The 56588-nt window shown below is 62.9% G+C and carries 52 protein-coding genes (2 of these 52 running past the window's edge); 25 read left to right on the top strand and 27 right to left on the bottom strand.

Going from position 1 to position 56588, the window contains the following annotated elements:
- Window positions 1-503: the 3' end of a cytochrome d ubiquinol oxidase subunit II gene (gene cydB, locus ACQKRQ_RS32480; RefSeq protein WP_132381675.1), read on the top strand. The gene continues 505 nt to the left of window position 1, outside the view; only the last 503 of its 1008 coding nucleotides appear in the window; its start codon lies beyond the left edge, outside the window; it ends in the stop codon at window positions 501-503.
- A 28-nt stretch (window positions 504-531) separates the two neighbouring features.
- On the opposite strand, the gene ACQKRQ_RS32485 is transcribed toward cydB, so the two are convergent.
- The gene (locus ACQKRQ_RS32485) at window positions 532-1959 is read right to left on the bottom strand and encodes a PLP-dependent aminotransferase family protein (protein WP_427481507.1); all 1428 of its coding nucleotides are present in this window, start codon (window positions 1957-1959) and stop codon (window positions 532-534) included.
- 347 nt (window positions 1960-2306) lie between these two features.
- Between ACQKRQ_RS32485 and ACQKRQ_RS32490 the strand changes: the two genes are divergently transcribed.
- On the top strand, window positions 2307-3296 hold the full coding sequence (locus ACQKRQ_RS32490; RefSeq protein ID WP_427481656.1) for a LysR family transcriptional regulator: 990 nt from the start codon (window positions 2307-2309) through the stop codon (window positions 3294-3296).
- A gap of 18 nt (window positions 3297-3314) precedes the next feature.
- Here ACQKRQ_RS32490 and ACQKRQ_RS32495 read toward each other — a convergent pair whose 3' ends face one another.
- Together ACQKRQ_RS32495 and ACQKRQ_RS32500 are read right to left on the bottom strand one after the other, a co-directional pair.
- Entirely contained in the window at window positions 3315-4118 is an 804-nt protein-coding gene (locus ACQKRQ_RS32495) for a family 1 encapsulin nanocompartment shell protein (protein ID WP_427481508.1), read from the bottom strand.
- Window positions 4111-5166 (bottom strand): Dyp-type peroxidase, encoded by a 1056-nt coding sequence (locus ACQKRQ_RS32500; protein ID WP_427481657.1) that lies wholly within the window; start codon window positions 5164-5166, stop codon window positions 4111-4113. Before ACQKRQ_RS32500 ends, ACQKRQ_RS32495 begins: the two co-directional genes overlap by 8 nt.
- A gap of 573 nt (window positions 5167-5739) precedes the next feature.
- On the opposite strand from ACQKRQ_RS32500, the gene ACQKRQ_RS32505 reads away from it, so the two are divergent.
- The 4 genes from ACQKRQ_RS32505 (at window position 5740) to ACQKRQ_RS32520 (ending at window position 10438) form a co-directional block, all read left to right on the top strand.
- Window positions 5740-6933 carry a LysR substrate-binding domain-containing protein gene (locus ACQKRQ_RS32505; protein ID WP_427481659.1) on the top strand — a complete coding sequence of 398 codons (1194 nt, stop codon included), beginning with the start codon at window positions 5740-5742 and terminating at the stop codon, window positions 6931-6933.
- Between the two features lie 82 nt (window positions 6934-7015).
- Window positions 7016-7480, top strand: coding sequence for an ester cyclase (locus ACQKRQ_RS32510; RefSeq protein WP_342960057.1), 465 nt, complete (start codon window positions 7016-7018; stop codon window positions 7478-7480).
- A 305-nt stretch (window positions 7481-7785) separates the two neighbouring features.
- Entirely contained in the window at window positions 7786-8646 is an 861-nt protein-coding gene (locus ACQKRQ_RS32515) for a class I SAM-dependent methyltransferase (protein WP_427481509.1), read from the top strand.
- A 334-nt stretch (window positions 8647-8980) separates the two neighbouring features.
- On the top strand, window positions 8981-10438 hold the full coding sequence (locus ACQKRQ_RS32520; RefSeq protein WP_427481510.1) for an MEDS domain-containing protein: 1458 nt from the start codon (window positions 8981-8983) through the stop codon (window positions 10436-10438).
- A 68-nt stretch (window positions 10439-10506) separates the two neighbouring features.
- On the opposite strand, the gene ACQKRQ_RS32525 is transcribed toward ACQKRQ_RS32520, so the two are convergent.
- Window positions 10507-12405 (bottom strand): diguanylate cyclase, encoded by a 1899-nt coding sequence (locus ACQKRQ_RS32525; RefSeq protein ID WP_427481511.1) that lies wholly within the window; start codon window positions 12403-12405, stop codon window positions 10507-10509.
- Window positions 12406-12560: 155 nt separating this feature from the next.
- Window positions 12561-13274: a hypothetical protein gene (locus ACQKRQ_RS32530; protein WP_427481512.1), complete on the bottom strand. Its 714-nt coding sequence runs from the start codon at window positions 13272-13274 to the stop codon at window positions 12561-12563.
- A gap of 229 nt (window positions 13275-13503) precedes the next feature.
- Between ACQKRQ_RS32530 and ACQKRQ_RS32535 the strand changes: the two genes are divergently transcribed.
- The 3 genes from ACQKRQ_RS32535 (at window position 13504) to ACQKRQ_RS32545 (ending at window position 15397) form a co-directional block, all read left to right on the top strand.
- The gene (locus tag ACQKRQ_RS32535) at window positions 13504-13674 is read left to right on the top strand and encodes a LuxR C-terminal-related transcriptional regulator (protein ID WP_427481661.1); all 171 of its coding nucleotides are present in this window, start codon (window positions 13504-13506) and stop codon (window positions 13672-13674) included.
- Window positions 13675-13924: 250 nt separating this feature from the next.
- Window positions 13925-14239, top strand: coding sequence for a DUF4148 domain-containing protein (locus tag ACQKRQ_RS32540; RefSeq protein ID WP_427481513.1), 315 nt, complete (start codon window positions 13925-13927; stop codon window positions 14237-14239).
- A gap of 126 nt (window positions 14240-14365) precedes the next feature.
- Complete coding sequence (locus tag ACQKRQ_RS32545) at window positions 14366-15397, top strand: alpha/beta hydrolase (protein ID WP_408313827.1); 1032 nt, start codon at window positions 14366-14368, stop codon at window positions 15395-15397.
- A gap of 118 nt (window positions 15398-15515) precedes the next feature.
- Here ACQKRQ_RS32545 and ACQKRQ_RS32550 read toward each other — a convergent pair whose 3' ends face one another.
- Window positions 15516-16478 carry a LysR family transcriptional regulator gene (locus tag ACQKRQ_RS32550; protein WP_427481514.1) on the bottom strand — a complete coding sequence of 321 codons (963 nt, stop codon included), beginning with the start codon at window positions 16476-16478 and terminating at the stop codon, window positions 15516-15518.
- A 141-nt stretch (window positions 16479-16619) separates the two neighbouring features.
- On the opposite strand from ACQKRQ_RS32550, the gene ACQKRQ_RS32555 reads away from it, so the two are divergent.
- The 3 genes from ACQKRQ_RS32555 to ACQKRQ_RS32565 all read left to right on the top strand — a co-directional run bounded on the left by ACQKRQ_RS32555 (window position 16620) and on the right by ACQKRQ_RS32565 (window position 20581).
- Entirely contained in the window at window positions 16620-17909 is a 1290-nt protein-coding gene (locus ACQKRQ_RS32555; RefSeq protein ID WP_427481515.1) for an MFS transporter, read from the top strand.
- Window positions 17910-18014: 105 nt separating this feature from the next.
- On the top strand, window positions 18015-19532 hold the full coding sequence (locus ACQKRQ_RS32560) for a M81 family metallopeptidase (protein WP_427481516.1): 1518 nt from the start codon (window positions 18015-18017) through the stop codon (window positions 19530-19532).
- A gap of 17 nt (window positions 19533-19549) precedes the next feature.
- Window positions 19550-20581 carry an alpha/beta fold hydrolase gene (locus ACQKRQ_RS32565; RefSeq protein ID WP_427481517.1) on the top strand — a complete coding sequence of 344 codons (1032 nt, stop codon included), beginning with the start codon at window positions 19550-19552 and terminating at the stop codon, window positions 20579-20581.
- A 30-nt stretch (window positions 20582-20611) separates the two neighbouring features.
- Here the strand turns inward: ACQKRQ_RS32565 and ACQKRQ_RS32570 are convergent, their stop codons facing one another.
- From ACQKRQ_RS32570 to ACQKRQ_RS32585, 4 genes are all read right to left on the bottom strand, one after another.
- Window positions 20612-21094 carry a low affinity iron permease family protein gene (locus ACQKRQ_RS32570; RefSeq protein WP_408177756.1) on the bottom strand — a complete coding sequence of 161 codons (483 nt, stop codon included), beginning with the start codon at window positions 21092-21094 and terminating at the stop codon, window positions 20612-20614.
- 77 nt (window positions 21095-21171) lie between these two features.
- Complete coding sequence (locus ACQKRQ_RS32575) at window positions 21172-22731, bottom strand: intermembrane transport protein PqiB (protein WP_427481518.1); 1560 nt, start codon at window positions 22729-22731, stop codon at window positions 21172-21174.
- 227 nt (window positions 22732-22958) lie between these two features.
- The gene (locus tag ACQKRQ_RS32580; protein ID WP_427481519.1) at window positions 22959-23180 is read right to left on the bottom strand and encodes a hypothetical protein; all 222 of its coding nucleotides are present in this window, start codon (window positions 23178-23180) and stop codon (window positions 22959-22961) included.
- A gap of 136 nt (window positions 23181-23316) precedes the next feature.
- Window positions 23317-23979, bottom strand: coding sequence for a DUF3313 domain-containing protein (locus ACQKRQ_RS32585; protein ID WP_427481520.1), 663 nt, complete (start codon window positions 23977-23979; stop codon window positions 23317-23319).
- Window positions 23980-24282: 303 nt separating this feature from the next.
- Here ACQKRQ_RS32585 and ACQKRQ_RS32590 point away from each other — a divergent pair, with 303 nt between their 5' ends.
- Window positions 24283-24879 (top strand): TetR/AcrR family transcriptional regulator, encoded by a 597-nt coding sequence (locus tag ACQKRQ_RS32590; protein WP_427481521.1) that lies wholly within the window; start codon window positions 24283-24285, stop codon window positions 24877-24879.
- Window positions 24880-24919: 40 nt separating this feature from the next.
- On the opposite strand, the gene ACQKRQ_RS32595 is transcribed toward ACQKRQ_RS32590, so the two are convergent.
- A complete protein-coding gene (locus ACQKRQ_RS32595; protein ID WP_427481522.1) occupies window positions 24920-26455 on the bottom strand; it encodes a PLP-dependent aminotransferase family protein in 1536 nt (511 codons plus the stop codon).
- 136 nt (window positions 26456-26591) lie between these two features.
- On the opposite strand from ACQKRQ_RS32595, the gene ACQKRQ_RS32600 reads away from it, so the two are divergent.
- The 5 genes from ACQKRQ_RS32600 (at window position 26592) to ACQKRQ_RS32620 (ending at window position 29592) form a co-directional block, all read left to right on the top strand.
- The gene (locus ACQKRQ_RS32600; protein WP_427481523.1) at window positions 26592-27329 is read left to right on the top strand and encodes an NAD-dependent epimerase/dehydratase family protein; all 738 of its coding nucleotides are present in this window, start codon (window positions 26592-26594) and stop codon (window positions 27327-27329) included.
- On the top strand, window positions 27326-27844 hold the full coding sequence (locus ACQKRQ_RS32605) for a cupin domain-containing protein (protein ID WP_427481524.1): 519 nt from the start codon (window positions 27326-27328) through the stop codon (window positions 27842-27844). The genes ACQKRQ_RS32600 and ACQKRQ_RS32605 overlap by 4 nt, the downstream gene beginning before the upstream one ends.
- A gap of 446 nt (window positions 27845-28290) precedes the next feature.
- The gene (locus ACQKRQ_RS32610) at window positions 28291-28815 is read left to right on the top strand and encodes a phasin family protein (RefSeq protein WP_132383228.1); all 525 of its coding nucleotides are present in this window, start codon (window positions 28291-28293) and stop codon (window positions 28813-28815) included.
- A gap of 180 nt (window positions 28816-28995) precedes the next feature.
- A complete protein-coding gene (locus tag ACQKRQ_RS32615; protein WP_427481525.1) occupies window positions 28996-29232 on the top strand; it encodes a hypothetical protein in 237 nt (78 codons plus the stop codon).
- 72 nt (window positions 29233-29304) lie between these two features.
- Entirely contained in the window at window positions 29305-29592 is a 288-nt protein-coding gene (locus ACQKRQ_RS32620) for a hypothetical protein (protein WP_132381713.1), read from the top strand.
- Between the two features lie 82 nt (window positions 29593-29674).
- Here ACQKRQ_RS32620 and hmpA read toward each other — a convergent pair whose 3' ends face one another.
- Entirely contained in the window at window positions 29675-30856 is a 1182-nt protein-coding gene (hmpA, locus tag ACQKRQ_RS32625) for an NO-inducible flavohemoprotein (protein ID WP_427481526.1), read from the bottom strand.
- Between the two features lie 112 nt (window positions 30857-30968).
- Between hmpA and norR the strand changes: the two genes are divergently transcribed.
- Window positions 30969-32561, top strand: coding sequence for a nitric oxide reductase transcriptional regulator NorR (gene norR / locus ACQKRQ_RS32630; protein ID WP_427481662.1), 1593 nt, complete (start codon window positions 30969-30971; stop codon window positions 32559-32561).
- A gap of 73 nt (window positions 32562-32634) precedes the next feature.
- Here the strand turns inward: norR and ACQKRQ_RS32635 are convergent, their stop codons facing one another.
- The 5 genes from ACQKRQ_RS32635 to ACQKRQ_RS32655 form a co-directional block, all read right to left on the bottom strand.
- The gene (locus ACQKRQ_RS32635) at window positions 32635-33318 is read right to left on the bottom strand and encodes a glutathione S-transferase family protein (RefSeq protein ID WP_427481527.1); all 684 of its coding nucleotides are present in this window, start codon (window positions 33316-33318) and stop codon (window positions 32635-32637) included.
- Between the two features lie 402 nt (window positions 33319-33720).
- Window positions 33721-34011, bottom strand: coding sequence for a hypothetical protein (locus tag ACQKRQ_RS32640; protein WP_427481528.1), 291 nt, complete (start codon window positions 34009-34011; stop codon window positions 33721-33723).
- Between the two features lie 195 nt (window positions 34012-34206).
- The gene (locus tag ACQKRQ_RS32645) at window positions 34207-35859 is read right to left on the bottom strand and encodes an FAD-dependent oxidoreductase (protein WP_427481529.1); all 1653 of its coding nucleotides are present in this window, start codon (window positions 35857-35859) and stop codon (window positions 34207-34209) included.
- A 322-nt stretch (window positions 35860-36181) separates the two neighbouring features.
- Window positions 36182-36817: a hypothetical protein gene (locus ACQKRQ_RS32650; RefSeq protein WP_427481530.1), complete on the bottom strand. Its 636-nt coding sequence runs from the start codon at window positions 36815-36817 to the stop codon at window positions 36182-36184.
- 147 nt (window positions 36818-36964) lie between these two features.
- Window positions 36965-37969, bottom strand: coding sequence for an aliphatic sulfonate ABC transporter substrate-binding protein (locus tag ACQKRQ_RS32655; RefSeq protein ID WP_427481531.1), 1005 nt, complete (start codon window positions 37967-37969; stop codon window positions 36965-36967).
- A gap of 272 nt (window positions 37970-38241) precedes the next feature.
- On the opposite strand from ACQKRQ_RS32655, the gene ACQKRQ_RS32660 reads away from it, so the two are divergent.
- From ACQKRQ_RS32660 to ACQKRQ_RS32670, 3 genes are all read left to right on the top strand, one after another.
- Complete coding sequence (locus ACQKRQ_RS32660) at window positions 38242-39237, top strand: ABC transporter substrate-binding protein (protein ID WP_427481532.1); 996 nt, start codon at window positions 38242-38244, stop codon at window positions 39235-39237.
- A 220-nt stretch (window positions 39238-39457) separates the two neighbouring features.
- On the top strand, window positions 39458-40519 hold the full coding sequence (locus ACQKRQ_RS32665) for an ABC transporter substrate-binding protein (protein ID WP_207915767.1): 1062 nt from the start codon (window positions 39458-39460) through the stop codon (window positions 40517-40519).
- 126 nt (window positions 40520-40645) lie between these two features.
- Window positions 40646-42325 (top strand): GMC family oxidoreductase, encoded by a 1680-nt coding sequence (locus ACQKRQ_RS32670; RefSeq protein WP_427481533.1) that lies wholly within the window; start codon window positions 40646-40648, stop codon window positions 42323-42325.
- 100 nt (window positions 42326-42425) lie between these two features.
- On the opposite strand, the gene ACQKRQ_RS32675 is transcribed toward ACQKRQ_RS32670, so the two are convergent.
- From ACQKRQ_RS32675 to ACQKRQ_RS32700, 6 genes are all read right to left on the bottom strand, one after another.
- A complete protein-coding gene (locus tag ACQKRQ_RS32675) occupies window positions 42426-43853 on the bottom strand; it encodes an aldehyde dehydrogenase family protein (RefSeq protein ID WP_427481534.1) in 1428 nt (475 codons plus the stop codon).
- A gap of 24 nt (window positions 43854-43877) precedes the next feature.
- The gene (locus ACQKRQ_RS32680; RefSeq protein WP_132381733.1) at window positions 43878-44672 is read right to left on the bottom strand and encodes an ABC transporter permease; all 795 of its coding nucleotides are present in this window, start codon (window positions 44670-44672) and stop codon (window positions 43878-43880) included.
- A complete protein-coding gene (locus ACQKRQ_RS32685) occupies window positions 44669-45577 on the bottom strand; it encodes an ABC transporter permease (protein WP_408177773.1) in 909 nt (302 codons plus the stop codon). The genes ACQKRQ_RS32680 and ACQKRQ_RS32685 overlap by 4 nt, the downstream gene beginning before the upstream one ends.
- Window positions 45574-46911 (bottom strand): FAD-dependent oxidoreductase, encoded by a 1338-nt coding sequence (locus ACQKRQ_RS32690; protein WP_427481535.1) that lies wholly within the window; start codon window positions 46909-46911, stop codon window positions 45574-45576. The genes ACQKRQ_RS32685 and ACQKRQ_RS32690 overlap by 4 nt, the downstream gene beginning before the upstream one ends.
- Window positions 46912-46915: 4 nt before the next feature.
- The gene (locus ACQKRQ_RS32695; protein ID WP_408286552.1) at window positions 46916-47629 is read right to left on the bottom strand and encodes an HAD-IA family hydrolase; all 714 of its coding nucleotides are present in this window, start codon (window positions 47627-47629) and stop codon (window positions 46916-46918) included.
- A 65-nt stretch (window positions 47630-47694) separates the two neighbouring features.
- Window positions 47695-48771 (bottom strand): ABC transporter ATP-binding protein, encoded by a 1077-nt coding sequence (locus tag ACQKRQ_RS32700; RefSeq protein WP_427481536.1) that lies wholly within the window; start codon window positions 48769-48771, stop codon window positions 47695-47697.
- A gap of 101 nt (window positions 48772-48872) precedes the next feature.
- Between ACQKRQ_RS32700 and ACQKRQ_RS32705 the strand changes: the two genes are divergently transcribed.
- Both ACQKRQ_RS32705 and ACQKRQ_RS32710 read left to right on the top strand, forming a co-directional pair.
- A complete protein-coding gene (locus tag ACQKRQ_RS32705; protein ID WP_408286551.1) occupies window positions 48873-49844 on the top strand; it encodes a LysR substrate-binding domain-containing protein in 972 nt (323 codons plus the stop codon).
- Between the two features lie 245 nt (window positions 49845-50089).
- A complete protein-coding gene (locus ACQKRQ_RS32710) occupies window positions 50090-51574 on the top strand; it encodes an esterase-like activity of phytase family protein (protein WP_427481537.1) in 1485 nt (494 codons plus the stop codon).
- Window positions 51575-51660: 86 nt separating this feature from the next.
- Here ACQKRQ_RS32710 and ACQKRQ_RS32715 read toward each other — a convergent pair whose 3' ends face one another.
- Window positions 51661-52248: a TetR/AcrR family transcriptional regulator gene (locus tag ACQKRQ_RS32715; RefSeq protein ID WP_132381747.1), complete on the bottom strand. Its 588-nt coding sequence runs from the start codon at window positions 52246-52248 to the stop codon at window positions 51661-51663.
- A 196-nt stretch (window positions 52249-52444) separates the two neighbouring features.
- Here ACQKRQ_RS32715 and ACQKRQ_RS32720 point away from each other — a divergent pair, with 196 nt between their 5' ends.
- Complete coding sequence (locus ACQKRQ_RS32720; RefSeq protein ID WP_427481663.1) at window positions 52445-53221, top strand: SDR family NAD(P)-dependent oxidoreductase; 777 nt, start codon at window positions 52445-52447, stop codon at window positions 53219-53221.
- A gap of 58 nt (window positions 53222-53279) precedes the next feature.
- Here ACQKRQ_RS32720 and ACQKRQ_RS32725 read toward each other — a convergent pair whose 3' ends face one another.
- The 3 genes from ACQKRQ_RS32725 to ACQKRQ_RS32735 all read right to left on the bottom strand — a co-directional run.
- Window positions 53280-54245: a D-2-hydroxyacid dehydrogenase gene (locus ACQKRQ_RS32725; protein ID WP_427481538.1), complete on the bottom strand. Its 966-nt coding sequence runs from the start codon at window positions 54243-54245 to the stop codon at window positions 53280-53282.
- Between the two features lie 18 nt (window positions 54246-54263).
- Complete coding sequence (gene tkt, locus ACQKRQ_RS32730) at window positions 54264-56327, bottom strand: transketolase (protein ID WP_427481539.1); 2064 nt, start codon at window positions 56325-56327, stop codon at window positions 54264-54266.
- 144 nt (window positions 56328-56471) lie between these two features.
- On the bottom strand, window positions 56472-56588 hold the end of the coding sequence (locus tag ACQKRQ_RS32735; protein ID WP_132381751.1) for a TRAP transporter large permease subunit. 1743 nt of this gene lie beyond the right edge of the window; 117 of the gene's 1860 nt are visible here — the last part of the coding sequence; the start codon falls outside the window, past its right edge; the stop codon is at window positions 56472-56474.

A 56588-nucleotide genomic window follows, 5' to 3' on the forward strand; every position in this document is an offset into this window, starting at 1 on the left:
CGTATGCGACGCTCGGCTGCGGCTGGCTCATCCTGAAGACGGAAGGCGAACTGCAGCGCAAGATTCGCGAGGTCATGCGGCCGCTGGTGACCGTGCTGCTGGGGATAATCTTCGTGGTGAGTCTCTGGACCGTGATCGGATTGCCGGCGGTCGAGCATCGCTGGTTCGGGAGCGGCTATCTCGGCTGGTTCATGCCGGTGCCGATTCTCGTTGTCGCGTGTGTGTGGGGTATTTTTCGGTCGCTTCGCCTTCAGCATGAAGCACTGCCGTTCCTGCTCACACTTGGGCTGTGCTTTCTCGGATATAGCGGCTTGCTCATCAGTATCTGGCCGAACATCGTCCCGCCTTCGCTGACGATCTGGGAAGCATCGTCGAGTCATTCGAGCCAGCTCTTTACGCTGGTCGGCACGGTGATCGTGCTGCCGATCATTCTCGTCTACAACGCCATGCAGTACCGTGTGTTTCGCGGCAAGGTGCGGGAAGGGGATGCCGGCTACCACTGAGGGTAGCAAGGTTGCACGGGCACGGCGGTTAGCGGGCGCACAGGGCAACAAGCTTGCCGACGGTAATCACGGCCTGTTCGATCTCGCTCGACCAGGGGCTGCTGTAATTCAGGCGGATGAAATTCCGGTAGGTCGTCTCCGAGATCGAGAACATATAGCCCGGTCCGATCGTGATGCCCTGTTCGAGCGCCAGCTTATAAAGCCGCATCGCGTCGACCTTGGGCGGCAATTCGATCCACAGCACGTAGCCGCCCGCGGGATTGGACATGCGCGTACCTTCAGGGAAGAAACGCGACACGGTCGCCTTCATCAGCTTCGCCTGCTGCGCATACATTTTCCGAAGCCGCCGCAGGTGATGCTCGTAACCATCGCGCTCCAGAAATTCCGCGATCGCCAGTTGCGGAATGGCCGGTGTGGTCAACGTGTTCAGAAACTTGAGCTTCTCGACCTGATCGCGATAGCGGCCCGGCATCGCCCAACCAATCCGGTACGCTGCCGTGAGGGTCTTCGAAAATGACGCGCAGTGAAGCACCAATCCCTTCGTGTCGTAGGACTTCAACGTGCTCGGATACGTGCTAGCGAAGTGCAACTCGTTGTAGACACCGTTCTCGATGACCGGTATGTCCCGCTTCGTCAAGTATGCGACGAGCTCGCGCTTGCGCTCGTCGGGCATCAGAAACCCCAGCGGGTTCTGGAAATTCGGCATGACCATGCAGGCGGTGACCGTGTGCGATTCCACGATCGCCGCAAGCGCTTCGATGTCGATACCGTGTTCGGGATGTGTGGACACCTCGATCGCCTTCATGCCCATCCGTTCGATCGCGTGCAGCATCGCGTAGAACGTGGGTGACTCGACGGCGATCGTATCGCCTGGTTTGGCGACGGCCTGCAGGCACAGATTGATCGCCTCGGTTGCGCCGACCGTGACGATGATCTCGTTGGGATCGACGGCCATACCGTTTTCGAGGTAGCGACGCGCAATCTGGCGCACCAGTGCCGCATTGCCCGGCGGCAGCGCGTCGGTCACGCCCCACCGTGTCTTGCCTCGCCCCGCATCGTAAGCGTAACGGTTGAGTTTCTCGAAGGGAAACAGGCTCGCATCAGGGTAGGGCGAGCCGAGCGGCACCGCGTCGTCGACGCCGATCGAGCGCAGCGTGGAAAGCACCAGCCGGCTGACATCGACCGGCGACGAAATCGGAATCGGTTTCGATGGGCGCAGTTCGAGTGTCTTCCGCTCGCCTCCGTCGCCGCGGAAATTGACGAAATAGCCCGATTGCGGCCGGCTCGTGAGCAGCCCCTGGCTTTCAAGCAATAAGTAGGCGCGGATGACGGTGGTCACGCTGATCCGATGCTGCTGGCTGGTCTGGCGCACCGACGGCAGGCGTTCACCGTGGCTGTAGACGCCCTGCCGGATCAGCTTTTCGATGTCGTCTGCAAGCTTCTCATAGAGATTCATCGGACGATTTCCCTGGCGTTTCGCAACGGCAAGTTGCACCGGCCACTCCGCTGCCTGACACGCGCTCGCGCGGACGTGCCGCCGTCCGGTGCGCAAATCCTAGCAGAACTGTACTGATGCCAGCCGGGCCGATTTGTGCACTCTGCGGTCGACCGCCCCGCCTTACTCTGTTCTCCATCGAACGCATGTTCGCGAGGCCCTTAAACAGGGGTCTGTCGATGCGTGAAGAACTGGAGCCAACACATGCAAGACGTCAATCTGAAGGGAAACCGCCACGCACGCCATCAGCGTTCCGATGCTTCGCCGTTGGCGTCACGCAGGACCGGCGCAAAGGGAGGCGGGGGATGATGAATCTGCTCGAAGCCATGCGCATTTACGTGAGAGTGGTGGAGCGCGAGAGCATTTCCGGCGCGGCCAGGGATCTGAATATCGGGCAGCCCGCCGCGAGCGAACGCATCGAGCGGCTTGAGGCGTATCTCGGCTGCCGGCTCCTGCTGCGTAGTGCACGTGCGTTCAATTGCACGCCCGAAGGCGTCACCTTCTACGAGCGTAGCAAGAGGATTCTCTGGGCCGTCGAGCAGGCGGTCGCGGACGTGTCGAACGACGAGCAGGCGCTCAGAGGCACGGTTCGCATCGCGGCGCCTCACTGCTTCGGCGAGACGGTCGTGCCGGAAGCGTTGACGCTCGTACGGGCGGCCTATCCGCAACTGGATCTGGAACTGGTGCTGAACGACAGGATCGTCGATCTCGTGACGGAGGGCGTGGATATTTCCTTTCGTCTCGGACAACTCGGAGAAGGGGCGTTCATTGCCCGCCAACTCGGGCAGGTCGGGCGTGTGCTCGTTGCAGCGCCGCCCTATCTGAGCCAGCATGGTCCGATCACCGAGCCCTGCGACCTGGTAAAACATCCGTTCATTCGCGTGCAGGGCATGTTCGGCACGGACCAGTTGCCGCTCAGACATCAGGCGAGCGTCGTCGAGAGCGCTCCCATCCGTACCGCGGTGAAGACCAGTCATTGGCGGCCCATGTATGAAATGATCGTCGCCGGTGCGGGCATTGGCGTGCTGGAAGAGCCGGCGTGCGTCGAGGCGCTCGCGGAGGGACGGCTGGTTCGTCTGCTGCCGCAATTCGACGCGCTGCCTTTCGACGTCAATGTGCTGATTCAGGCGCAACGTCCGGTGCCGCCGCGGGTACGCCTGATTGTGACGATGTTGAAACAGTGCACGCCGGAAATCCTCGAGAGAGTGCACGTCGAGTGCGGAAAATTGGCCCGTGGTCTTGAAGCACTGGCCGACGCCGCCGACTCCGCGCTGCTGAAACAGTCGTTGCGAGCCTGAGCCCGCAACGACCCGCGCTTATTCAGCGAGCGTCAACGACACCGACGCTTCGCTCGTCAACATCAGGAACGTCAGCGTCTCGCGCAGATAGAGGCGCACTACCGTGTCGGTATGGCTGAGATAGCCGATCGAGAGATCTTCACCGAGGTGCAACTCGAAGTCGCCGCCTCGCGTGGAGAGCACGCTGCCGCCCGTCAGCGCCGGTGCCCAGATGATGTCGCCGTTCACGATCCGCTTGATGTGCTCGATCACCGGATAGCCCTGATCGCGCGCCTCGCTGAGCGCTGTGTAGGCGTCGGCGCCGAGCAGCACGGAATACGGACCGTCCACGCCGGCAAGCCGCAATTCTTCCAGCGCATTGCTGATCGCGTCCGGATAGTCGCCGATGTCGGCGGGCAGCGCGAGCGGCTGATTCGACGAGCCTTCGCGAATCCCGCCGATCCCCGCAGCCTGATATCCGTCGAAGATCGCGCGATCTTCGGCATAGGCGAGCTCTTTCGCTGCGTCTTTCGCGGGCTGCCAGTCGGCGTCGTTCGCGCCGCGTAACACGCTGTCGATCGCATCGCGCTGCAACTCGAACGGCACGGTGAACTGAACGAGACTCTTGACCTCCGCCAGCTTCGCCGCGACGCCCTGTTGGGGCGCGGTAATCGCGATCTGATGCCCTGTGCCGACGCCGGACAGCTCGGTTCCGCCGGGACCCTTGACGTCGACCACGCGACGGCCGGCAACACTGCGTTTGAACGTGCGCGCCACTTCGTTTTCGATCTGCGACCAGGCGGCACTGGAGATGGGGGCGAGCTCGCGATGCAGGTTATTCATGTTGGGAGATTCCCTTGAGAGAGCCAATATTCAGCGAGCCGTCGTGGCGCGGCTCGGCGGGCGAAGAGGGTTCAGGCTGTGATTCGATAGCGGCCGTGACGCTCGGCGGATCGCGGTCCGCGAGCTCCTCGAGCAAGGTGACCGACGGCACGAAGAAGAGGCCGCCCGTGACTGCGCGGCTATAGTCGAGCAGCCGGTCGTAATTGCCCGGCGGCCGCCCGATGAACATGTTCTCCAGCATCTGTTCGATCGGCGCGGGGGAACGCGCATAGCCGATGAAGTAGGTGCCGAACTCGCCCGCGCCGAGGCGGCCGAATGGCATGTTGTCGCGCAAGATCTTCACTTCCTTGCCGTTCTCGGTGATCGTGGTCAGCGAGCTGTGCGACGACGACGGTTTGACCGCTGCGTCGAGCTCGACGTCGGACAGTTTCTTGCGACCGATGATGCGCTCCTGCGTCTCGACGGAGAGCGCGTTCCAGCCGTCCATGTCGTGCAGGTACTTCTGCACCAGTACATAGCTGCCGCCTTCGAATCCCGGATCCTCGGTGATGAGCGTGTATTCGTCGGCGGCGCGGCCTGCCGGGTTCTCGGTGCCGTCGACGAACCCCACCATGTCGCGCATATCGAAGTAGCGAAAACCGTGAACTTCATCGACCACGGTGACCGCGTCGCCGAGTGCGCCGAGCAACTGCGTGGCGAGCTCGAAACAGAGATCCATGTGATCGGCGCGGATGTGCAGCAGGAAATCGCCCGGCGTTCCCAGCGCGCGCCGGTCGCCTTCGCCGATGTCCCGGAACGGGTGCAGCAGGGCGGGCCGGGGTGCGCCGAACAGCCTGTCCCACGCGTGGGAGCCGAAGGAACAGACGCACGACAGATTGCCGGAAGGCACCCGCTTACCGACCGCGCGCACGAGGGCGGCAATGTCGCCGCACCATTCGCGCACCTTGGCCTCCTGATCGCGGTCGTTCGCGACGGTCGCGACAATGAAGATCGCGCTGCGGGAGACGTCATTACAAATTGCTTGCGGTTCCGGGATTTCGTTGGGCATCGGCTTGAGTGTTGAGAGACCGTTACGGGTTCCGACAGCAGTAGAACCCATGTCGTTCCGCCTACGCGTTTCACATGCCGGAGGCGGGCGCGAGTTTCGTTTGAATGATTGAAGCGGGTTAGCTGTTGCGCGCCGCCTCGGGCATGCGTACCGCCTTGCCTTGTCACCGGGAGGGCGCAACACGCGTGACACGGTTGACGTCCATCACGCCCACAGATGTTATACCGAGCGGGTACTTTGTGGAAACTGCGCGCCGTCTTCGGCATGCGATAAATTCTACGTTGATCCGGCGCCAGCACCCGCTGCTCCCTTCGATACTTCATATCGGGTCGAGCGGCTTTTCATTCCACTGTCACATCGCTAATATCCGCCGGGAGGAAGGCAATCCATCGAGCCTGTCTAGCGGATTGGCAAAAGGACGGGGGTAATTCGTTCGCATTGCAAATAGATATGGATGCAATGAGCGGCCACCGAGCGACGTCGGATACGGGTCGATTGCATGCTACGGATTTGAGCGACAGCATGAGCGAGCCCAAACCGAAGAGAACCGCCGACGCATACCAGCGGCCTCGCATGATTCGCATCGCGGCGCCTCACTGCTTCGGCGAGACGGTCGTGCCGAAGGCATTGGCGCTTGTGTGTGCAACCTATCCGCAACTGGATCTGGAACTCGTGCTGAACGACAGGATCGTCGATCTCGCGACGGAGGGCGTGGATATTTCCTTTCGCCTTGGGCAAGTCGGAGAGGGGGCGTTCATTATCCGCCGACTCGGGCAGGTTGGGCGTGTTCTCGTTGCCGCGCCGGGCTATGTGGATCAGCATGGTCCGATCAGCGAGCCGTCCGACCTGGCAAAGCATCCGTTCATTCGAGTCCGGGGCATGTTCGGCACGAACCAGTTGCCGCTCAGTTACCCGGCGAGCGTCGTGGAGAGTGCTCCGATCCATACTGCGGTGAAGAGCAGTCATTGGCGGCCCATGTATGAAATGATCGTCGCCGGTGCGGGCATTGGCGTGCTGGAAGAGCCAGCCTGCGTCGACGCGCGCGCGGCCGGCCGGCTCGTTCGTCTGTTGCCGGATTTCGACCTGCCGCCTTTCGAGCTGAATCTGTTGACTCAAACACAACGCGTGGTGCCGACGCCGGTACGGCTAATCGTGGCGCTGCTGCTGAAGTGCGTGCCGGAACTTCTCCGGGGAGCGCGCGCGGCAACCCACTCCCATTTCGACCGATGCCAGGAATCGGAAACAAAAAAGTGGCGCGCTTTTCGAAAGTCGCTATCTTTGACAGATAACGTTTGCGATCTGAGGAGCTATCAAATGGCACAACAGTTGATCGTCGCGGTTTTCGACAGCGTTGACGTAGCCGAACGAGCGGGGCGGGATTTCAGGAACTTCGAGGAAAAAGACCTCGGTTTCAAGATCGAGAGCGGCGTGTTGGTGCAAAAAGACGCCATAGGTCAACTGAACGTGCTCGACAAGTACACGCGGCCGTTTTGGGGGACCGTGATCGGCGCGCTGACTGGTGGCCTGATCGGCATGCTCGGTGGACCGGCCGGCGTGATAGTGGGCTTCACTGTCGGGGCGAGCGGCGGCCTCGCTGGGCATGCGATCAAGGAGACGCTCGATAATGAACTGGTCGCATCGATAGCGAGCAAGCTCACCGCCGGCAGCGTTGCATTCATCCTCGAGGCGCAGGAAGCGTCACCGTTTGAAGTCGACAATATCGTGCTCGGCTATGGCGGAAGTGTTTTTCGCAAATCGCTCGGCTGATAATGGACGTGGCGCGCCGGGATGCCTGCTTGTCACGCGAATGCCTGAAGCTGCCGGAGATGATTCGGTCTAACATGGTGACTTGCATCTTCAGGAGCAACGGATCATGACCTCAGGTACCGACGAAGTGGCGGCTCGTGAAGCGGTTGAAGGCTTCTATCGAGCGTTCGAGCAGAAAAGCGTCGAGTTGTTGGCGAAGGTCGTCACCCCCGACTGGCAGTACATCCCGGAGCCCCGCGGCGCCACTCACGGACCCGGTCAAATGGTTCAGGTATTCCATGACATTGCGACCGCGCTTCCGGACATGAAAGTCGAAATACTCGACTTGCTGGTGCATGGAGACCGGATTGGTGTTCGCGCGGAAATCAGCGGCACGCAAACAGGAAAACTGCTCGGCATTGACGCGAGTTCCAAGCACGTGAAATTCGCGATTCATTCTTTCCATCAGATGCGTGGAAATCTGATCGAGAAAACCTGGCACCTCGAGGACTGGCTGTCGCTGTTTCGACAGCTCGGACAGTTGCCGAAAATGCTCGAACGACCTTGATGCAGGCACCGTGTATCGGCAGCGTCTCAGTGCTGATAATGCATTGCCGCGGCGATCAGAAGACGAAACGGCAACGCGAGCAACACTGCCCCGGTGACGCCGAGCAGCCACAATCCAACGAACCATAAGAGGCGTTTGCTAAACGTCGTCTTGCGATCAGGGCTTGTCTGTGACACGCTGTCCCTCGTCATCGGCTCGTCATACCCACTTCTCCATCATAGCCTGTTGTGGGCGACAGGAGCGCGGCAGGTGCGTCTGCGCGATGGCGAATCGGGGCCGAGAACGAACAAACGGGATTGAAAGTCATGAACGACATGCGAGATGTGGCGCCAGACAGCACAGCGGCGCGCGTCGCCTTGTGGCGTGCGTTGCACGTCGAGGCCGACCCGCCGCCGCATGTACTGGAAGACGAAATCGGCCTCGAGCTGCTGGCTCCGGATGAGGACTGGCGTGCCCGCGGCGACATGGACCCGCAGTTCACGCGGCCCTTTCGCGCCTCGATCGTGGCGCGGGCCCGCTTCATCGAAGACCTGGTCGTGGAACAGGCCGGGCGAGGGCTGAGTCAGTATGTCATTCTCGGTGCCGGCCTCGACAGCTTCGCACAGCGCAGGCCGGAGATCGCCTCCCGCCTCAAGGTGTTCGAGATCGACCAGCCCGGTCCTCAAGCGTGGAAGCGTCAGCGCCTGATCGAACTCGGCTTCGGCGTCCCGGACTGGCTGCGCTTCGTGCCGATCGATTTCGAGGCGGGCCGGAACTGGCGGGACGAGTTGATGACTGCCGGCTTCGATGAAAGCAAGCCGGCAATCGTCGTCTCCACGGGTGTCAGTATGTATCTGACGAGGGACGCGAACGCGGCCGCGCTGCGCCAGGTTGCGTCGCTCGCCTCAGGGTCGACGCTCGCCATGACGTTCCTGCTCCCGCTGGAACTGGCGGACCCCGAGGTACGTCCCGGACTCGAGATGGCGGAGAAGGGCGCGCGAGCAAGCGGCACACCTTTTCTCAGCTTCTTCACTCCACCGGAGATGCTGGCGCTGGCCCATGAAGCCGGCTTTAGAGAGGCACGGCACGTTTCGGCGGCCGATCTTACCCAGCGCTACTTCGCGGGCAGGACGGACGGTCTGCGTCCGCCGAACAATGCGGAGGAATTGCTTGTGGCAAGCACATAGCTGCTCTCGCACTTCCGACGCGACATGAGTGCGCGGCTGACCACACGTCCCCAAGTCGTATGCCAATCGAGATTGACGCGTGTATGACCAGACGCACTTTCACGTCAAGAAACATGCCTAGGGAAAATATCTATTCATTCAAAATCTCCCCTCGCGTAATTTTAAATCCTGCTGAATCCCACATATCGAGCACCAACGCGGCAGTTCCGCCTCCTGTCCTTCAGGATCGCCGGACCGACGCGGGAGGTGCCGTGACATTTATATTCGAGCGCGCGGGCCATCGTTAAAACCTAGCGCGACTGTGGTTCTTGACCCACGCACTTTCAGGGAAACGATGACCACCGGAACGCGCAAAAGCGGTTTTCCCGCGCTTGGAGCCCTCTCTTGGGGCTCACATCTGTGTCACTTCTACGAATCGCGGAGCGAATTGCTCAGCGTCACCGCGGACTTCCTCCATGCCGGACTCGCCAATCGCGAAGCGGGCGTGTGGGTCGCGCCCGCGTTGCTGGGACCCGACAAAGCCCGCTATATGCTCACGCGAACCGCGCCTGCACTCGCTGACTATATCGACGCGGGCCAATTGCAGATTCTCGACGGCGCACAGATCTACTCCTCGCCTAAAACGGGCTTCAACGGCGGCGCTACCGTGGGCTTGTGGTCGAAGGCGATCAACGACGCGCTGGGGCGAGGCTTCGAAGGACTGCGAGTGGCCGGCGACGCCGTCTGCAACGAAACCACCGACTGGGTCGCGCTGCTCGACTACGAAGCCTCGCTGAAGGAGAAGCTTGCCGCGCGGCCGATCATCGGTTTGTGCACGTACTGCGTGGAAAAGCTTCGCACTGCGCAGATGCGGGAAATCGAACGCCTGCACGATGCGAAGATCGAGCCGCCGCGTGTCGGGATCTCCCGGCATTCGCGTGCGCAGACCATGCAGCGTTCGGAGAACGTCGTCACCCTTGGCGAGCGTAGCGATGAAACGAAAGAAGCATCGATCGGCGCAACGATAGGCCACGAAATCCGCAACGCGATCACACCGCTTGGCCTGCTCGCGCGTCTGTTGGACGCCCAGTACGGCCATGACGAACAGTTGACGCGGTACGCGCTTCTGCTCTCCCGGCAAGCAAGCCTGCTCGGGCAGTTGGCCCAGCAATTGATGGCGCCGGATGATGCGGAGTTCGCCGGTTCGCTTGAACCGGCGTTGGGCGCTTTGGCATGCTCGTCGCGCGAGAGCACGGTCGCGCGTCCCGCGCCGGTCGACGTCGGTGATCTGCTCGCGCATTGTGTTCAGGTAGCGGAAGCGGGCGCATCGGATCACGCGCCCATTCGACTGACGGCGAGCGTTGCGCCGTTGCGGGTGCAAGGCGACTTCGGCAAGCTGACCCAGGTGTTCGTCAATCTGCTGGTCAACGCGCTCAAATATTCGGCGGCTGCGGATGCGATCAAGGTGACGGCGTCCCGCGCCGGGCGTTACTGTTATATCAGCGTGAGCGACGAAGGCATCGGCATCGCGCCGGGCGAGCTTGCGACCATCTTCAAGCCTTACGAGCGCGGACTTGCGGGCTGCGCATTGGGTGCCAAGGGTCATGGACTCGGGTTGGCGGTGGTTCGCGATATCGTCGCGAGCCATGGCGGTACCGTCGAGGCGTTTTCCGGGGGACTCGGCCGTGGCTCGGAATTCGTGGTGCGCTTGCCGCTGGCAAGCATGGTCACGCCAGTCAATTCGATCGCGCCCGAAGCACAAGAGTGCGAAGCGGTTTGCGTTGCACCCGTGACGCAAGGCATTGCCGCATAGCAATCACGCGCTATCTCAACGTCGAACGCCTGCCTGATCCGCACGCAATTGATGAACGCGTCGCGTCGTCAGGCCACACACGTGCGGTTGCGGCCGAGCCGCTTCGCCGAATACAGCGCCATGTCCGCTGCAGCGACCACAGTGCTGCCATCGCCGCACTTTTCACTGCGCTGCGCGCAGACGCCGAGGCTGATCGTGACGACGCCCGAGACGCTCGGCGGATGGGGAAGCCGTAGCTTCTCCACGTCCTCGCGAATTTGCTCCGCCACGGCGAGTGCCCGATCCGGTTCGGCGTGCGCCAGAATCAAGGCGAATTCCTCGCCGCCATAGCGCGCGACCAGGTCGGTGTACTTTGCTGAAGATGCCGCTATCGAGCGGGCGATGGTGCGCAAGCATTCATCGCCTGTCTGATGACCGAAGTGATCGTTGTAGCTCTTGTAGTTGTCGACGTCGATCATCACGACAGCAAGATAAGTCTCCGTATGCGAACCCTGCTGGCAGCGTTGCTTGAGTTCGCGATCGAAGTAGCGGCGATTGAATAGTCCCGTGAGACTGTCGCGGAACGCGAGGCCTTCCAGCTCGCGGCGCTCATCGGCGTGGCGCTGTTCGATGGCTTTTTGTTCCGTTACGTCGCGCGCCATCGCGGTGAGGCCGTTCAATGTGCCGGACAACGGATCGATCACCGGACGCACGTGAGTTTCTATCCAGCGCAAGCCGCCGTCGCGCGGGAAACGGCTGATCTGCGAGGCTTCGCCCCGGCCGGTCGCGACCTGCTCGATCATCGCCGCCAAGGTATTGCGGTCGGCGGCATCGACCAGATCCGCGTAATGCACGCCGATCAGCTGTTCAGGCGCGCGACCCCACGCCTCGAACGCACGCGGTGACACGTAGGTCAGCCTGCCGTCGAGTTGCATGCTCATCACGACATCCGTGGCGTTTTCCGCCAGCGTGCGGAAGCGTTTTTCGCCGTCACGCAGGAGCCCGATCATGCGATTGCGCTGCATCTGGATCGCGCTGATCGGCAACGCCACGCCGAGGGCGGCGACGAAAAACAGCTGCAAAGCGAAAACGCGATGCTGCATGCTTTCGAACGGATAAGCCCAGAGCGGCCCCGAACCGTGCGCGGTGAACCAGAGCGCGATCGCGAGACAAAGGAGCAAGCCAAGCAGAACGCCCGCAATTTCGGCCTGAAACGCGAGCAGCACAATGGGCGGAAGTACCCAGTACAACAATGGTGCGCTGATCTGCAAACCGAATATGCAACTCGTCACGACGCCCACCAACGCCACCAGTGCGCAGGTCTTGAAGCGATTGCCGCTACGTAGAACCCGGGCAAGCTCGCCGCTCCAGAACACCATCGCGACCGGCGTGATGATGATGAGGCTCAAACCATCCGAGATGAACCAGGGCGCCAGCGTGGGCAAAAGTAAATGGCCGATTCTGCCCTCAAGCAAAAGCGTGGCCCACATACCTGACGCGACCGACGCAAGCAGCACGCCGCCGAAGAGGAATTTGAGGAGCGCTTTGGGCCGGATAAACTCGGCCACCGTCGTCACGCGTGGAGCAAACGCAAACGCGATCACGACCTGAAGCATATCCGCCGACGTGAAAGAGACCGACGTGTGCAGGCTGCGTCCTATCAGCAGATTGGCGGTGAAGTCGCCTAGCGTGCCACCGCACAAGACCCAGCGCCGCTGTTCCCGCCGGGCGACGATCATCTGAGCGAGCAGCACGGCGTTGCTCAGCCACATCGGCGCAACCTGCCCGGTCATGGCCCGCAGGCCGCGGCTTGCAAGGAACGCCAGTGCGGTCACCACCAGCGCGGCGAGCAAGGCCATGCCCTTTTGCCAATACGTCGGCGAGGACAACGGTTCGACGATGAGCGCTTGAGGCAGTGATGTCCGCGCTTCGGACCCATCGGTTACGGCAATGTCGGGCGTCCGTGTCCCGGTTCGCGGGCGTGTCATAACCATTCTCGTTGTGCAACGACTGTCGCGGACCGTCAACCGCGGGCAGCATATCGAACTACCGCTATGTTAACGGCCGCCTGGAGGCCAATCTTGAGGCCGTTGCCTGTGGGAGGCAAGGCTCAGTTACACCAACCCGCCGCAAACGCCGACGATCATTCAAGCCGACGCCAACGACCGGATTCCGGGCACACGCTGGCCGGTTCACCATTCACGCAGACCTGCTCTTCGTCCGCTTGCAACGGGGTCGAGGGGGCGATGTCGAAGACAACGTTAAGCGCGCGCGCAACGTGAACATCTTCGATCGGAAGCTCCCAAGTCAGGAATATTTGCGTGCAATCCTGATCCGGCGCGAAGTCGGCCGCACTAAAGCCGCTGCTGCCGCGCCGGATCACACCATGCGGCTGGCCGGTGTCGAATATCAACGCCGTTCCGCGAGTCAGAGGAATGCGATGACCTGTACCGGGGAAATGCACGTCCAGCCCCTTGTCCTCGCTGAGGAACAGATTGCAAAAAGCCGCACCGCCGTATTGCGCGCCGTCATGGTGATACCTTGCGCCGCGGCACGCCATGAGGGCTATGTCACTGGCCGCAAGCACTGCGGGCAGGCAGAGCGCGCTCGTCCACTCGGATATTGCCCGCACGCAGCGTGCGTAGTCCGGCCAGCGCACCTGCGTTCGCGCCAACGGCATGACCTCGACGTCACCGGGTTCGAGGACCATGCGCGACGACGTCTCCCGGTCCCAATCCGCGAGCACTCGAGCCGGGGGCGAAGGCACGTCGAGCGTGCCTGACAGCACGATGTCACTCACGTTTCGACTGCGAATGGCGTCGCCACTCCAGAAATAGGAAGTCAGTACGTGTCGCATCGATGCTGTGGATGAGGGCTCATCTGCATCATTGTAAGTTACCGCCCCGCTTTGAGTTGTGTCCACAGCCTGTTTTGCGGGAGAAGGATTTCGGTCGGCAAAGGCAATGACGGAGTGAGCGATTGCATCTTCTCACCGCGAGGATAGACCGCTTCATTGTCGAGGATGGCCGGCTTCACATAAGCACGCGCAGCGGCATTAGCGTTCGGGTAACAAACAAGCCTGATTGGTGATCGCCGCGCTGACGCTGTCGCTGTCGATGGGCAGTGAGCGGCGCAACATGGCCAGGCAACTGGATGTGTCGCCCGCCACTGCCAAGGTTCACCGGCGCAATCTCTACTGGAAACTGACTATTTCCTCCCCGGCAACACTCTTTCTGCTCATCATGGGCGAAGAGTGAGAGGCAAGTTGAACCGGCCCGATTCGGCTCGGCAATCTCAGGAAGGCGAGCGACTTTGCGTCGGCCTGCTTCTTTGTATCGCAATGTATCTGCGCCGTGGCAGGGTACATAACGTTTCACCAACGGGCATTGCCGACATAAGCCAGATACGTCCACGGGGTCTAATGGTTCCAAGCCAGCCGAACTGGCCTTGCTAACCGAAAACGCAAACGGGCGTTTGCGTAGAAGACATTTTCTCGAGGTGAAAGTCATGAAAGTCATTCAATCGCTTATCGTCGCTGCTGCTGTCGCTCTGCCGGCCCTGTCGTTCGCGCAATCGAACCATCCGCTTACGCGGGCAGAGGTCCGCGCGGAACTCGCTCAGTTGGAGAAGGCCGGTTACAACCCCGCGAGCGATGAAACGCAGTATCCCAGGAATATCCAGGCTGCCGAAGCTCGCGTGAGCGCAAAAAATGGCCTGCCGGCATCGTCATACGGCCCGGCGACGGCTGGCACCTCGGCATCGGGCTCGCGTGCGTCGGACACTGACGTGATCGGTCTCGGCGCGATCTACGCCAAGCCATAACGGAAGGTCAGCTTCGATGACGCGGGTTCTTGCCAGCCACGCCTCGCGATGTCTTGACTCTGCATACGGTGCGTCCTGCGGGCGCACCGTTCAACTCAGCGCTGTCGTACATAAGGAGAATTAGCCATGTCTGACCAGATCAATATTCGGCGCCGTCGTCTGCTCGGAACGACGGTGGCGGGCCTGAGTCTGATGGAACTGGGACTGAGCGGGCTTGCCAACGCGCAATCCAATAGCACGAAGGCGGGATCTAGCGTCGCCTCGTTCGACAACCTGAAACAGATCAATGCGGGCGCGCTCAGCATCGGCTACGCCGAAGCGGGTCCGCAAAACGGACCGGTTGTGATCCTGCTGCACGGCTGGCCGTACGATATCTATGCCTTTGCCGAAGTCATGCCGTTGCTCGCGGCATCCGGCTACCGGGTCATTGCGCCGTATCTGCGTGGCTATGGCACGACGCGCTTCCTGTCCGCGGATACGCCGCGCAACGGCCAGCAGGCTGTCGTGGCCGTCGACATCATTGCGTTGATGGACGCATTGAAGATCGACAAGGCGATTTTCGGCGGCTTCGACTGGGGCGCGCGTACGGTGAATATCATCGCCGCGCTGTGGCCGGAACGATGCAAGGCGATGGTGTCGGTGAGCGGCTATCTGATCGGCAGCCAGGAAGCAAACCGCACGCCGTTGCCACCGAAGGCGGAGCTGGCCTGGTGGTATCAGTTCTACTTCGCAACGGAGCGCGGCTATGCAGGTTATGACGCGAACCGCCACGACTTCAACAAGCTGATCTGGCACACCGCATCGCCGAAATGGAATTTCGACGATGCGACCTACGAGCGTTCGGCGCAGTCGTTCAATAACCCGGACCATGTTGCGGTGGTGATTCACAACTATCGCTGGCGTCTGGGGCTGGTCAAGGGCGAGGCGCAGTACGACGATCTGGAGAAGCGTCTGGCAGCGGCGCCGACGATTTCCGTACCGACCATCACGATGGAAGGCGACGCGAACGGTGCGCCGCATCCCGAACCGGCAGCGTACGCGAAGAAGTTCACCGGCAAGTACGCGCACCGGAATATCGGCGGCGGTGTCGGACATAATCTGCCGCAGGAAGCGCCGAAAGCGTTTGCCGATGCCGTGATCGACGTCGCACGTTTCTAGCATTACTTGCGCGTTCACGAAGACGGGCCGCAACGACAGACAAGATCGCTGCCGCCCGTTTGCATATCGCGCATATCGCGCGGCCGACTCTTCGGCCACTGGTGCACGCCATGCACCGCTAACTGTTCCGCCGCCCACCAGCCTTTCGCCGTGGGCTTTCCTTCGCTTTGGGCGTAGAGAACATCGGCATGCGTTCCTGAATCCACTTGAGCAGTTCGAGCGGCCCCGCCGCAAGCGGCCGGCCGGTTTTGACCAGCACTCTGGCCTGCGCACTTTCAAACAACGGATGCGCAATCGGGACCGTGGTCAGTTCGCCGCTGGCGAGCTCCCGGTATGCAGCGAACTCTCCGATGAGCGTCACAAAGTTTTCCGCCGTCACGAAGCGCTTCAATGCGCTCAGCGAGTTCGTCGTCAACGTCGGGCGGATCACCACGTTCTCCGCCAACTCCAACATCGAAACGACATGGCCGATGCCGAACGTGGAAGGCATCAGCGCGAGCGGGTAGGCGCGCAGATCATCGACACCCGCCGGCCCTTTCCGTTTGACGAGCGGATGGTCTTTTCTCAGCAGCAGCACGACGGGCTGATGCGAACTGGCTCGATATTCGATACGCGGATGGGGCGGCGGATTGTACGCCAGCCCGATATGTGCCCGGCTTTCCGCGACGTCGTCCAGCAGTGCGTCTACCGCCTGCGTCGTCATGCTGATGTCCAGGTGCGGATAGCGCGTGCAAAACGGCGCCAGCACGTCGTCGACGAGCGTGTCGACGAAACCTTCGCTGATGGACAACTGGATGCGTCCCTTCTGAAGCCCCCGCAACGCGTGCAACTGGTCCTCGAGTTTTTCCTGCTGCGACCGGTAGCCCTGCCAGAACTCGAGCAGATGCGCCGCGGCTTCCGTCGGCCTGACCCCGCGCGCCTGGCGTTCGAACAGCACGGCGCCCAACTCGTCTTCGAGCAACTTGATCTGCCGCGTGATGACCGACGGCGACGTATTGATGTGGTCGGCGGCGCCGCGGATGGTGCCGTGGGTCAGCACTTCGTGGAAATACCGAAGACGCTGCTGGTTGATTTCTCGCATTTGATCGCTCCAGCGCCCAATTGTCGTTGTCTACAGAGCAACGATATGTGAACTTAGTTGCTCTTGCTAGTGGGGTTTTGCCCTGCCACCATCAACTTAACCCGCACGACGGGCCCACGGACGCAAAACCGGGAGACACGCATGTCAGCAATCCATCCATCGGCCGCCGGCGATCCTGCCTCAGCGCTGTACAGCAAGCTCAACTGGCGGCTTCTGCCGTTTCTCGTGACCTGCTACATGTTTGCGTATCTGGACCGGGTCAATGTCGGCTTCGCCAAGCTGCAGATGCAGACCGACCTGGGTTTTTCGGACGCTGCATACGGAGTGGGCGCGGGCATCTTCTTCATCGGCTACGTGCTGTTCGAACTGCCGAGCAATCTCATGCTGCCGAGAGTCGGCGCGCGGCGCACGTTCAGCCGCATTCTCGTGCTGTGGGGCATCACGTCGGCCTGCATGCTGTTCGTGCGCAGCGTGCCGGCCTTTTATGCCATGCGATTTCTCCTCGGCGTGTTCGAGGCGGGTTTCGCGCCGGGCATGATCTATTACCTGTCGTGCTGGTACGGGCCCGCGCGGATGGCACGCGCCATTGCGCTCGTGTTCGTCGCCGGGCCGCTCGGCGGGATTGTCGGCGGGCCTGTATCGGCGTGGCTCATGACGAGTCTGTCCGGCGTCGGCGGCCTGGCCGGCTGGCAGTGGATGTTTCTCGTGGAGGGCCTGCCTTGCATCGCACTCGGCCTCCTGACGCTGCGCGTGTTGTCCGACCGGCCCGAGCAGGCGCGCTGGCTGAACGACGACGAAAAGTTGCTGCTGGGAAGCGAAACCGCGCCGACCGAGCATCGCGCTGACTCGTTCAAGGCCGTGCTGAAGAGCCCGAGAGTCTATGTGCTCGCGCTCGCTTACTTCAGCATCATCTTTCCGATCTATGCGATCAGCTTCTGGTTGCCGACGCTGCTCAAAGATCAGGGCGTGAGCGACACGATCCGCCTCGGCTGGTACACCGCGATTCCCTATGTCGCGGCCGCCGTCTGCATGTACCTCGCGGGCCGCAGTTCGGACCGGGTAGGCGAGCGCCGCTTCCACTGCGCGATTCCGGCGCTTGGCGCTGCGCTGTGTCTCGTCGCGGCCGTCTTTGCCGACGGGAGTGTGATGCTCACACTCGTGGCATTGACGCTGGGAACGGCTTGCCTCTGGATGGCCTATACGGTTTTTTGGGCCATTCCGTCCCAACTGGTCGAGGGAACGGCGGCGGCGGGCGGCATCGCGCTAATCAATACCGTAGGACTGTCCGGCGGATTCTGGGGTCCCGCTGTAGTCGGTTGGGCCAAAGCATCGACGGGCAGCGTGCATACCGGGCTCTTCGTCATGGCTGGCGCTGCCGCATTGGCCGCGATTCTGATATTGACGGGCAAGCTGACGCTCAAGCAGGACTGAGGACTGTCGAGTCTACTTTCCGAATTCTCTGTCGAAATATTAAATATAGGCATCCATATCATCTCGCCGATGGTTCGCGAGATCGTTTGAGAAAAGGTGAAACACATGAAAATCCTGATCGCCGGTTTCCAGCATGAAACCAATACTTTTGCGCCCACCAGGGCGTCTTATTCGAGCTTCGTTCAGGGCGAGGGCTTTCCGCCCATGGTCCGCGGTAACGACGTGTTCGGGCTTCGCGACGTCAATGTGCCGATTGGCGGATTCATCAAGGTCATGGAAGCGAATGGGCACGAACTGAAGCCGGTGATCTGGGCGGGCGCCAGCGCATCGGCACACGTCACGACGGATGCATTCGAGCGGATCGGCGGCGAGATCATCGCCGCTGTCGAGGCAGGCGGCTTCGACGCGATCTATCTCGACCTGCACGGTGCGATGGTGACCGAGCAACACGACGACGGCGAGGGCGAACTTCTCGAACGTGTGCGGCGGATCGTCGGCGATCGGATGCCGGTGGTCGTTTCGCTGGATCTGCATGCCAACGTGACCGCTCGCATGTTCGAACACGCGAGTGCGCTCGTGGCGTATCGAACCTATCCGCATGTGGACATGGCTGAAACCGGCGAGCGTGCCGCGCGGCTTCTCGAAGATCTGATGCGGGAGGGGCGACCGTTGCATCGGGCGGTGCGTCGCGTGCCGTTCCTGATTCCCGTGAATGGCATGTGCACGCTGGTCGAGCCCGCACGCGGGATGTACCGGTTGCTGGAGGATCTCGAAGAGCGGCCTGTCGTGACCGTGTCGTTTGCGCCGGGCTTTCCGGCGGCCGATTTTCCCGAGTGCGGCCCGACGATCTGGGCTTATGCATTCGACGAATCTGCGGCAGAACATGCAGCGGACGCACTGTTCGCGAAGATCGCCGGCGATGAAGCGCGTTGGGATGTGCCCTTCCTGACGCCCGACGAAGCGGCGCTCGAAGCAATCCGGGTGAGCAGGACGGCGGTCAAACCGGTCATCATCGCGGACACGCAGGACAACCCGGGCGTGGGCGGCGATTCGAACACGATGGGGATGGTGCGCGCGTTGTTGCGCAATGGCGCTACCGACGCGGCGGTGGGCGTGATCTGGGATGCCCAGGCGGCGGCAGCGGCGCATCGCGCGGGTGTGGGCGCGCGCATTTCACTCGCGCTGGGCGGCCGTTCCGGGGTGCAGGGCGATGCGCCGCTGGAAGGTGTGTTCGAAGTCGAGCACGTGTCGGACGGACGCTTCCGTTTCGATGGCCCGATGCTCAACGGCATGCAAGGCGAGTTGGGGCCGGTCGCCTGTTTGCGGATCGAAGGCGTCAGGATTGCGGTGAGCTCCGTCAAGATGCAGGTGTTCGATCGCAACCTGTTCCGCGTGGCGGGCATCGAACCCGAGCAGATGAAGATTCTGGTGAACAAGAGTTCGGTGCATTTTCGCGCGGATTTCGAGGCTATCGCCGAGGCGATTCTCGTCGCGAAAGCGCCGGGACCGATGGCTGCCGATCCCGTCGACCTTCCGTGGACGCGTCTCGATCCGGCAATCCGTTTGCGGCCGTTGGGGCCGTCTTTCAGTGAAAGCGATCCGGCACGGCTCGCGAGCGCTTAACTTTTAAGGGAGTCACCATGTCTGACCAGATCAATATTCGGCGCCGTCGTCTGCTCGGAACGACGGTTGCGGGCCTGAGCCTGATGGAACTGGGACTGAGCGGGCTTGCCAACGCGCAATCCAACAGCACGAAGGCGGGAGTCCGTGTCGCCTCGTTCGATAACCTGAAACAGATCAATGCCGGCACGCTCAGCATTGGATACGCCGAAGCGGGTCCGCAGAACGGACCGGTTGTGATCCTGCTGCACGGCTGGCCGTACGATATCTATGCCTTTGCCGAAGTCATGCCGTTGCTCGCGGCGGCCGGCTACCGGGTCATCGCGCCGTATCTGCGCGGCTATGGCACGACACGGTTCCTGTCCGCGGACACGCCGCGCAACGGGCAACAGGCTGTGGCGGCCGTCGACATCATTGCGTTGATGGACGCATTGAAGATCGACAAGGCGATTTTCGGCGGCTTCGACTGGGGCGCGCGTACGGTGAATATCATCGCCGCGCTGTGGCCGGAACGATGCAAGGCGATGGTGTCGGTGAGCGGCTATCTGATCGGCAGCCAGGAAGCGAACCGCACGCCGTTGCCGCCGAAAGCGGAGCTGGCCTGGTGGTATCAGTTCTACTTCGCGACGGAGCGCGGCTATGCGGGTTATGACGCGAACCGCCACGACTTCAACAAGCTGATCTGGCACACGGCATCGCCGAAATGGAATTTCGACGATGCGACATACGAGCGTTCGGCGCAAGCGTTCAATAACCCGGATCATGTTGCGGTGGTGATTCACAACTATCGCTGGCGACTGGGGCTGGTCAAGGGCGAGGCGCAGTACGACGATCTGGAGAAGCGTCTGGCAGCGGCGCCGACGATTTCGGTACCGACCATCACGATGGAAGGCGACGCGAACGGCGCGCCGCATCCTGAACCGGCGGCGTACGCGAAGAAGTTCACCGGCAAGTACGCGCACCGGAATATCGGCGGCGGTGTCGGACATAACCTGCCGCAGGAAGCGCCGAAAGCGTTTGCCGATGCCGTGATCGACGTCGCACGTTTCTAGCAATACTTGCGAACGCATTGGCTAGTCGCGTTACACCGCCGCTCCCGTTTTGCCATCGCGACCCTTACCGCTGCGCCGGTCTTCGTCACCGTCATCGCGATTGTCGACGAAGGGCGAATCGGTGTCGCTGCCGCCGGCGCGCAGCGCAGTGCGCGCTTCTTCAGCCAGCTTTTCGTAGTGTTTGCGGAAGCGGGTCAAGTCCTTTTCCTCGAGCTCTTCAAGATCGAGCAGCGCGTTGTGAGCCCCTTCCAGTGCGCGGATCAACTCGTCGAGCTTGATCTGCATCGCGGCCGTATCGCGGTTCTGGGTGTTCTGGATCAGGAAGACCATCAGGAACGTGACAATCGTGGTCGACGTGTTGATCACGAGTTGCCACGTATCGCTGTAGTGAAAGAGCGGGCCGGTGAGGGCCCAGACGATCACCATGACGACGGCCAGAACAAAGGTGACCGGCCTGCCGGTCATCGTGGAAAGGAAGCTTGAGAACTTCGAAAACCATTTGCCGCTCATCATGATCTCCGCGAGTCGGGTCGACGTAAGGCATCATCGCACAGACGCCGCCTCGGCCCATGAGCAAGCGTCGAAGCACCTCAGTGGTCCGCCGATTTACCCCACACAATCGATTCAGGATGCTGTTCCAGATAGTCCGACAGCGCCTTCAGCGCGGCAAGGGTGCGGCGCAACTCGGTCAACGCCTGGCGAATATCGGTGTGCATCGGCGAGTCCTGCTGCAGCGTGGCGTTTGCGGCATTGAACGAGCGCTCGGCAGCCGCCAACGTCGTGTGCGCCTGCGGCACCAGTTCCGTGTCGATTCGCTGGAACAGGGAATTGGCGTTCACGAGCGCCTGGTTCAGATTGAAGCCGATCGCGTCGAAGGGGACGTGGTCGAGCCTCATCACGATGTTGGCGAGTTGGTCCTGAAGTTCCTCGACGGTATTGGGCACGGTCGGCAGTTCGACCGGCATGCGGCGCGTGTCGATGCTGACAGCGGGTACGTTCGGGAAGAAGTCCAGCGCCACATAGCGCTGGCCGGTCAGCACGCTGCCCATACGCAACTGCCCGCGCAAGCCCTGGGCGACCAGTTGATGCAGCAGCGCTTTGGCCGCCGCGCCGGAGCCTTTTCCGAGTGCCTCCCTGTAGCGTCGTCCGAGACGATAGGGGTAGAGGTTGAGCGTCACCACCATGTCGAAGCGATTGCGCGCCGGCGTGAAGTCGAGATCGATGGCGGTCACGTCGCCCAGTTCGACGCCGTCGAAGTCGACCGGCGCGCCGACTGAGAGCCCGCGCACGCTCCCGTTGAACCTCATGCGCACCGACGCGGCGGGTCCGTCGTCGGCACGACGCATCGCCTCGGTTCTGTTCGCGGCTAGAGCGAACGCGGCGCCGTCGGCGGCGCGAGGTTCGGGCGTCTGTGATTCGGGCAGATCGAATACGACGCCTCCGGAGAGCACCGTGGCAACGGATTGGGTGTCCAGCGTCAAGCCGCTCGAATCGAATCGCAGGTCGATGCCGCTTGCGTGCCACCATCGCGTGCCTGATGTGACATAGCGGTCGTAAGGCGCTTTCACGAATACATCGACATCGACGGCGGAGCCACCGCGAGCCAACGCATAGTTGAGGACTTGCCCCACCTGCACACGCCGGAAATAGACTGGCGAGCCCACATTGAGCGATCCGAGGGAAGAAGCGAGCAGAACGAACCGCCCGCCGTTCTGCTCGCTGGTCACGGACGGCGGCGTTTCCAGACCGGCAAACTGCTGGCATATCGTGGACGCACGTCCAACATCCACCGCGATGTACGGACCGGAGATAAATGTCGTCAGCCCGGAGACACCAGCGGTGCCGACGCGCGGACGAACCACCCAGAAGCGCGTGCCGCATAGTGCAAACTGTTCGGCGGACGTGTCGAGTTCCACGACGGCGAGCACGCGTGTGCGGTCGTGCGAGAGCCGCAGTTCCGTCAATCTGCCTATTTCGACGTCCTTATAGCGCACGCGGGTTTTGCCGGCTTCGAGTCCTTCGGCTGTGGCGAAGCTGACGGTGACTTCGGCCCCCGATCGTTCGAGCCAGGGCGCGAGAAGCGCGAGACAGATCAATGCGGCGGCAAGCGGCGCGAGCCAGATGACGGCGAGTCGTGGGCGAAGACGCATTTACAGCTTTCCGCGGACGACGTCGCCCATGTCTTTCGCCAACCGGCAAAGATAGCGCAGCGTTCGCTTGACGCTGTGCCTGATGCCTGCGCGGATCGACCTGGCTCGCGTGCCGCTGCCCGAGTTCGATGCTTGCGGGCCGGAAGCCTCGCGCTGGTCTCGCGTACGCGGACTACGTGGATGCCGCGAGCGCATGGTGTCTGAACCTTCTGGAGAGACCTGCCGGGTTAGCGAGGAGCAGCGTGAACATCCGGATAGAAACTCATGACCAGTGTGATGTAGACGAGCGCGGCGAAGACGCCGGCCAGGGTGCCAAACGCATCTCTCGCGGCCGGGCCACGTGTGAATTGAACCGGAATCCCCACCAGCAGATACGCCACAAAGAACACGACGGCGACCATCAAAGGCGGAGGGGCGAGTGTGACGACCATGTCAGCGAATGCGCGCATACGCGTACCTCGGAATAGTCCGGAACAGCGGCCTTGTCGTTGCTTCGGCTTGCCGTGGCCGATGCACCGTGGCGCTTGCGCGCCGCGGGTCAACTACGCGCAGCGCGCAAAGCGATGGGCAGCGAAAGCGGACCGGTCAATGAAGCTGCGCCACCAGCGCATCCGCACCCTTGTCGAGTCCCGTCTTCGCAGCGCCCAGGGAACCGAAAGCGGCCGGCAGATTCATGGCGTTCGGATATTGCTTCGACACGTAGGCCTTCAGCAGTTGGCCGCTCGCACCGTCATAGACTTCCACGGCGTAGGACACCGAGCCGCTGAATGCCCCCTGACCGCCGCGGATCGACTGCACGCCGTTGTAGAGATTGCCCGCAAGGTCGAAATGCATGAACTGCCCGACCAGCAACGTCGTGCTTTCGGCACCGGTCAAGGTCAGCTTGATCCGCAAGGTGTTGGGGCCGGGCTGCGTGGCCACGTCGAACCGTTTCGCCAGTTTTTCCGAGAACGTCTTTTGCATGTAGTCGGCAAGCGCGGCCCTGTCGGCGGCCTTTAATTCGCCGAACTGGTTGTCACTGCCCTGATAGACGGCCACGGGGTCCAGCACCACCTGCGTGTAGCGCGCCCAGACCACGGGCGCCGCGTACTTGTAGGGCACTTTGCCCGCATCGTCGTCGCGGTTCTGCTTCAACTGCGGCGAGGACGCGATGCCCGTGTACGCGACGGGTTGCACACCCGCGCAGGCCGCGAGGGCCAGTACCGCTGTGCCGGCGAAAAGAAGCGGGACGAGTTTGTTCGTGAACATTGCATGTTCCTTGATGGGCAATTTGAGTGCCGGTGAATGCCGGGCGGGGTGCAGTTCAGGCGAGAACCGATGAGGCCGAACAGTAGCACCGTCTTTATTGAATGTAAACCGTCTATCCGGTTTGTTTGTTGGGTGGCTTGAGCGGTACAATTCCAACCCTCAGAGCGAGCGCTGCTTGTGCCGACGGATGGCGCGACTGCTCGCCGACACTGATTCACCGCGCCGAATCACTTCCCCAATACCATCACGACGCGGCAGCACCGGGCCGGCACGGCCAGCGTGGCGACGTCATCACTATCGACAATGGATAACCAGACCCGTTCGGAGATTTCCCGCAAGAAGGCAATCGATGCCGCTCTTACCATCCTGACCCGCGAAGGCGTCGGTGGACTGACGTTCGATTCGTTGTCGCGTGAAAGCGGCATCAGCAAGGGTGGACTGCTGCATCAGTTTCGCTCCAAGCAGGGGGTACTGTGCGCGTTGCTGGAGCATCAGAAGCAGCAGTTCGAGCAGATCGCGCGCGACTATATGGCGAGGGAGGGCGCGTCCAAAGCGGAGCCCAACCTCGCGGCGCAGATTGCGATTTATCGGGAGTCCATCAATCAGCCGAATTCCGTGGCACGAGCCGTTCTCGCCGCGCTGGTCGAGAACCCCAACTTGCTCGACGAAATGAAGACGTCCGACGCCGAGAAAATGAAGGCCTTGCAGGACGAAGCGACCGACCTCGATCTGTCGCTGTTGCGCTACTTCGCCGCCAGCGGTCTCGCGTTTCACTCTCTGCTGGGACTGTCGCCGCTGGACGATTCGGCCCGCAACCGGCTGTTCGATCGTCTTCTCGATGAAGCGAGCTGGCAAGGTCAGCACTCGCAGACAAAACGTCGCAAACGGTCCGCGGGCTGAGCCGCGCGGACCGTCAATCCGCTCTGCGAGCCGCGCTGGTTCATCGCGAACGGCGCGTCAACGCTCGAGCAAGAGCGATCACCCCCGACTCTATTTCCTCGACACCGATCGACGCAAAACCGAGCACGAGCCCCGGCGGCGCGGGATGGTCGATCGCGTACAGCGATAGCGGGCGCGTCTCGATGCCTTCGCGTGCCGCACGCCGCGCCGCGTCGGCGTCGTCCGCGCCTCTGGGCAGAAAGGCGGGCGCATCGAGTCCCGCCACGATCGGCGCAAGCGCGAGCAAGCCCGAGAGATGCCGCTCGACCGCCGACGTCAGCGCCTCGGCCCGCTCGCCATAGAGCATGCGCATGCGTCGTATGTGCCGGCCGAAATGACCGTCGGCGATGAAGTCGTGCAACACTGATTGTTGATCGGTTGGAACATGCCGCGCCGTCGAGGACAGCGCGGCCACGAATGGCTCGACCAACCCGTCGGGCAGAATCGCATACGCCGTCCTCAAAGCGGGAAACAGCAGCTTGCTGAAGGTGCCGCAGTAGATCACGTGTCCGTGGTCGTCGAGGCTCTTCATCGCGGCAAGCGGGTGGCCTTCGAAGCGGTACTCGCTGTCGTAGTCGTCTTCGATGATGACGGCGCCTCGATCCCGTGCCCACTCGAGCAACGATAGACGCCGTTCGAGCGCGAGCGGCGGACCCAGTGGCGCCTGGCGCCCGGCGGTGACATAAGCCAGACGCGCAGTTGCGGCGTGCTGACGGGCCCATGACACATCGACGCCGGCCGTGTCGACCGGCACGCCGATCACCCGGGCGCCTGCCGCTTCGAGTACGAAACGGGCGCCGGGGTAACCTGGGTCTTCCATCCACGCGCTGTCTCCCGGATCGAGCAGGAGGCGCGCGGTCAGATCGATTGCCTGCTGAACGCTGCCCAACACGACGACGTTGTCCGCCGAACATCGAATACCGCGCGACGGACCGACATAAGCGGCGATCACTTCACGCAGCGGCCGATACCCTTGCGCCTCGCCATCGCCGAGCAGATCCCGCTGCGCGCGACGCACCCGGTTGGCCGCGAGCCGCGCCCACAATTCGAATGGAAACGCATCGAGATCGGGCTGGCTGGCGCGAAAGGCGCGCGCAGGGCGCGTGCGGCCGCTGAGTTGAAACGCGCTCCGCGCGAGCAAACGGCCACGCGCCGATAACTCGACAACTGGCGGCTGCGTGCCGCTATCGCCGTCATGATGACGCTCGCGGGCGAGCGGCCGGCCATCGCGCTTTCTGGGCGACGTCCGCTCGCCGCTGTCGATGCGCCGGTCCGGCAGTTCAGCCGCAACAAAACTGCCGCGTCCCACGGCGCCCGACAGATACCCTTCCGCGTCGAGTTGCGCGAAAACGCCCAGCACCGTTCCGCGCGACAGTCGAAATCGTGTTGCGAGATCGCGCGTGGAAGGCAGGCGGGCGCCCGGCGGCAACGACCCCGACAAGATCGCCTTGCGCAACTCGTCATAGAGCCAGCGGTGAAGCGGCGCGCCTTCCGGCCTGGGCGCTAGCGCAAGTTCAATCTGTTCAGCTCGCCGCACGCTCTTCCTCGTCAAATTGGCTCAATCAGTTTCCGAATAATGGACCTTTTTGATGACCATTCACAGCCTTATGCTGGGGTCATTGGAAACGCGGCATGTCGCCGACTTTCGCGTAATGACTGATAGGAGAAAGGAAATGGCACACAAGGTGTTCGTCGCCGGCATAACGGGCGCCATTGGAAGCGCGCTTGCGCCGCTGCTGATCGACGCCGGCTATACGGTGTTCGGCGGCACGCGGCGCACGGACCGCGCGAGAGAACTTGAGGACGCGGGCGTGGTGCCGGTTATCGTCGATGTATTCGATGCGGCCGCGCTGCGTGACGCGCTTGTGCGCATCGCGCCGGCCAGCGTGATTCATCAATTGACCGATTTGCCGCCCGGGCTCGACCCTGCTCGAATGGCTCAGGCGGTGACGGCCAACGCGCGGATACGCGACGAGGGTACGCGCAACCTGGTGGCCGCGGCGATCGCGGCGGGCAGCAGCCGGATGATTGCGCAAAGCATTGCATGGGCGTACCGGCCGGGACCGACGCCTTACGACGAAAGCTGCCCGCTCGACATCGATGCGCAGGGCGCGCGCGGCACGAGCGTGCGTGGCGTCGCGGCGCTCGAACGGCACGTGCTGGAAGCGGCGTCGCTGAACGGCACGGTGCTTCGCTATGGACAGATTTACGGACCCGGCACAGGCGCCGACGCCCCGGCGGGTTCAAGTCCGTTGCATGTCGAAGCGGCGGCCTATGCGGCGTTGCTTGCGCTTCAGCGGGGCAACGCGGCCGTGTACAACGTCGCGCAAGACGTAGCCGAAGTGACCAGCGCGAAGGCGCGCCGTGAGTTGGATTGGTCGCCGGATATGCGATCGGCGGCGCGCGTATGAATCCGCTGACGCTGACTCTGCCGCGTCTCGCGCGCAAGCCCGCCATGCTCGCGCTGGCCACGACGACGATGCTGGCGCTCGGCCCGTCGGCGCCTCGTTCGGCCATCGACTGGTTCGCTGGGATCTGCGGCGTCGATCCGTTGATGTCCAACGCATCGACGCATACCGGCGCAGCGAGCCGGCCTGCATCGACCGTGAAAGTGCTGTCGTGCGAAGCGCTGCCCAACGTGCCGGGCAAGTCGGTGACGACGGCCATCGTCGACTTTCCGCCGCTCGGCTTTACGCCCGCGCATCGTCACCCTGGTTCAGTGACGGCGGTCGTGCTGGAAGGGACGATCCGCTCGCAACTGCAAGGTGGGCCGCCCGTCGACTACGCGGTTGGACAGACCTGGTTCGAGCCGCCGCGCGCGCTCCATCTATTCGCCGAGAACCCTGATGCGGTGCATCCGGCGAAGTTACTGGCGACATTCATCGCTGATACCAATTGCGGTCCGCTGGTATTGCCACCGAACTAAGTCCGGCGTTCTCTCACTGCCGACTGGTTGTAAATCCACATCACATTTCTGTTTTTCTCTAAGCGATAGACGGTCGCATACACATGCATTTGACCGTCTATCGCTCATCTGCTCTTGCACTCCGTAGCGCGCTTACGGACAGTGCTTCCCATGTTGTGTCCCATAGATCGGCGTGTACGCCCAAATCGCGAATATTCCACTGATCTTTCGACGATCAGAGCCGCGCCTTTATTCAGTCAAAACCATACCGTCACCCGAGGGTAATTACTTACAAAAGAGTGCGCCAGATGCAGATTTAACAAAGTTAGAATGTTTCATCTAATGCTGCATCGCAGAACGATCGAGCCGCTTGGTGCAAGCCGATGAGTCGACAATCTGCGTGCGTCTCGACTGGTTTCGCATACCTCTTGTCTGAGCAATGTGAACGTTTAAAGAAGGAGTGCAGAGTGTATTTTTCGACGCCAGAGCAATTCGTCTCCATCCAAAGTGCCAATGTCGCTGTCGCGTTTTCGTTGGCGCAGCAAACATTCCAGTATTTTGAAGAGCTGGCTAAGTTGAACCTGCAGGCGGCCAAGGCCACGTTCGCGGAGAGCGAACAGGCATGGCAGATGGCGGTGTCGGGTAAGACGCCGGTCGAACTGTTTATTCATCAGGCCAGCAACGCGCAACCCGTCGCGCAGAAAGTACTGTCTTATAACAGTCACGCGCTTGAAATCACCAACGCCGCACAGGCCGAATTTCTGAAGATTTTCGAAGACCGGTTTGCACAGTCCAACACGAAAATGCAGACGGTTTTCGACGACTTCGCGCGCAATGCGCCCACAGGCTCCGAACTCGCGGTCACCGCGTTCAAGTCGGCGGTTTCCAGTGCGGGCGCTGCCTACGACGCGATGCGCAAAGCCACCGCGCAAGCCATTGCCTTGGCGCAGGCCAGTCAGTTGACGGCACCTGACTCGGCGCGGGCCAAATAAGGCAATTCAGCCCAACAGCAATGCTCAGGCAGCCTGGAGCAAACGCTCCAGGGCTGTTGTTTCGCTTTCCTCCAAGCAGGACGGATCGGTCGATTCGGAAACGAAATGGGTATCGCATTGCTTGCCAACTCGTTCGAAGGGCGATCCGAAGGCGCTTAAAAAAAGTCAGCCGGGAATGTAATGGGAAGTCACGCTTCTTATAAGAACGATCTCTCGCACATTGAAACGATAGTCACAACGCTGGAGAGATTGCTTTCAAAAGGTGATTCGATGGCGTGCACGTCGGTAGTCAATGAGCCGGATTATTGGCGTCAGCGCATCGAGACGATACTGAAGCAGCGCGAGATTTCAAAGGTCGATCGGGAGCATGCTGACGCCTTGCTCAGGCGCTTGAGCGGGATCATCAAGATGCCTTAATAAGGCGGCAGAATCGAATAAACATCTGAAGGCCGCGAGCAACGCGGCTCAGTCAATATAAAAGGGTACGACATGACCAGTGAATCTTCTGAGAGCGGTTTGCAGGTGCTGTCGTCGCAAACCTCGGGCCGTCATCGACTCGTGGTGCGCGCGGCGCTTCACGGTATGCGCATTGCCGCAATCTGGCAGGTGCTATTTCCCTTCTCCCGCAACGTCGAGACCGTCGCTGTGACGACGCCTCCCGGCAGCGGGTTTGAAGAAGTCACGATCGCGCTGGCTCAAGCGCAACGCGAGTTGGTGGATGCCATGATCGCGCGCTTCAAGAGCATGTCCTGGGTGACGAGCGCGACGCTTTGCTGAGAGCGTAAGTACTTCAACGCGACCGACAGTTGCGTGCAGATAGCCGGCTCCGGCTATTTGCACGTCGACGCAACCCGCGTCTTTATTCCAGTGCGGAAGCCGGACCAAAAAATTCATAACGGCTTTGTGACTCCGGCACGCCGATCGTTTTCAGGTGCTTCTTGATGGCCTTCATGAACGCGATCGGTCCGAGGAAATAGACATCGACGTCGCGCGTCTTGGGCAGCCACGCGTCGAGGCGCGTTTCGTCGAGATAGCCGATGCCGTGCGCGTCGGCATCTTCCGCGCGACGCTGCTCATAGCAGTAGAAACGCTTCAATTTTGGATGCCGCGCGGCCAACTGGTCGATCGCGTCGCGAAACGCATGCACGCCGCCGTGACGCGCCGAGTGAATGAAGTGCACAGGGCGGTCGGTATTCAGCGCGGCTTGCAGCATCGCCAGCGTCGGCGTGATGCCCACGCCGCCGCTGATCAGCACCAACGGCTTGTCGCTGTCTTCGAGCTTGAAGTCGCCAGCCGGTGCGAACAGTTCCACCGCGTCGTTTTCATTGACCTGCGTATGCAGATGGTTCGACACCTTGCCATTCGGTTCGCGCTTCACGCTGATACGGTATTCGCGGCCGTTCGACATGGCCGAGAGCGAGTAATTACGGCGCACTTCCTCGCCGTCGATAACGAGCCGCACGCCGATGTATTGCCCCGGATGAAACGCAAGCAATTCGCCGTTGTCGTCGGGGCGCAGATAGAACGACGTGATCTCGTCGCTTTCCCGCACTTTACGGGCGACACGAAAGAGCCGCGTGCCGCGCCAGCCGCCCGGCGCCGCTTCCCGCTCTGCGTACATTTTCTCTTCAAGGCCGCTCAACAGATCGGCGAGTTGCTGATAGGCGGCGGCCCATGCTTCGATGACCGCATCGGTTGCGATCTCGGCGCCGAGCACTTCGCGGATGGATTTGAGCAGGCACTGCCCGACAATCGGATAATGCTTCGGCAGGATATTCAGCGCGACGTGCTTGTTGATGATCTGCGAGACCAGCCCGCCAAGTTGTTCGAGTTGATCGATGTGACGTGCGTACATCAGCACGCCGTTGGCCAGCGCGCGCTGTTGCGCGCCGCTCGCCTGGTTGGCGAGGTTGAACATGGGACGCACTTCCGGATGTTCGCTGATCAGCATGTCGTAGAAGTGCGTGGTCAGCGCCTCGCCTCCGCTTTCGAGAAGAGGAACGGTGGCTTTGACGATGGCGCGGTGTTCGGAGGAAAGCATAGGAAGTCCTGGTTGTTGGTGGATATCCAGTCGGGCTTCGACTGACGTGCTTGTCTCTCCATGTTTCGTGCCAGGTATAAAATGCAAATAAATCAACGATTTGAATTTCATGATGGTCAATTCGACCTTAGTCGAAAAGACTCCTGACGGAGTCGATCTGACTGCAGAAGCGCTCCTCGACGTCCTGACGCCGCTGATCCTCGACCTCTCGCGTGAGCTGTCCGACCGCGAGCGTTACCGCCGTCTGCTCAGCAGCCTGCGCGCGCTGTTTCCCGGCGACGCGGCCGCTCTGTTGCGTCTGGAGGGCGACACGCTGGTGCCGCTCGCCATCGACGGATTGAGCAGCGACACGCTTGGGCGGCGCTTTCGTGTCGGCGACCACCCGCGCTTCGAGCAACTTCTGTCGCGGCCGGAGCCGACCCGCTTCGCTGCAGACTCCGATCTGCCCGATCCCTACGACGGCCTCGTACAAGGCGTGGCTGGTCATCTCGAAGTCCACGATTGCCTCGGCTGTCCGCTGTTCGTGCGCGGCCGGCCGTGGGGTTTGCTCACGCTCGATGCGCTGGACCCGGCGCGCTTCGACAGCATCGACATGGCGTCGCTGCGGGCGTTTCTGGGCCTGGCCGCCGCCACGGTGAGCGTGGTCGAACGAATCGATACGCTCGCGCGCAGCACCGAAGAGGAGCGGCGGCGCGCGGAAGCCTACCGGCAGGCGAGCAGCCAGAGCCGGCGCGAAATGGTCGGCAGCAGCGACGCGCACACGCATCTGATGAAGGAAATCGAGGTGGTCGCCGGCAGCGATCTGACCGTGCTGATCACCGGTGAGACCGGCGTCGGCAAGGAACTCGTGGCGAATGCGATTCACGCGCTCTCGTCGCGGGCGAATAAGCCGCTGATCAGCCTGAACTGCGCCGCGCTGCCGGACACGCTCGTCGAGAGCGAGCTGTTCGGGCATGTGCGGGGCGCGTTCTCCGGCGCGTCGTCGGACCGGCGCGGCAAATTCGAACTGGCGGACGGCGGTACGATTTTTCTCGACGAAGTGGGCGAGCTGCCGCTTCTCGTGCAGGCCAAACTTTTGCGGGTTTTGCAGAACGGCCAGTTGCAGCGCATCGGCTCGGACCACGAACACAAGGTCGACGTGCGGCTGATCGCCGCAACGAATCGCGATCTGGCTGAAGAGGTCCGCACGGGGCGGTTCCGCGCGGACTTCTATCATCGGCTCAGCGTCTATCCGTTACGCGTGCCGCCGTTGCGCGAACGTGGCCGCGATGTGTTGCTGCTGGCGGGGTTTTTCCTCGAAGAGAATCGCTCGCGGCTCGGCCTGCTGAGCCTGCGTCTCGCGGCGGATGCCCAAGCCATGCTGCTGCGTTATCCGTGGCCGGGGAACGTGCGTGAACTTGAACACCTGATCGGCCGAAGCGCGCTCAAGGCACTGGCTGCGAATCGCGAGCGCCGTCGGATCCTGACGTTGACGGCTGCCGACTTCGCGCTATCAGCAGCACCGGCTGAAGACACAAGTCAGACGCCAGGCGAAACAACTGAAAGCGGAACGAAGGATTTTCGCAGTGCGGTCACCGAGTTCGAGCGAACCACCGTTTTCGACGCGTTGTCTCGCCACAACCAGAATTGGGCGGCCGTCGCGCGCGAGCTCGGTCTTGATCGGGCGAATCTGAACCGGTTGGCCAAACGGCTTGGCCTCAAATGACCGGCAACGCAATTCGCCGCGCGACCGCTGCAAGATAGCGTAGTGTCGCGCAGCACGACCAACGGGTAGACGTTTAAGCGGCTACGTCTTCGTTTTGCGGAAATAGCGCGCGACGTGTCTCTTCGTCGAACTCGGCTTTCAGCGTCAGCTTGTCCTTCAACGCTTGTGCGCGCGCCGCGGCCGGACGCGCGGAGATTTCGTCCACGACGCGCTTCACGTTCGGATACGCACTCAGACCCGCTTCACCGAGAATGTAGCCGGCGAAGTTAGCCCAGCCCCACAGCGCGATATCCGCGACGGAATAAGTATCGCCGGCCAGATACTTCGACGTCGCAAGGCGCTCGTCCAGCACGCGATAGTGGCGCTCCACTTCCTTCAGATAGCGATTGCGCGCATAGGGCAGCGGCGTCGGCGCGTGATGCAGAAAGTGCACCGCCTGGCCCGAGAAGGGCGACAGTCCGGTCGCGATGAACATCAGCCACGACAACGCCCGTGCGCGTTCGCCAGCCAATGCCGGCAGGAACCGTTCGTGTTTCGCCGCGAGGTGCAGCAGGATGGCGTGCGAATCGAACACAGTGACGCCGTCGTCGGTAATCGCCGGGACTTTTGCGTTCGGGTTGATGCGGAGAAACTCGGGGCGATGTTGTTCGCCCTTGAACGTGTCGACCGCGATCAGTTCGAACGGGGTCTGCAGTTCTTCGAGCATCAACGCCACTTTCATCGGGTTCGGCGAGGGGTGGAAGTAAAACTTCAGCATAACGATCTCCATGGAATAAGGGGCAGGGCAGATGACGACCGTGCGGCACAGCGCCGCTCGGATTCATGCCGCGGTGGCTGCCGGTCGTTGCGACCTGTGGTGATGATGGGCTGCCAGGCCGCTTTTGCCGTACGACTATTCCGATGAGAACGTTCGAACGATTCGCACGTGTTGTCACGAACGAATCGCGATCGCCTGCTTGCCGTTACTCCGCGATCGAAAAGCGCGACGGGCGCTTTTGCGGTGCCTTGGTCGGACGCTCAACGCGCGAGGTAGCGCCGCGAATGAAAAGAATTGCGCAAAAGGCCACCATGGCCCAAATGCAGAGAATTACCGTCAGAGCGCTCATTTCAGTTTTCAGATGTAGAGACTGCGATTGGTGCTGTCCGACCTGCGGGCCGGTCAGTGTGTCGTATGCGGGCCGCTGCCGTCAAACAGAAGCTCGTCGATCAGGCGCGTGGCAAGTGCCAGTTGCTGTTCGAGCGACGCACGCGCCGCTTCCGCGCCTGCCGCGTCGCCACGGGCGGCGGCGTCGTAAGTCTGCGTCGCGAGGCACAGCACACTCTCCGACGCGAGGTGCAACCCGCGCATCGTTTCGGCGTCGGCGCCCGGCACCGGGCTGGTCCATTCTGTCGTCGAAGCGGCCGGCAGGCTGATTTCGAACTCGTTATCTTTATCGTGGCGGGTAGACATCGCAGGCTCCTTGCGCAATTGGCACGATGTCAGTGTGCGCCGGCGTTTCTGGTTTCAATCGGGCGAAAAGAAGCCTGTTTTTTAGTCAATCCTCGATGATTGGGAAGTCGAAGTATTCAGCTGAAGAATAGGCCTGCGGCGCGGCCGCCGGCGCGCTTTTGCAAGCGGGCAGAAGCGTTGCCGCGCGATCCAGCGCTATCGCGCGTCTTGCTGCAGATATTTGTGGGCAAACGCGATTGCCATGCTGCCCTCGCCGACCGCGGAAGCCACGCGTTTGACCGGACTCAGCCGTACATCGCCGCAGGCAAACACGCCGGGCACGCTCGATTCGAGCAGGTAGGGATCCCGGCCATGGGACCAGCGTCCGGCCTTGACGACGTCGTCGCCGGTGAGCACGTAGCCGCGCGCATCGCGTGCGATTTCCTCGGGCAACCACGCGGTCTCCGCGTCGGCGCCAATGAACACGAACAAGGCCCCGCAATCGTGCCGGCGCACGGCTTCGTTCGACGCGTCGCGCACGTCGATCGTCGTCAAATGGGTGTCGCCGTACGCGCCCACGACTTCCGATCGCAGTCGCACCGCGACGTTCGACTTGCCGCGCAGTTGCTCGATCAGATAGCGCGACATGCTCTTGTCGAGCGAATCGCCGCGCAGGACGAGCGTCACCATGCGCGCGTGATTGGCAAAATACAACGCGGCCTGCCCAGCCGAATTGCCGCCGCCGATCAGATACACGTCGAGTCCATGCGTCGCGTTCGCTTCGCTGCGCGACGCGCCGTAGTAAATACCCTTACCGATAAACTGGTCGAAACCTTCGATCGAGAGACGCCGCCACGTGACGCCCGTCGCAAGAATGATCGTTCGCGTCCGGATGATGTCGCCGCCGTCGAGGTGAACGCTGCGCGCCTGCACATCGATCCGGCCGACGGACCGTGTCACCAGGATCTCCGCGCCAAGCCGCCTTGCCTGCTGCAGTGCGCGGCTTGCCAGTTCATCCCCGGAGACACCGTTGGGAAAGCCGAGGTAATTCTCGATACGCGAAGAGGTGCCGGCCTGTCCGCCGGGCGCTTCACGCTCCAGCACGATAGTGCGCAAGCCTTCCGATGCGCCGTACACCGCCGCGGCGAGCCCAGCCGGGCCACCGCCGATGATCATCGTGTCGTATTCGGCGAGGCGAGGCTGCGTCTGCAGACCCAGCAGCCCGGCAAGCTCGCGCGCCTCTGGCCGGTTCAGCACCGTGCCGTCGACCAGTCGCAGCGACGGGCACTCTTCCTCTGTCGGACAGGTTCCGGGCCAACGCTTGAGCAGTTCGGGCGCGTCGGGCGTCATCCAGTCATAGCTGATCTGGTTGCGCGCGAGGAAATGCCGCAGCGCCGTACAAGCGTCGTCCCAGCGGCTGCCGACCATGGTGACGCGCGCCTTGGGTGGTTCAGCGGAAAGCCCTTGCAACCCGCCGATGCGTTCGCGAGCGAGCGCGCCCATCTTGAGCGCCACATCCGGCGATGCGGCGGCCAGTACGTAATAACGCTGGGCGTCCACACGCATCACACGCGACGGTTCCGCCGCGCGGTAAGCGCCCGGAAACGGTGAACTCAGCGCAAGCGGCACTTCGCCGAAGATCGTGCTGGGCAGACGCCAGCCTAGCGTGCGCTCGATACCGTCGAACGTCTTGATGACTTCCATCTTGCCGGTGAGAACGACATACAGCGCGCGCTCGCCGCCTTCGTGAACCGCGAACTCGCCTGCGCATAGATGAAGGTCTGCGGAGGTGTGCGCGAGATTGTCGAGTTCGTCGTCGGAGAGTGTTGCAAAGAGCGGTACTGTCCGGATGTCGTCGATGGTCAGCATGGCTGCGTCCAAACAGGCAAGGGGGGAGGAGGATCAGTCTGCGCGAGATTGTTGTTTACGACAACGCGTACCGCCACTGCGCGAGAGACAGGAGGCAGTCCGAATCAGTATAGGATGTTCGCCTGCCAACTTCATGGCTAACACGTGTCACGGTTTCCGTTGACGCGAGCAAGCGACAGGACATTCAGACTCGTCGGGTAATGTGTTCGACGGCAGAGAGTTGCCAACTTTGAGAGGCACGCGACACCATATTGCCGGATAGTTGATCAGACCATCCGTTGATCGAAAACCAGCAGTCATTCAATTAGTTCGGACTGCAATCTTACTGTGTGCCGCTCGGTGCCGGTCCCTGAGAGGCAGCATTCACCCGTGCGGATTCCCTCACGAGTTCCTGCGTCATCGCGGCGGCGACGGGGTTCGAACCGCGGTGGTCCTGGCTGGTCGGCGCGGCTTGCATCGGCGGCGGCATAGGCAACGACGGATCGGGTTTGGAAGATTCCCTGACGAGTTGCTCCGTCATAGCCGCCGCGACGGCATTCGAGCCATGCCGGGTCAGATCGTCGCGCGCGCGGCCCATCGGCTGCGCGGCGTTTGCCTTCGCGGCGACGGATTCGCGCGTCTCCGGCGATGCGGGCGCGCGGCCCGGCTGTTTATGTCGCGATGCTTGTGGCTGCGCTGCCGTTTGCGCATCATTGGCGATGGGGCCAGATTTAGACGGCAACGGTGCGCCCGCGATCTCGCCCGTGCTGTTCGCGGACGGCGAAGTGGGAACCACGTTGCCCGCGGTCACATGCGTGTCGTCCGCTCGCGGATCGACCGCCGCCGTCGTGACGGAGTTGGCCGTTACCGTGTCCGGCGCCGCCTCGGAGCGATTGCCCTTAGGGAGAAGCTGGTAAGAGATGAATCCCACGTCCACCAGAACCAGCGCGATTATCAACGCCTTGCCTGTATTCGTCATATCCAACACCGAGTCGTTCGAGTGAGGTGATCGAATCATGATAATCGACCGCCAAAAAACATTTTGGGCGGCGTTTTGCAATGCGATTTATTCGGTTTTCTCCACGCGTTTTGACACCGTTTTGGACATCCCCCGTCAGCTAATCCCTCAGCTACCCGCAGGTTCTCCGCGTTTCGCGCCGAAGTCCCAGCGTTGCGCCTGCGCAGTCTCGACTTTGGCGGGCAACAATCCGGCCTGAAAGAACGTATCCGCGATCTTTTGCTGCTCGCCGAAATTCTGCGCAAGAACCGGGCGCACCAGATAACTGCGGCGCGCATTCGCACGTTCAATCGTGGCGGCGTCGAGTCCCCAGATCGGCGCGAGCGTCTGGGCCGCTTCCTGAGGATGCGCGCGCAGCCAAACGCCTGCTTGCGTCAACTGCTCGAACACGATCTGGATGACCCCGGGGTGCGCCGCTGCGAAGCGATTCGACGCGAGATAGTAGCGCTGATACGACGCGAGTCCCTTGCCGTCCGCGAGAATGCGCACGTCCGCGGCGCGATCGACGGATGCGACGTACGGATCCCACGTGATCCACGCATCGACGCTGCCGCGCTCGAAGGCCGCGCGGCCGTCGGCCGGGGTGAGGTAACTGATTCGCACATCCGCGGGCGTGAGGCCTGCCTTGATGAGCGCCGCAAGCAGCAGATAGTGGCTGCCGGCGGCCTTGGTCACGGCAATGCGCTTGCCCTTGAGATCGGCGAGCGAATGGAGCGCACCGTCCTGTTTGACGATGATCGCCTGCGCGCCCGGCGACGGCGCTTCCTGCGCGACATAGACGAAGCGCGCGTGCGCGGCTTGCGCGAAGATCGGCACCGTGTCGGCGACGTCCGCGCTGAAATCGACAGCCTCGACATTGAGCGCTTCGGCCAAGGGCAGGCCGCTCGAAAATTCATTCCACGACACGCGCACGCCCAGCGGCGCGAGGGCCTTGTCGAGCGACCCGCGCGCCTTGAGCAGCGTGATCAACGTCGACGACTTCTGATAGCCGATCCGCAGCGTAATGGATTCGCCGCTCGCAGCCGATGTTTGCGCGTAGTTGCGCGCCGCGAGCGTAGTCAGCGAGGAAGCCAGCGCGACGCGAATAAAAGCCCGTCTGTTGAGCAGCGCCATGATTCATAGTCCTTGAGTCGAGTCTGAAAAGAAGGCCAATCGGCCATGCTAGCAACGACCCTGTGCGGCGCGAACTGATGGTTTCAGCTAAAGATCGAACGCCAGCGCATAAGCGCATGCGTGCATCGAAAACACAGAGCGAATGAGGCGATCCGCATGCGCCATTAAATGCAAAAGATAAATATTGATTCGATATAAACATATCGAAAGAGAATAATTCTCAGATGCCATGTTCGTCGCTACGCTTGCTGGCACATCGTCAGCGAGGGCATATGGCCGGTTCTATTTCTACTTCGTTTTCCGCACGGCGGCGTGCACTCAAACTCTTGAGCGCAGTGCCGGCGTTCGCCGCATCGGGCGCATTCAATTCACTCGACGTACAGGCTGCCGACCTCGCCTCGGTCACACTCGTACTCGGCGATCAGGCGGGCGGCACGCGTGCTTTGTCCGAAGCGGCCAAGGTGCTCGACGGCGCACCGTACGCGTTTCGCTGGGCTAATTTCCAGGGCGCGGCGCCGCTCTTCGAAGCACGGCGCGCGGGCGCCGTCGATCTCGCGCCGGCCGGCGATTTGCCGGTGCTTGCCGCAGCCGTGGGCGACCCGACGCTGAAGATCGTCGCGACGCGCGTCGGTTCCGGCGAACAACTCGGCATTCTGGTCGCGCAGGACTCGAAGATCCGCACGGTCGCGGACCTGAAGGGGCGCACAGTGTTCGTTTCGTCAGCGCGGGGCAGCATTTCGCAGTTCCAGCTTTATGGCGCGTTAGCCGAAGCCGGTCTCTCGAAAGATGACGTCAACGTCCGTTTCATCCTGCCCGTCGATGCGTTTGCCGCATTCGCGTCCGGCTCGATCGACGTGTGGGCCACGTTCGACCCGTACTACGGCATCGCCGTGCAACGCGGCGCGCGCGTTCTGCGTGACGGCACGGGCATCAATAGCGGGCTGGGTTTCATTACGGCCTCGGGGGCGGCCCTCGCGGAACCGCGCAAACGCGCGGCGATCGCCGACGTGTTGTTGCGATTCCAGCGCGCGGGCGATTGGGCGCTCGCGAATCCCGACGCCTACGCGCAAATCTACGCGACGCTGACGCGTTCGCCGCTCGATGCCGCGAAGCGCATCACGCAGCGCGCGTCGCTGAAACAGCACTTCGTCAACGAGGCGGATATCAGCGCGCTGCAAAAGGTCGCCGACAGCGCTAATCGCGACGCGATTCTGCCGCGGCGCATCGACGTGCGCGCGATTTCCGACACACATATCGCGAACGTGTGACGCGCAAGAGCCGATAACCTGGCATGAGCGGGCCGGTGCGTCCGGCGCGCCTACGCAACCGGCGTTTTCACGCCATTGGCCGGACCAACGACGTCATAACGTGACGTCATGGGCACTCCAACAATTCGGGCGTTGTCGCGGATAAATAGACTCACTATATTGGGCTCAACGATGCATGACATCGACGATATGTTCGCTCAACCGTCTCGAGGACCCCGTCGTGATCAAGAAGCCCATGTTGCGCCCGCTTGCCGCTGTTCTGATCCTCGGCGTCGCGAATCTCGCGCCCGCGTGTTTGACGCCCGCGTTTGCCGCGGCCGGCAAGATTACCTTCGTCTCGCAAGGCGGGACCTATCAGGAGGCGCAGACCAAGGCGATCCTCGACCCGGCCGCGAAGCAGCTCAACATCACCGTGAACCAGGACAGCATTCCGGACGCGTGGCCGCAGATCAAAGCCCAGGCCGCGACCGGCAAGCCGATCTGGGACGTGGTCGACACGCCGACGTCGAATTGCCTGCGCGGCGGCAAGGAAGGCCTGCTGGAGAAGCTCGACTTCTCGAAGATCCCGAACGCGGCGGCCATGCCGGAGAAATACCGTACGCCGTACTCGGTCGCCTACGAGTTCTATTCGACGGTGATCGGCTACAACAAGAAGACGCTGAAGAAGGTGCCGCAGAACTGGGCCGATTTCTGGAACGTGAAGGCGTTCCCTGGCACGCGCGCGCTGCGCAATGACCCGCAGACCGTGCTCGAAGCCGCGTTGCTCGCCGACGGCGTGCCGCGCGACAAGCTGTATCCGCTCGACGTCGATCGCGCGTTTAAAAAACTGCAACAGATCAAGCCGGACGTGACCGTGTGGTGGACTTCCGGCGGCCAGTCGGCGCAATTGCTGCACGACGGCGAAGTCGATATGACGATGATCTGGAACGGCCGCGCGAGCGCGGTGCGCAAGGACAATCCCGATGTCGACTTCACGTTCAACGACGGCATTCTGCAGAACACCCAACTCTGCGTGCTGAAGAACGCGCCGAACTTGCCGGAGGCGATCAAGTTCGTCAACGCGGCGGTGTCTCCGGAACTGCAGGCCAATCTGCCGCTGTATATCGACTACGGTCCGGGCAATCCGGCGGCGTTCAAAACCGGCAAGATCGACGCGAAGCGCGCGAGCGAGTTGCCGAGTTCGCCGGAAAATGCATCGAAGCAGGCGTTGATGTCGGAGGAATGGTGGGCGTCGGACGCCGGCGTCCAGGCGAAGGCGCGCTGGCTCAAGTTCATGCAGTAAGCGCAGCCGTATCTTCTTGAGCGCGGGATTCGCGTCCGTTGGACGCCAAGGACGCCGAATATCGCGCGCAATGCCAAGCGCTTCTCGCGCGTCCCGCACGGCTTATCGTCTGCGCATTCATCGAACGTGATCGACTATCTGATTCTCGGCGGCGGCTCGGCGGGCTGCGTGCTTGCCGCGCGCCTGTCCGAAGACGCCGGCAAGACGGTCTGCCTCGTCGAGGCCGGCTGCAATATCTCGCGAACAGACATGCCCGCGGCGGTGCGCAGCCGTTATCCCGGCCGTGCCTATCTCGACACCGCGAATATCTGGCAGCGCCTGAAAGCGCGAATGAGTGCTACGGCCGCGCCGCGCCGCTATGAACAGGCGCGCCTGCTCGGCGGCGGCTCGGCGATCAATGCGCTGATGGCGAATCGCGGCGCGCCCGCCGACTACGACGAATGGCACGCGCTCGGCGCGCACGGCTGGAACTGGAGCGCCTGCCTGCCGTACTTCCGCAAGCTCGAAACCGATTGCGACTTCAGCGGCGCGCTGCATGGCGAGAGCGGGCCGATTCGGATCCAGCGCGCGCCGTGGACGCGCATTTCGCCATTCGTGCGCGCGGTGCTCGCCACACTCAACGCGCGCGGCCACACGCGGCGTGACGACCAGAACGGCGAGTGGCAGGACGGCACGTTCATCGGATCGATCGCGGTGAGCGAAGCCGGCGAGCGCATCCCGACCTCGGTCTGCTATCTCGACGACGCCGTGCGCGCTCGCCCGAATCTCACGATCCGCACGCAAACGCTCGTCGAACGCGTGCTATTCGACGGCAAGCTCGCCATTGGCGCGCGGATCATCGGCGCGGACGGCGCGAGCGAAGCGTTGCGCGCCAGACATGTGATCGTTTGCTCGGGGGCGATCCACAGCCCGGCACTGCTGATGCGAAGCGGCATCGGCCCGGCGGCCGAACTCGCCGCGCTTGGTATCGAGGTGGTGGCGGATCGAGGCGGCGTCGGCGGCAATCTGATGGAGCATCCGTCGATTGCGGTCTCGGCGTTTCTGCCGCGCGCGTCCCGCACGTTATATCCCGACGAGCATCACGAGCAGGCGATCGTGCGCTTTTCGTCGGGCGTGAGCGGGACAGTGCCCGGCGACATGCATGGAGCGATCCTGTCGCGCTCGGGCTGGCATTCGGTTGGCCACCGGCTCGGTACGATCTTCTTCTGGGTGAACAAGTCGTACTCGCGCGGTCGCGTGAGTCTCGCGTCGGCTGATCCGCACGACGAACCCGCCGTCGACTTCAACATGCTATCCGACGCGCGCGATCTCGAACGGCTCAAGCTCGCGCTGCGCTTCGGTGCCCGCACGCTGGCCGATCCGATGATGGCGCAGCATCGCGCCACGCTGCTGCCTTCGAGCTATTCTCCGCGCGTCGCGAGCGTGGCCGTGCCGGGGGCGTGGAATGCATTGCAGCGCGGCGCGCTGAGCACGTTGTTGGACATTGCCGGGCCGCTGCGCGCGTGGCTGGTGAGGCGTGTGGTCACGCAAGGCGTGACGCTCGACGAACTGCTCGCCGACGATCACGCGTTGACGCGTTTCGTAACGCGGTCGGTGGGCGGCACCTGGCATCCGTCCGGCACTTGCCGCATGGGCGCCGCCGACGATCCGCTCGCCGTCTGCGACGCGCGCGGCGCGGTCTATGGCGTCAGCGGACTTTATGTGTGCGACGCGTCGCTGATGCCGTCGATACCGTGCGCGAACACGAATGTGCCGACCATCATGATCGCGGAGCGGATTGCTGATATGTTGCGCGGCCGCGCGTGAATGCAATGCCGGGCCGCCCGCGTTGAAACGCGGCGGCCCGGCAGACGTCAAGCATCAAGCGGTGAACGGTCCGGCTAAGCGCCAGAAGGCCGAAGTACGCTCACTCGCCAAACCCCACAATCCCCTTCACTTCAAGAAACGCCTCGAGCCCCCATTCGCCGTATTCGCGTCCGTTGCCCGACTGTTTGTATCCGCCGAAAGGCGAGCCCGCATCCCACGACGGGTAGTTCAGATACACGCTGCCCGCCCGGAGCCTGAACGCCACGCGCCGCGCGCGTTCCAGATCGGCGGATTGAACGTATGCCGCAAGCCCGAACGGACTGTCGTTGGCAATCGCGATCGCTTCTTCCTCGTCGCGATAGGGCATGATCGCGAGGACCGGGCCGAAGATCTCTTCGCGCGCGATCTTCATGGAAGGGCGCACATCCGCAAAGACCGTCGGTTGCACGTAATAGCCGCGCTCCAGACCCGGCGGACGCCCGAGGCCACCGGCCACCACTTGCGCGCCTTCGTCGATTCCCGCTGCAATCAGCCGCTCCACACGCTCGAACTGCACGCTGCTGACCACCGGACCCATGGTCGTGCGCTCGTGATCGGCGGGGCCGACGCGCTGCGCTTGCGCCGCGCGCCGCGCGATCGCCACCACTTCATCATGGCGTGCCGCGGGCACGAGCATGCGCGTCGGCGCATTGCACGACTGTCCGCTGTTGTTGAAGCACGAGTTGACGCCGGCCGTGACGGCCGCTTCGAAATCGACGTCGTCCAACAGAATGTTGGCGGACTTGCCGCCCAGTTCCTGATGCACGCGCTTCACAGTCGGCGCCGCGAGTTTCGCAATCTCGACGCCCGCGCGCGTCGAACCGGTGAACGACACCATGTCGACATCCGGATGCGCCGCCAGCGCCGCGCCGACGGTCGGCCCGTCGCCGTTGACGAGATTGAAGACGCCCGGCGGCACGCCCGCCGCGTCGAGTATCTCCGCGAACAGCAAGGCATTGAGGGGCGTGACTTCGCTGGGCTTGAGCACCATCGTGCAGCCGGCCGCGATGGCGGGTGCGGCCTTGCAGACGATCTGATTGATCGGCCAGTTCCACGGCGTGATCAGCGCGACCACGCCGACCGGCTCGTGATTGACGAGCGTCGAGCCTTTCCTGCGTTGCCACGCGAACGTTTCGCACGTGCGAATCAGTTCTTCGAGATGCCGCCGTCCGATGCCCGCTTGCCACGCATGCGCCATCGCGCGCGGCGCGCCGAGTTCGCGCGAGATGGTGTCGCCCATCTCGTCGTGACGTTCGAGAAACACTTCGAGAATGCGGCGGATCAATGCGAGGCGTTCGGCCGGCGTGGTCTGCGAGAACGACGTGAAGGCGCGTTTCGCTGCGGCTACCGCGCGATCGGCATCGGCGGGCGTGCCCATCGCCACTTCGGCGAACGCTTCCTCGGTGCAGGGATCGACAACGGCGCGGCGCGCGTTGGTGGACGGCTCGACCCACGCGCCGTCGATATAGAACTTCAGTGCATTGATCATCTAAAAGGTGTCTTCAGAAAGAGTTTAGGCGCGCGCCGCGTTGGAGCGACGGCTCACCACGACGATCATCACGAGGCACAGCGTCAGCGCGGTGAGCATCGTGCTGATGGCGGCAATGGTCGGATCGATCTCGTCGCGCAACGTCACGAACATGCGGCGTGTCAGCGTCTGGTTCGAACCGCCCGACACGAATAGCGCGACCACCGTTTCGTCGAGCGCCTGAATGAATACGAACACCGCGCCGGAAATCACGCTTGCCTTGATCTGCGGCAGCGTCACCGTCATGAAGCTGCGAAAACGATTCATGCCGAGACTGCGCGCGACCATCTCCTGCGTGCGGTCGAAGGTGCGCAGATCGGCGCCGACCGAGATCAGCACATACGGCAACCCGAGCATCGTATCGGCGAGAATCAGGCCGCCGAGCGTATTCACGTAGCCCGCCTGAGAGTACACGAAGAACACGCCCACCGCGACGATGATGATCGGCACCATCAACGGCAGCATCAGCAGCGTGCGCAGATAGCGCATGATCCAGTGCGTGCCGTTCTGGATCGCGTACGCGGCGGCCACGCCGAGCGGCGTGGCGATCAGCGCGGCGCAGATCGAAGCGGTGAGCGTGGTGCGCGCGGCGTCGATCCATGCGGGGTTGTCGAAGAACGAGTGATACCAGCGCAGCGAGTAGGCGGGCGGCGGGAAGGTCATGAAGCGCGTGTCGGAGAACGATAGCGGCACCACGATCAGCACCGGCACCATCAGGAACAGCAGAATCAGCACGACGGTCGCGCCGAGGACGATCCGTCCGAACGGGAGTTTGTTCATTTCGCGCCCAGAGTCTTTTCGAGTGGCACCACGCGGCTCGCGGCATAGAAAATCGCGAACACGCAGATCAGCAGCACGACGCTCACCGCACTCGCCGCGCCCCAACTGTTGTAGATCTCGACGTTGCGGCTCACCACCATCGACACCATGATCGACTTGCCGCCGCCCATCAGTTCAGGCGTGATGTAGAAGCCGAGGCACAACACGAACACGAGCGTCACGCCGGCGAACACGCCGCTCATCGACAGCGGCAGGAACACGCGCAGGAACACGTGCAGCGGCGAGCCGCCCAGGCTCGCGCCGGCTTGCGAGAGATTCGACGGGATTTTCTGCATCGCCGAATAGAGCGGCAGCACCATGAACGGCAGCAGGATATGCACCATTGCGATGACCGTGCCGAACTGGTTGTAGGCGAGCTGCACCGGCCGGTCGACCAACCCTGAGGCGATCAGCGCCTTGTTCACGAGCCCCGTGCGCTGCAACAGCACGAGCCACGCGTAGGTGCGCACGAGTACGCTGGTCCAGAACGGCAGAATCACCATGCCGAGGACGAGCGCGCTCAGCTTCGGCGGCAACGAGGCGGCGAAGTAGGCCACCGGATAGCCGAGCAGGAGCGTGATGACAGTCACGACGATGCTCAGCTTGAACGTCAGCAGAAACGTTTCAAGGTAGGCGCCGGTGAACATGCGGCGGTAGTTTTCGAGCGTAAAGCCGTCGTGATAGATGGACTGCCACGACAGCCACGCGAGCGGCACCACCAGCAGCACGACGATCACGAGGAGCGCCGGCGTCATCAGGAGAAGCATCGTGCGATCCTCGCGGCGCTGATAGCGCGCGGCGGGATCGGACTCGGTGGCCTGCATCAAGGTGGTTCCCTGGAGCATCCGTTTGGCGGTTGTCATCATGCACCTACGGCGTCGAGAAACTGATACCACGCCGCGACGAGTCTCACACCCGGCGCGCGCAGCGAATGAAAGGGCACGGGCCGCAGGCCGGGCGCGCCGAGCAGCGAGAGCTCGGGCGTTTCGCCGAGCGCGAGCGCGGCGGCATGCTGGCCGAGCAGGCTCGCCATCGCGACCCCCGCTCCGTTATACCCCAGACAAAAGGTCGTGGCGTCGTCGCTGCGTCCGACATGCGGCAGCGAATTGAACGTCATGCCCACATAGCCCGACCAGCGATAGTCCACTCGCACGTCCGCGAGATCGGGAAAGAGCGCGACCATCGCGCGTTGCAATGCGTCGAAGCCCGTTGTTTGCCCTTCCTTGCCGAACGCGTCGCGTCCGCCGAACAGCATGCGGCCGTCCACTTTGCGGAACCACTTCATCATGCGCCGCGTTTCGGTGTAGCTGCGGCGCTCGACCATGAGATGTGCGTCAAGCTCGGCGGGCAGGCGCTCGGTGGCGATCATCGCGCTGCGAAACGGCACGAGCTCGCGCTGATACGCCGAGGTCGCCGCCGTGAGATCGGAATACGCATTGGTCGCGACGATGACCTGCTTCGCGCGCACCGTGCCGCCGGGCGTGCGCAGCGTCACGCGCGTCTCGCCGGACGCGCGTTGCATCTGCTGTACCGGCGTCAATTCGTAGATCGGCACGCCGCGCAGCGTGAGTCCGCGCGCGAGTCCGCGCACGTACTCGAGCGGCAGAATGGTGCCGGCGTCCGCGCTCAGCACGCCGCCGACAAAGCCCTTCGAACCCGTCTCGTGCTCGATGGCGGCGCGCGATTGCACGGTCATCGAGGTATCGCCGAGATTCGTGCGAACCCAGTCGGCTTCGGCGCGAATCGCGGCGAACGCGGCCTCCGTGTGAGCGCAGCGCAGGCTGCCGGTATGTTCGAAGCGGGCGCGCGTCAACTGGAATTCGTCGACCAGCGTCTCGACGACGCGCACGCCTTCATGCGCGAGACGATGCATGCGCTTCGCGGTATCGAGACCGTGCAGCTTGTCGATGGTGGGAAACGACAGTCTGAACTTCGACGACACCACGCCGCCATTGCGCCCGCTCGCACCCCAGCCGACCGGATTCGCATCGAGCACCACGCACTCGACGCCGCGCTTTTGCAGCGCATACGCGGCGGCGAGGCCCGAGTAGCCCGCGCCGATCACGGCGACCTCGACTTCGAGATCGCGGGCGAGCGGCACGCCGGTGCTGACCGCCGCACCGGCGCCTGGCGATGCCGCGAGGAGCGCCCGCCAGAGCGAATCAGGCGCGGGCGTGTGCAGTGTCATCGGCGCAAGCATCGGCTCAGGCCGCGAGACGCGCTTCGGCTTCGACGGCGTCCGCAAGCGCGCCGAGCGTCGCGAACTTGAAGGTCGGCGTGGTCACGGTTTCCGGCACGGGCGTGGCGCCGAAGCCCTTCACGTTCTGACGGCGTTCGATCCAGCAGGTTGCGTAGCCGAGCTTCGTGGCGATGCCGATGTCGTGATACTGGCTTTGCGCGGTGTGCAGGATTTCGCCGAACTTGTAGCCGAACGCTGCCTGACGGCCGCGGTTGTATGCGAAGAACTGCGGGTCGGGTTTGGCGACGCCGGTTTCGTCGCAGCAGACGGTGTCGTCGAACGGATCGCCGAGCGTGTGCGCATAGGCCGAGAGCGCCACGCGGTCCGCGTTGGTCATCGCGACCAGGCGGAAATGTTTGCGCAGACGCTTGAGCGCCGCGACCGAATCCGCGAACGCCGGCCATTCGAGCACGTCGCGCTGGAAGGCGGCGGCCGATTGCGCGTCGTCGGGCAGACCGAGTTCTTTCGCGAGCGAGAGATAGACGTTCGCCATTTCGTGGCTCGACCGGCCCGGATAGGTCGCGCGGCCACGCATGTACGGTTCGAAGATCTGGTCGTCGGTCAGGTCCTTCGCTTTCGGGCCGCCAATGCGCCGCACGGAGGCGAGCACGCCGCGCTCGAAGTCGATGAGTGTGCCGACGACGTCGAACGTCAGGACCTTGAAATCGGTGAGCTTCATGAAATCATCCTTTTGCAGTATGCGGTGAATCGGAGAGAGAGTGCCCCACGCGTGGGCGGAGAAAATCAGGCGGGCACGACGATCGTGTCCTGCGGGTCGAGCGTCACGCTCATCTGTGCGCCCGGCTGCGGGATGCGGCGGCGTGCGTCGTGGCCGCCGGGCTGCCGGAGACTGATGGCGGTGCCGTCGGCGAGCGCGGCGAACACGCGCAGGCTTTCGCCCTGATACAGCACCTCGGTGACGCGGCACGACAGACGGTTCACGCCTTCCTGGCGCTCGCCGCCGTCGATCACGAGTTTTTCGGTCTGCACCGCGAGCAGCAGTTTGTTGCCATGCGGCAGCGGATGCGCGGTGCGCAGCACGGTATCGCCGAGACGCACGGCGTCGTCGCCGGCGCGCGTCACGTCGAGCAGCGTCGCCTCGCCGATGAAGCTCGCCACGAACGCGTCGCACGGCCGGTCGTAGAGCCGCTCGGGCGTGTCGATCTGCACCAGCCGGCCGTTCTTCAGCACGGCCACGCGGTCGCTCATGGTGAGCGCTTCGCGCTGGTCGTGCGTCACGTAGACGATCGTCGCGCCGAGCTTGCGATGCAGCCGGCGCAGTTCGATCTGCATGGTTTCGCGCAGTTGCTTGTCGAGTGCCGAGAGCGGCTCGTCCATCAGGATCAGTTGCGGCTCGAACACCATTGCGCGAGCGAGTGCCACGCGCTGCCGCTGACCGCCGGAAAGCTGGCTGATGCCGCGGCTCTCGTAGCCGGAGAGTTCGACCATCGCGAGCGCGTCGGCGACTTTCTTCGCCCACGTGCCTTTCGGCAGACGGCGCGCGCGCAGCGGAAACGCCACGTTCTCGCCGACGCTCATATGCGGAAACAGCGCGTAGTTCTGAAACACGATGCCGATGTCGCGTTTGTGCGGCGGCGCGAATGTAATGTCGCGTTCGCCGACCCAGACCGCGCCCGAACTCGGCTGCACGAAGCCGCCGAGAATACCGAGCAAGGTGGTCTTGCCCGAGCCCGAAGGGCCGAGCAGCGAGACGAATTCGCCGGGGGCGATGTCGAGTGAAACGTCGTCGAGGGCCACGACCTGGCCATAACGTTTCGCTGCCGATCGGATCGAAACACCTGTTTTCGCTCGTGCGTCCATTGCGTCCTGTCTCGCTGAAGAAGCCTGCGTTAGGGAAAATATAGGCTGCGTCCTTTTTGGCGGCAATTCCCAAATTGTTGGAGAAGGCATAACATCAGGTCATGCCTAACCTTCGCAAAAAACTTCCGAGCGCCAATGCGCTGTTCGTGTTCGAAGCTGCCGCGCGCTGCGGCAACTTCACTCGCGCGGCGCAGGAGTTATATGTGAGCCAGCCCGCGGTGAGCCGCATGCTGGCGCGCATGGAAGACCATCTCGGCGTGCGCCTGTTCGAGCGGGTGCGCGGCGGCATCGAGCTGACCGAGAACGGCAAGATCCTTTACCGGAAGATTTCCGAGGGCTTCAACGGCATTGAAGGCGCGATCCGCGAGATCGAGGCGCGGGCCACGGGTGTGGAGTCGGTCACGTTGTCGGTGTCCACGGCCTTCACCACGCACTGGCTGATGCCGCGCATGAACCGCCTGAATCAGGCGTTCCCGAACGTCGACTTGCGGTTTCAGTTGATCTCGGGGCGGATCGGCGGGCCGCTCGTCGACGTCGATCTCGGCATGCGCTTTCGGCGCGAGGACGAGATCGGCGAGAACAGCGTGCTGGTCATGCCGGAGACGCTGCTGCCGGTGTGCAACCGGCGTTATGACGAAACCGCCGCCACGGAGGCGGGGCGCGCGCATGGCGACACGGTGATCGTCATGGACGACGGCGAGCGCGGCTGGCATGAGCGCTTTGAAGCGTTCGCCGCACACGGGCGGCACGCCGCGAGCATGCTGAGCTTCAACGACTACGCGATCGTCGTGCAGGCCGCGTTGCTCGGCCAGGGCGTCGCGCTCGGCTGGCTCAACGTGGTGTCGCACTGGCTGCTGGAGGGCGCGCTTCAGCCAGCGGAACAGGAACTGATCGTCACGAACCGGCGCTGCTGTCTGGTGTGGCCGGAGAGCCGCGCGCTGCGGCCGGCCGCGGCCGACGTGCGCGACTGGATCATCGAGGAAACGCGCGCCGACGTGCGCGCGGTCGATCGCGCGTATCCGAAGCTCGGGCTGCGCCGCTCGCTGGCCGACGCGGGATTGGCGATCGGGTAGGGTTCGCGGGCGCTCAGCGACTTTTCTGACGCAGTGCAATTCTGCCGCCGTCGCTTCGAGGCTGGTTCTCGACGTCATTATTCGGTCACGAACCTCACGCAGTATTACCGACGGCCTTCAATCGGCCGACGGGCCGCAGGCCGGCCCGCCTTCACTTCTTTCGCACCTCCACGCGGACCAGGCGCCCATGTACGACGCCGCGCACCCGATCCGTCGACAACAAGCATTCCACTCAAGGAGACACCGTGGCTCGTTCAAGAATCTTTGCTCTGACGGCGATCGCTTCGTCGCTTTTCGTCGCAACGGTCGCGCATGCTGGCGTCGATCTTATTGCGGTTGGCCAACTGAGCGGCCTCACGGGCGATCTATCGAAGGAAACCGCGGCGCCACTGGAGAACGGTGTGGCGGGCAATCTGCTCGGCGGCCTCGGTTCGGGCATCGGTTACGCGGGCTGCCATACGTTCGTCGCCGTGCCGGACCGTGGCCCGAATGCCGTGTCGTACAACGCGGCGATCGACGACACCGCCTCGTATATCAACCGTTTTCAGACCTTGCGCCTGCGTCTGAAACCCGGCGCGGCCGGCGCCTCGCTTCCGTACACGATGACGCCGACCCTGCTCGCCACGACGCTGCTCCACACCAACGACAGGCTGGTGTATGGCACAGGCGCTGCCGCGGGCGTACCTAACGGCGCGCCGGCGCTCAACCGCCGCAATCACACCAGCTACTTCACCGGCCGCTCGGACAACTTCGATCCGACGCGCCTGTCGACGGACGACCGCGACGCGCGCTTCGATCCCGAAAGCGTGCGCGTGAGCAATGACGGCGACAGCGTCTTCATCTCGGACGAATACGGCCCTTACGTCTATCGTTTCGATCGCCGCAGTGGCCGCCGCATCGACACATATAAGCTGCCGGACGCATTCGCGGTTGCCACGCTGAGCCCGATCGGCAACGATGAAATATCGGAGAACACCTCGGGCCGCGTCGCCAACAAGGGCATGGAAGGCCTCGCGATCTCGCCGGACGGCAAGACGCTGTTCGGCGCAATGCAAAGCCCGCTGATCCAGGATGGCGGCACGAACGGCGCGTACACGCGCATCGTCAGGATCGACGTGCGCACCGGTAGGACGACCCAGTTCGCGTATCCGCTGACGAACATCGGCACGGCGGCCAAGCCTAAATATCCGACCATCAGCGACGTGGTCGCCGTCAACGATCATGAATTGCTGATGGACGAGCGGGACGGGCAGGGGCTGGGCGATAACTCGACGGCCGTGTTCAAGAAGGTGTTCCATATCGACCTGAACGGCGCTCAGGACGTCAGCAGCGCGAGCGGCGAGGCCGGCCTCGCGCCGTACGCGGTGCAGAAGACGCTGTTTCTGGATGTGGTCGCCACGCTCACCGCGCACGGCTACAACGCGAACGATATTCCGGCGAAGCTGGAGGGTCTCGCGTTCGGTCCTGACGTCGTGGTCGGCGGTGTCAAGAAGCACACGCTGTTCGTCGCTAACGACAACGACTTCCTGGGCACGATCACCGACACCAACCATCCGGCCGGCATTGCGAACCCGAATCAGTTTTTCGCCTTCGCGTGGGACCCGAGCGACTTGCCGGCGTACGTCGCGCAAAAACTGCCCGGCGTGGATGACGATCGTCACGGCGATCATCGTCATGACCACGGTGACTCGGACCGCGCGTGCGGCCCCGATCGCGACGACGATCATTGAGCCGCTGACGCGCGCCTCGCATTTCCCGACGCGCATTGAAGCAACAGAAGGGCGGCGCCGGCCGATGCCGGCGCCGCTACATCAAGCTAAGCGTCAGCGCCTTGCGCCACGATCAGATCGAGCGAGCCCGCGAGAATCGATCTGGCGAGTTCGGGGTCGTCGACGGCGCGCGCGAGCGTCACCGCGCCGACGATGGTCGCGACGATACCGAGCGCCAGGTTTTCGCTATCGCCGGCCAACGTCTGCGCGATTCGCGATGCCAGCTTGTGCACGTATTGCGTGAGACGATCGCGAACTTCCGGTGCCGCGTGCCGCGCCTCACCGGCAAGCGCGCACAACGCGCAGCCGTTGCCCGGATTCTTGATGTGTTTCTCGCTGAGAAACATTTCGCCTAACGCCCGCAACGGTTCTTTCTTCGCCGACCCGTTCGAATTCGCCGCCGCGATCGAAGCGGCGATACGTTTCTCGCTTTGCGCGACGGCATATTCCAGCGCCTCGACGATCAACGCGTCACGCGACTCGAAGTGGCCGTAGAACGCGCCATGCGTGAGGCCGGCGCGCCGCATACAGTCCGCCACGCCGAGCGCCTCGATCCCGTCTTCCCGAATCTGCCGCGCCGCCGTTTCCAGCACACGCTGACGGCTTTCTGCTTTTTGCGCCTGCGAGTAGCCCATTTCCGTCACCCCTCTTGACAATCTGCATGATGAGCATAATACTGAAAATGTGCATGATGATCAACATGCAGATTGTTCGATGAGGGCGTCTTTGCGGATGTCCGTACGCGGCGGCGTTTTTGGGCCGCCTAACCGTTACAGGCGTCGCACGGCCGTGTTTTCCGGCACGTTGGCGGCGCAATCGAGGAGAGAGATGATGCGTTTCACGGGAAAAACAGCGTTGATTACCGGTGGGAATAGCGGTATTGGTTTCGTCACGGCGAAGCTGCTGATTGCCGAAGGCGCGCAGGTGGTGATCACCGGCCGCGACAGTGCGAAGCTGGATCAGGCCGTGTCCGAACTCGGCGAAAATGTGCTGGGCGTGCGGGCCAATCTGGATAACGAAGCGGATATCGACTCGTTGTTCGAACAGATCAAGAGCAAATTCGGGTCGCTCGATATCGTGTTCGCCAACGCCGGCATCTCCGGTCCGACGCCGCTCGGCGGCACGACGGCCGCGGCGTTCGAGGCGATTCTTCGCACCAATCTGACCGCGGTCTTTCTGACGGTGCAAGCCGCATTGCCGTTGATGAGCGAGGGTGGCGCGGTCGTGTTGAACGGTTCGGTGATGCGCGAACTCGGCTCGCCTGGTTCGTCGGCGTATTCGGCCACCAAGGCCGGCATCACGGGCATGGCGAAGGTCTTCGCGTCGGAGTTGGTGCAGCGTGGTATTCGCGTGAATACAGTCATCCCCGGCGGCACGCGCACGCCGATCTGGACGCGTGGCGCGCGCGAAGGCGCGACGCTCGACGGAACCGAACAGGCTCTCGCGCCGCGCGTTCCGATGGCGCGCCTCGCCGCGCCGGAAGAAGTGGCGGCAGCAGTGCTGTTCCTTGCTTCCGGCGATGCGTCGGGAATGACGGGCGCGGAGATCGTCGTGGATGGCGGTACGATCGGAGCCCCGTGGGGCGCGCCGATTTTCCGTCAGGCTTGATGCGGCGGTAGCGATAGACAGCCGCGCCGGACGACGAATCGGCGGCGCGGCTATCGATTCAATACGCCCCGCTCACCAGATTGTTCGGCGCACCATCGACGAAGTTCTCGATGTTATCCATCAACTGATTCGCCAGACTCTGCTGCGCCTCGTCCGACGCCCACGCCACGTGCGGCGTCAGAATCACATTCGGCCGGCCGGCGGCGCGCAACAGCGGGTTATCGTCGGCGGGCGGCTCGGCTGCGGTCACGTCGAAACCCGCGCCGCTGATCAGCCCTTCATCGAGCGCCTGCACGAGCGCCGCTTCGTCGACGAGTCCGCCGCGCGCCGTGTTGATGATCAGCGGCCGGCGTTTCATCGCGCGAAACTCGGGCATGGCGAGCATGTTGCGCGTGTGCGGGGTGAGCGGACTGTGCACGGTGATGATGTCGCTGGTCGCGAGCACTTCATCCCACGGCGTGTACAGCGGGCCGAGCCCTTCGCGTCCCTTGTGCGCGGCGAACATCGGCTGCATGCCGAAGGCTTTGCCGAGTTCCGCCACGCGCTGCCCAAGCACCCCTTCACCGATGATGCCGAGCCGTGCGCCGGCCAGATCGTGAATCGCATGCGTGAAGAAGCAGAACTGCCCGGACTTTTGCCACTCGCCGGCGAGCACGTCGTCGCGATAGGCGACCAGATTGCGCCGCAGCGCGAGAATCAGCGCGAACGTATGCTCCGGCACGGTGTTGATCGCATAGCCGCGAATATTGCTCACCGCAATGCCGAGCCGCTGGCAAGCTGCCTTGTCGACGCAATCCGTACCGGTCGCGGCCACCGCAACGAGTTTCAGATCGGGCAATTGCTCCAGCACTTCGCCGGTTAGCGCGACTTTGTTGGTAATCGCAATCGATGCGCCAGCGAGGCGCTGGATTATTTGATCCGGCGTTGTGCGGTCGTGCTCGATCAACTGATGCTCGAAGCGCGGCTCGCGCAATACGATCTGCGGGGCGAGGGTCGTGCGGTCCAGAAAAACGATTTTATGCATGGTCATGTCCCCGATGATTTACAGATGCCGCTTCGCTTCAGCGACGATATGCTGCGCGGTGATGCCGAAGTGCTCGTACAGCGTCTCCGCCGAAGCCGACGCGCCGAAACCCGTCATGCCGACAAAGCTGCCGCGTTCGCCGAGATAGCGGTCCCAGCCGAAACGCAACGCCGCTTCCACGCCGACTCGCACGGTGCCGGAACCGAGCACGGCTGCGCGATAGGCGTCGTCCTGTTCGTCGAAAATCTCCCAACACGGCATGGACACCACGGCCGTTGCAATGCCTTCGTCCTGCAACTGGCGGCGCGCCTGCAAGGCCAACGCGACTTCGGAACCGGTTGCCAATAGCGTCACCGCGCGCGCGCCGCCCTCGGCTTCGGCCAGCACGTAAGCGCCGCGCTGCGAGAGCGGCTCGGCGCTATATTCACGGCGCACCAACGGCAGCGCCTGGCGCGCGAACACCAGCGTGCTCGGCCCGCGCCGATGTTGGAGCGCGAGCGCCCAGCACTCGGCGGCTTCGACGGCATCGGCGGGACGCAGCACGAGCATGTTCGGCATCGCGCGCAGCGAGGCGAGAATTTCGACGGGCTGATGCGTCGGTCCATTTTTGCCGACACCGATCGAATCGTGGCTGAACACGTAGTGAACCGGCAGGCCCATCAGCGCGGCCATGCGCATGGCCGGACGTTGATAGTCGGAGAACGCCAGGTAGGTGACGCTGGTCGCGATCACGCCGCCGTGCGCGGCCATGCCGTTGGCCATCGAGCCCATCACGTGTTCACGCACGCCGCAATGGACGTAGGCGCCGCTGCGGTCCTCAGCGGTAAAAGCATGCAACCGGCGCTTGTGGCCGGTGGGCGCTTCGAGATCGGCGCAGCCGACCATGCGTTCCGGCAACAACGGCGCAAGCAGATCGCTGATCTCGCCCGATACGGTGATGCCGGGCTGCGGCTCGTCGCGCTCCACGGCGCGCTTGCGATAGTCGTCGAGCACGTCGCGCCAGCCTTGCGGCAGATGGCCTGACTGGATCCGTTCGAACTCGTCGCGCTGTGCGGCGGGCAACGCAGCGAGACGTTCGTGCCATGCGTAATACTGCGGGTCGCTACGCCGTCCTGCCGCGCGCCATGCTGCCAGAATCTCCGCGGGTATCTCGAACGGCGCGTGCGGCCAGCCGAGTGCGTCGCGGGCCGCATCGGCGTCCGGCTGGAACAGCTTGCCGCTGTGGCCGCCGCGCTGTCCTTGCAGGCGCGCAATGCCGCGGCCGATCACGGTCTTGCACGCGATCATCGAAGGCCGCGGGTCCGCGCGCGCGATCGTCAGCGCCGCCGACACCGCTTCGAGATCGTGCCCGTCGATTTCGACCACATGCCAGCCGCCGACGCGAAAGCGCGCGCAGACGTCCTCGCTGATCGAGAGGGAAGTGCTGCCATCGTCGGTAATCTGATTGTCGTCCCAGCAGAGGATCAGCTTGCCCAGTTGCAGATGCCCGGCCAGCGAAATCATCTCCTGACCGATGCCTTCCTGCAGACAGCCGTCGCCGACAAACGCATACGTGTAGTGGTCGATGAGGTCGCTGCCGAATTTCGCCGCGAGATACGCTTCGGCGATCGCCATGCCGAATGCGTTGGCGATGCCCTGGCCGAGCGGGCCCGTAGTGGCCTCGATACCGTGCGCGGGTTCGTACTCGGGATGGCCCGCGCAATGCGAGCCTAGCTCGCGAAAGGTCTTGATCTGTTCCAGCCCGATCGCGCCATATCCGGTGAGATACAACAGCGAGTACAGCAGCAGCGAGCCGTGGCCGTTCGACAGCACGAAGCGGTCGCGGTCGGGCCAGGTCGGATCGGCGGGATTGAATTTCAGGTGACGCGTGAATAGCGCGGTCGCGATTTCCGCCATGCCGAGCGGCACGCCCTGATGGCCTTCGCCGGCGCGCAGAATCGCATCGATGGAGAGGAAACGGATCGCGTCGGCCAAGGGCAACGGCGCCGCTTGCGCGGCTGATACCGACGCGACCTGCGGCGGTGAAGTGATCGAAGCAGACGAAGCGTTCGGTGCAACAGATAGGGCTTCGGTGGTGGACATGGCAAAAGGCTCCTCTACGCCGCTGCGTCATGCGCCGCGGGCGGTGATCGGACAAAGCTAACGAACCGGCCCGAAGAAACGGGCGGAAGAACATCGCGCGAGGCGGGGCACGCCGCATGCCTCGCGCTTGAAGGACTCAATGGCTCAATGCAGGAAGCCCGTCGAAATCCACGGCACGGCGGCCACGATGATCAGCCCGGCCATCAACGCGGCGATGTAGCCGAGAATCGGCTTCATGCCTTCGTCCGGATGGATGCGGCT

The organism is Paraburkholderia sp. NPDC080076 (genome assembly GCF_050281145.1).
Lineage (GTDB): Bacteria > Pseudomonadota > Gammaproteobacteria > Burkholderiales > Burkholderiaceae > Paraburkholderia.

Excerpts from the sequence above, each read along its gene's own strand:
- ACQKRQ_RS32485 (WP_427481507.1), bottom strand. The coding sequence starts at position 1,959 with ATGAATCTCTATGAGAAGCTTGCAGACGACATCGAAAAGCTGATCCGG.
- ACQKRQ_RS32490 (WP_427481656.1), top strand. The coding sequence starts at position 2,307 with ATGAATCTGCTCGAAGCCATGCGCATTTACGTGAGAGTGGTGGAGCGC.
- ACQKRQ_RS32495 (WP_427481508.1), bottom strand. The coding sequence starts at position 4,118 with ATGAATAACCTGCATCGCGAGCTCGCCCCCATCTCCAGTGCCGCCTGG.
- ACQKRQ_RS32500 (WP_427481657.1), bottom strand. The coding sequence starts at position 5,166 with ATGCCCAACGAAATCCCGGAACCGCAAGCAATTTGTAATGACGTCTCC.
- ACQKRQ_RS32505 (WP_427481659.1), top strand. The coding sequence starts at position 5,740 with ATGATTCGCATCGCGGCGCCTCACTGCTTCGGCGAGACGGTCGTGCCG.
- ACQKRQ_RS32515 (WP_427481509.1), top strand. The coding sequence starts at position 7,786 with ATGAACGACATGCGAGATGTGGCGCCAGACAGCACAGCGGCGCGCGTC.
- ACQKRQ_RS32520 (WP_427481510.1), top strand. The coding sequence starts at position 8,981 with ATGACCACCGGAACGCGCAAAAGCGGTTTTCCCGCGCTTGGAGCCCTC.
- ACQKRQ_RS32525 (WP_427481511.1), bottom strand. The coding sequence starts at position 12,405 with ATGACACGCCCGCGAACCGGGACACGGACGCCCGACATTGCCGTAACC.
- ACQKRQ_RS32530 (WP_427481512.1), bottom strand. The coding sequence starts at position 13,274 with ATGCGACACGTACTGACTTCCTATTTCTGGAGTGGCGACGCCATTCGC.
- ACQKRQ_RS32540 (WP_427481513.1), top strand. The coding sequence starts at position 13,925 with ATGAAAGTCATTCAATCGCTTATCGTCGCTGCTGCTGTCGCTCTGCCG.
- ACQKRQ_RS32545 (WP_408313827.1), top strand. The coding sequence starts at position 14,366 with ATGTCTGACCAGATCAATATTCGGCGCCGTCGTCTGCTCGGAACGACG.
- ACQKRQ_RS32550 (WP_427481514.1), bottom strand. The coding sequence starts at position 16,478 with ATGCGAGAAATCAACCAGCAGCGTCTTCGGTATTTCCACGAAGTGCTG.
- ACQKRQ_RS32555 (WP_427481515.1), top strand. The coding sequence starts at position 16,620 with ATGTCAGCAATCCATCCATCGGCCGCCGGCGATCCTGCCTCAGCGCTG.
- ACQKRQ_RS32560 (WP_427481516.1), top strand. The coding sequence starts at position 18,015 with ATGAAAATCCTGATCGCCGGTTTCCAGCATGAAACCAATACTTTTGCG.
- ACQKRQ_RS32565 (WP_427481517.1), top strand. The coding sequence starts at position 19,550 with ATGTCTGACCAGATCAATATTCGGCGCCGTCGTCTGCTCGGAACGACG.
- ACQKRQ_RS32570 (WP_408177756.1), bottom strand. The coding sequence starts at position 21,094 with ATGATGAGCGGCAAATGGTTTTCGAAGTTCTCAAGCTTCCTTTCCACG.
- ACQKRQ_RS32575 (WP_427481518.1), bottom strand. The coding sequence starts at position 22,731 with ATGCGTCTTCGCCCACGACTCGCCGTCATCTGGCTCGCGCCGCTTGCC.
- ACQKRQ_RS32580 (WP_427481519.1), bottom strand. The coding sequence starts at position 23,180 with ATGCGCGCATTCGCTGACATGGTCGTCACACTCGCCCCTCCGCCTTTG.
- ACQKRQ_RS32585 (WP_427481520.1), bottom strand. The coding sequence starts at position 23,979 with ATGTTCACGAACAAACTCGTCCCGCTTCTTTTCGCCGGCACAGCGGTA.
- ACQKRQ_RS32590 (WP_427481521.1), top strand. The coding sequence starts at position 24,283 with ATGGATAACCAGACCCGTTCGGAGATTTCCCGCAAGAAGGCAATCGAT.
- ACQKRQ_RS32600 (WP_427481523.1), top strand. The coding sequence starts at position 26,592 with ATGGCACACAAGGTGTTCGTCGCCGGCATAACGGGCGCCATTGGAAGC.
- ACQKRQ_RS32605 (WP_427481524.1), top strand. The coding sequence starts at position 27,326 with ATGAATCCGCTGACGCTGACTCTGCCGCGTCTCGCGCGCAAGCCCGCC.
- ACQKRQ_RS32615 (WP_427481525.1), top strand. The coding sequence starts at position 28,996 with ATGGGAAGTCACGCTTCTTATAAGAACGATCTCTCGCACATTGAAACG.
- ACQKRQ_RS32620 (WP_132381713.1), top strand. The coding sequence starts at position 29,305 with ATGACCAGTGAATCTTCTGAGAGCGGTTTGCAGGTGCTGTCGTCGCAA.
- hmpA (WP_427481526.1), bottom strand. The coding sequence starts at position 30,856 with ATGCTTTCCTCCGAACACCGCGCCATCGTCAAAGCCACCGTTCCTCTT.
- norR (WP_427481662.1), top strand. The coding sequence starts at position 30,969 with ATGGTCAATTCGACCTTAGTCGAAAAGACTCCTGACGGAGTCGATCTG.
- ACQKRQ_RS32635 (WP_427481527.1), bottom strand. The coding sequence starts at position 33,318 with ATGCTGAAGTTTTACTTCCACCCCTCGCCGAACCCGATGAAAGTGGCG.
- ACQKRQ_RS32640 (WP_427481528.1), bottom strand. The coding sequence starts at position 34,011 with ATGTCTACCCGCCACGATAAAGATAACGAGTTCGAAATCAGCCTGCCG.
- ACQKRQ_RS32645 (WP_427481529.1), bottom strand. The coding sequence starts at position 35,859 with ATGCTGACCATCGACGACATCCGGACAGTACCGCTCTTTGCAACACTC.
- ACQKRQ_RS32650 (WP_427481530.1), bottom strand. The coding sequence starts at position 36,817 with ATGACGAATACAGGCAAGGCGTTGATAATCGCGCTGGTTCTGGTGGAC.
- ACQKRQ_RS32655 (WP_427481531.1), bottom strand. The coding sequence starts at position 37,969 with ATGGCGCTGCTCAACAGACGGGCTTTTATTCGCGTCGCGCTGGCTTCC.
- ACQKRQ_RS32660 (WP_427481532.1), top strand. The coding sequence starts at position 38,242 with ATGGCCGGTTCTATTTCTACTTCGTTTTCCGCACGGCGGCGTGCACTC.
- ACQKRQ_RS32675 (WP_427481534.1), bottom strand. The coding sequence starts at position 43,853 with ATGATCAATGCACTGAAGTTCTATATCGACGGCGCGTGGGTCGAGCCG.
- ACQKRQ_RS32680 (WP_132381733.1), bottom strand. The coding sequence starts at position 44,672 with ATGAACAAACTCCCGTTCGGACGGATCGTCCTCGGCGCGACCGTCGTG.
- ACQKRQ_RS32685 (WP_408177773.1), bottom strand. The coding sequence starts at position 45,577 with ATGATGACAACCGCCAAACGGATGCTCCAGGGAACCACCTTGATGCAG.
- ACQKRQ_RS32690 (WP_427481535.1), bottom strand. The coding sequence starts at position 46,911 with ATGCTTGCGCCGATGACACTGCACACGCCCGCGCCTGATTCGCTCTGG.
- ACQKRQ_RS32695 (WP_408286552.1), bottom strand. The coding sequence starts at position 47,629 with ATGAAGCTCACCGATTTCAAGGTCCTGACGTTCGACGTCGTCGGCACA.
- ACQKRQ_RS32700 (WP_427481536.1), bottom strand. The coding sequence starts at position 48,771 with ATGGACGCACGAGCGAAAACAGGTGTTTCGATCCGATCGGCAGCGAAA.
- ACQKRQ_RS32705 (WP_408286551.1), top strand. The coding sequence starts at position 48,873 with ATGCCTAACCTTCGCAAAAAACTTCCGAGCGCCAATGCGCTGTTCGTG.
- ACQKRQ_RS32715 (WP_132381747.1), bottom strand. The coding sequence starts at position 52,248 with ATGGGCTACTCGCAGGCGCAAAAAGCAGAAAGCCGTCAGCGTGTGCTG.
- ACQKRQ_RS32720 (WP_427481663.1), top strand. The coding sequence starts at position 52,445 with ATGCGTTTCACGGGAAAAACAGCGTTGATTACCGGTGGGAATAGCGGT.
- ACQKRQ_RS32725 (WP_427481538.1), bottom strand. The coding sequence starts at position 54,245 with ATGCATAAAATCGTTTTTCTGGACCGCACGACCCTCGCCCCGCAGATC.
- tkt (WP_427481539.1), bottom strand. The coding sequence starts at position 56,327 with ATGTCCACCACCGAAGCCCTATCTGTTGCACCGAACGCTTCGTCTGCT.